Source organism: Mesorhizobium sangaii (genome assembly GCF_014207355.1).
Taxonomy (GTDB): domain Bacteria; phylum Pseudomonadota; class Alphaproteobacteria; order Rhizobiales; family Rhizobiaceae; genus Mesorhizobium; species Mesorhizobium sangaii.
In genome coordinates this window covers 285,106-342,413 of record NZ_JACHEF010000006.1, presented here as the reverse complement: position 1 = coordinate 342,413, position 57,308 = coordinate 285,106, and the positions used below count along the sequence as shown (strand labels likewise).

Below are 57,308 nucleotides of genomic sequence, written 5' to 3'. Positions count from 1 at the left end.
CTCCAAATTATCGACCACGCCTATGATCACCCGCGACGATGCCGGTGTCGCTCCATGGTAAGTCCAAATCTGCCCAGGTTTGAATGGTTCGTTCTGGGCCATGGCTGCCTGACAGATACCAAAACTCAGGATTGAAAAACTCCACAGGAACGTCCGGCGGGCTGTTCCCATAAGGTGGTTTCACCCCAGCACCACATTGGCGGCGCTTTCCGGCAAATCCTCGCCAAAGGCGCGCTGGTAAAATTCGGCAACCACCGAACGCTCCAGCTCGTCGCACTTGTTGAGGAAGGTCAGCCGGAACGCCATGCCGATATTGCCGAAGATCTCGGCGTTCTCGGCCCAGGTGATCACCGTACGCGGGCTCATCACGGTCGACAGATCGCCATTGATGAAGGCCGAGCGCGTCATGTCGGCGACGCGCACCATCTTGTTGACGATGTCCTTGCCCTTGCCGTCGCGATAGTGCTTGGCCTTGGCCAGCACGATGTTCACTTCATTGTCGTGCGGCAGATAGTTCAGCGTGGTGACGATCGACCAGCGGTCCATCTGCGCCTGGTTGATCTGCTGGGTGCCGTGATAGAGGCCGGTGGTGTCGCCGAGGCCCACCGTGTTGGCGGTCGAGAACAGCCGGAAGGCCGGATGCGGACGAATGACCCGGCTCTGGTCGAGCAGCGTCAGCCGGCCCGACGATTCCAGCACGCGCTGGATGACGAACATCACGTCCGGACGGCCGGCGTCATACTCGTCGAAGCAGAGCGCGACATTGTGCTGGTAGGCCCAGGGCAGGATGCCGTCGCGGAATTCGGTGATCTGGAGCCCGTCCTTGACGACGATCGCGTCCTTGCCGACGAGATCGATACGGCTGACATGGCTGTCGAGGTTGACGCGAACGCATGGCCAGTTGAGGCGGGCGGCGACCTGTTCGATATGGGTCGACTTGCCGGTGCCGTGATAGCCCGACACCATGACGCGGCGGTTGTAGGCAAAGCCTGCAAGGATCGCCATCGTCGTGTTCTTGTCGAACAGATAGTCCGGATCGATGTCGGGTACATGCTCGCTGGTCACCGAATAGGCCGGCACCACCATCTTGGACTCGAACCCGAATTTCTCCTTCACCGACACCGTCGTGTCGGGCAGGTTGGCGATGTCGCGATCGACCTTGTTCATATCTCTCAACGTCTCCACGGGCGAAAAGCCTGATTTCGCCGGCAATCGATTTTGTCCGGGGGCGGTCTTAGAGCCTTTTCCAACCTTATGAAAGTTGGAAAACGACACGAACCGTATGGTCGCTCAGCACAGGCCCGCCTGTTTGAGCACGCGATAAGCCTGCAGCACATCGCGGAACCGGTCTTCCGAACCTCGGTCGCCACCATTCGCATCCGGATGATGACGCTTCACCAGTTCCTTATAGCGCGCCTTGATCTCCTTGCCAGTCGCCTTTGTATCAAGGCCAAGCGTTTCCAGCGCCTTGGCCTCAAGCGGCTTGGCCTTGCGCTCGCGCGCCTCGCGCGGATCCTTTGGCCCCTTGAACAGGTCGAATGGGTCGCGCATGCGATTATAGTAGCCGGCGCGGCCCGAGCGCATCTGGGCTACATCCGGCGACGAACGCGTCGAGGCGCCGTTGACGCCCATCTTCCAGGTCGGCCGGTGCCCAGTCATGGCTTCCTTCTGGAAGCGCGCGACCTCGGTGTCCGGCACGCCGGAAAAGTAGTTGAAGCCCTTGTTGTACTCGCGCACATGGTCGAAGCAGAAGCGGAAATACTCGCCCTCCTTCATGCGCCCGACCGGCGCACGATGGGTGCCCGCTTCCTTGCAGCCGTCCCACTGGCAGATCGGCGAATGCGACTTCAGCTCCGCATCCTTCTCCGGGCGGATGCGAATCTTCTCGAAATATTTGGGATACGGCTTCATCTCACCCATTTATGGGGCGTTCGCAAATGCGAAACAAGAATTGACATTTTCGCGATGATCGCCCTAACCGCTGAATCGCGGCATAAAGCAGGCGAATGGCGGATTTTGTTGCACGGCAGCGGCTTTTGCGAGACCGATTTTGGTTTTGCCGGCTGCTGCGCCAGCCATATGTGGTGAAGGGAGACGGCGATGTCCATACAGGCAACCATGGAAGACAAGCTCAACAAGGCGTTTTCGCCGGACCGGCTGGTCATCATCAACGAAAGCCATCTCCATGCCGGCCATCACCATCATGGCTCCGACCATCACGGCGCCTATGACGGCACCGGCGAGACGCATTTTCGCGTCCGCGTCGTCTCTTCGGCCTTTGCCGGCATGAGCCGCATCGACCGCCACCGCGCCGTCAACGAATTGCTTGCCGACGAACTGAAGGCCGGCGTGCATGCGCTGGCGATCGAACCGGCGGCTCCCGGCGAAAAGACCCGCTGGTAGGTTTGTTCCGCCTTCGCCGTGCTCAAAGCACCGCTTCGATGAGGAACGGACCGCGTCGCGACAAGGCGCTCTCCAGCAGGGCGTCGAACCGCTCGCAGGTATCGGCGCGGGCTGCCTCCACGCCCATGCCCTTGGCCAGGCAGACCCAGTCCAGCGACGGCTGGTCGAGATCAAGCATCCGCCTGGCGTTCTCGCCGATCGCGCCGACGCCGACATTGCGCATCTCGCCATGCAGGATCGCATAGGTCCGGTTGGAAAAGACGATCGTCACCACGTCTAGATTCTCCCTGGCCTGCGTCCACAGCCCCTGCACCGTGTACATGCCGCTGCCGTCGGCCTCCAGATTGATCACCTTGCGGCCCGGACAGGCGATCGCCGCCCCCGTTGCCAGCGGAATGCCCCCACCGATCGATCCGCCGGTGGTCATCATGTAATCGTGCGGCGCGGCAAAGGCCGACAGGGCGAAGAAACGCCGTGCCGAGGTGACCGCCTCGTCGCAGACGATCGCATCGGCCGGCAGCTTGTGCGCCACAGACAGCGCGATCGCATCCTCCGTGAGCTGGCCGCTCGGCGTCGCCGCGTCGGGAAAGGCGGTTGCAAACGCCGTCGGCTGCGACGGCTTGATACCGAGTTCGTCGCGGAGCGCTTCCAGAGCCGCACTGAGATCCTCGCCATGCGCGGCCAGCGTCAGCACCTGGCAGCCTTCCCGAACAAGCCGCCCCGGCTTTCCCGGATAGGCGAAGAAGGCAACCGGCTCGCGCGCGCCGACCAGCACCAGAACGTCGATATCCCTAAGCAGTGCGGTCGCCGCATCGATCGGATAGGGGATGCGCGTCGGCGCCACGCGACCGCGCCCGCGTTGCATCCGGGCGATCAGCACTTCGCTGAACAGACGGACATCGCTGCCCGTCGAAATCTGCCCGGCGACGGCAAGCGCATCGGCTCGCGCGACCTGTCCGCGAACGATGATGCCCGCCCGACCCGGAGCGGCACGGATGGCTGCCGCGACCGTGCGCACGGCGTCCATGTCGACGGCCGGCGGCGGCGCCAGTTTCACCTTGCCGATTGAGGCGGCGCCGACTTCGCCCCAGGCGGCATCCGCCGGCAGGATCAGGGTGGTCACGCCGGGAGGCGTCAGCGAGGCGCGGAAGGCCGCCTCGGTCGCCGGCGCAACATCGTCAGGGCCAGCGATGCGGCGCACCCAGTTCGACATCGGCTTGGCAAGGCTCTCGATATCGCTGGTCAGCGGGGCATCTAGCGGCAAATGATAGGCTGCATGGTCGCCGACAATGTTGATCATCGGGCTCAAGGCGCGCCGGGCATTGTGCATGTTGGCCAGGCCGTTGGCCAAACCGGGGCCGGTATGCAGCAGCGTCGCGGCCGGCCGATCGGTCATCCGCGCATAGCCGTCGGCGGCACCGGTCACGACGCCCTCGAACAGGCCGAGCACGCAACGCATCTGCGGTTTCCGGTCAAGCGCTGCGACGAAATGCATTTCGGATGTGCCGGGATTGGCGAAGCAGACCGTCACGTCATTGGCCAGAAGCACGTCACACAGGACATCGGCGCCGTTCATGGAATTCTCTCCCGCTTGACGATCGAAGAGAGCAGTTGCACCGGCAAACGCCCACGCGGCAATATCCCGCCGGCGCTTTTGATCTGATCCAGTCCCTCAGATGCCTGTGCCGCGTCGGGGTCAGCTGACGGACGATTTCAGGAACGCCAGCGCCGCTGCCGTCAGCGCGTCGCCGTCCTCGCCGAAATCTCGATTGATCGACATATGCGTATAGGCGCTGCCGTCGAACACAGTGACCTTGGTGCCGGTGGCACGCAGGCGCCCGGCAAAGGCCTTCGAGGCCTCGCCACGGTCCGCGGCGCGCGAATAGGCGATGAAGGTCGGCGGATGCTTGCGGCCGTCGACATAGCTGGCGGGCGACAGCGCGGCCCATTGCGAGGGGTCGGAAAAGACGCGGGCATAGGCCCGGACCATGCCGCCATTGCTGGAAAGCGCGGCAAGATCATAGGCCCTGGTATCGTCGAGGATGAGTGCCGCGACGCCAGGCAGGCCACCGCGCATGCCCGTCAAGGCGATCAGATGGCAGCCGGCCGAGTGGCCCATGCCGACAATGCGCTCGGGATCGCCGCCATGCTGCGCGATGTTGGCGCGCACATAGGCATAGGCCTTTTCGACGTCGCCGGCCTGGCTGGCGACGTCGGCCTCGGGCAACATGCGATAGTCGATGGAGACGAAGCAGAACCCATTGGCGAGCAGGAAGGCCGGCTTGGCGTTGACCTGGCTGCGTTTGCCGAACTGCCAGGTGCCGCCGTGGACGAAAAAGACGACCGGCAGGCCGCTCGCACCGTCAGGCGCATAGATGTCGAGCTTGGCCGGCCCGTAATCGAAGGTTCTTGGCGCGGGTTGTCGCGCGGCCGATGCTCCCAATGGCAGCATCGCCGCCACGGAGGCCAGAATGAGGCTTCGTCGATCGATCATCATGGTCTCCCGACCGTGTAGGCCAACAGTGCCTGCAGGTGCAATGAGCGTCCAGTTAAGGATTGGTAATACCGGAGGCCTGGCTCGGTGATCGATCATCGATCCGAATCTTCAATGGCACTCGAGCTTTAGGGGCTCATCCGCTGTCGAGGGGGCCGGATCAACCGGCTTCGCGGACCTCGCGTCGGGCCGCAGTTGTCGCAGCATCAGGCCGTATCACATGCACTGTCTTGCAGTTAAGTTCATGAAATCAATATCTGCCCCTTGACGGTCTCATCTGACCATCACCACCTAAGTATTTGGGCAAGGATTTTAGCCACATGGGTGGTGCCCGGGTTTCGATGCCAGATGCACGCGCTCTCCTTCATGTGAAGGGAACCACAATGCATCCCGGCAGTTGAATATATGATGAGCCGGCAGGGAACCAAAAACGGCTCTGAGGGCAGAGTATCATGCGCGAGAATCAGTCCGACGTCTTCGATCTGTTTTCGGAGATTTATGCGAACGCGGCTCAGGAAGAAATCAGCCTCCAGCAATATCTCCTTGCCTGCCGAGAGGACAGATCGATGTATGCCTCGGCGCCCGAACGGATGGTCGAGGCTATCGGTGAGCCGAACCTGGTTGACACCAGCAAGGACGAACGGCTCGGTCGCATTTTCTCGAACCGCACCGTTAAGATCTATCCCTCCTTCTCCGACTTCTACGGAATGGAGGACACGATCGAACGCATCGCCGGCTATTTTCGCTACGCTTCCCAGGGGCTCGAGGAGCGCAAGCAGATCCTTTATCTCCTGGGCCCGGTTGGCGGCGGCAAATCCTCCCTTGCCGAACGGCTGAAGAAATTGATGGAGCAGCGCCCGATCTACACGCTGAAGGTCGGCAACCAGGTCAGCCCGGTTTTCGAATCGCCGCTTGGCCTCTTCCATCCCGATCGCATGGGCGACCTGCTGCAGGATAAATACGGCATAGCCCGACGCCGGTTGAACGGGCTCATCTCGCCATGGGCGGCCAAACGCCTCGACGAACTGTCCGGCGACATTTCCAAGTTCAGCGTGGTCAAGCTGATGCCTTCGCGGTTGCGTCAGATCGGCATCGCCAAGACCGAGCCTGGCGATGAGAACAATCAGGACGTCTCGGCCCTGGTCGGCAAGGTCGACATCCGGCTATTGGAAAATTTCAGCCAGTCCGATCCGGACGCCTATTCCTATAGCGGCGGACTGAACCGGACCACCCAGGGCCTGCTTGAATTCGTGGAAATGTTCAAAGCGCCCATCAAGGTCCTGCATCCGCTGCTGACCGCCACGCAGGAGGGCAGCTACAACGGCACCGAAAATTTCGGCGCCTTTCCCTACCAGGGGATCATCGTGGCCCATTCCAACGAGTCGGAATGGCAACAGTTCAAGAACAACAAGAACAATGAGGCCTTTCTCGACCGAATCCTCGTGGTCAAGGTGCCCTATTGCCTGCGGATCACCGAAGAGAGGCAGATCTACGAAAAGCTGCTGCGGGAGAGCGAATTGGCTGCCAGCCCCTGCGCGCCCGAGGTGCTGGACATTCTCAGCCGGTTCACCGTCTCGACCCGCCTGGCCGAGCATGACAATTCGCCCCTCTACACCAAGATGCGCGCCTATGACGGCGAGAACCTGAAGGACGTCGACCCCAAGGCGAAGTCGGTTCAGGAATATCGCGATGCCGCCGGGGTTGATGAGGGCATGAGGGGCGTCAGCACGCGCTTCGCCTTCAAGATCCTGTCACAGACCTTCAACTACGATACCAAGGAAGTGGCTGCCGATCCTGTGCACCTGATGTATATTCTGGAGGAGGCGATCAAGCGCGAGCAGTTTCCCAAGGAATCGGAAGCAGCCTATCTCGATTTCATCAAGTCGGAGATCGCCACGCGGTATGCCGAGTTCATCGGGCACGAGATCCAGAAAGCCTATCTCGAATCCTATAGCGAATATGGCCAGAACCTTTTCGACCGTTACATCGCTTATGCCGATGCCTGGATCGAGGATCAGGACTACAAGGACCCCGACACCGGCCAGATCTTGAAACGCGAGGTTTTGGAAAACGAATTGTCGCAGGTCGAAAAGCCGGCCGGCATCGCCAATCCCAAGGACTTCCGCAACGAGGTTGTGAAGTTCACGTTGCGCGCGCGCGCAAGGAACCACGACCGCAACCCGTCATGGACGAGTTATGAAAAGCTCCGCGAGGTCATCGAGAAGCGGATGTTCGGTCAGGTCGAGGACCTGTTGCCGGTCATCAGCTTCGGCTCCAAGCAGGACGGCGTTACGGAAAAACGGCACAACGAATTCGTCCAGCGCATGGTCGAGCGCGGCTACACCCAGCGGCAGGTGCGCCGCCTGGTGGACTGGTACATGCGGGTGAACAAGGCGGGCTGAGAGAGCCCGATGGGTCCATGCCGATCTTCATCGACCGCCGCCTGAATCCAAAGGACAAAAGCCTCGGCAATCGCCAGCGCTTCCTCAAGCGTGCCCGCGAGGAACTGAAGCGGAGCATACGCGAGCAGATCCGCTCTGGTAGGATCGCCGACGCGGATGCCGAGCACGCCGTGCCGATGCCCGAAAGAGGCACAGGCGAGCCGAGTTTCAACAACGCCCGCAACAGCGGCAGGCGCCAGCACATCCTGCCGGGCAACAGGCATTTCTCCCCTGGAGACCTGATCCCCAAGCCCGGCCAGGGTGGCGGCGCGGGAGCGTCGTCCCCGGGAAACACGGCGTCTGAAGACGACTTTCGTTTCGTGCTGTCACGCGAAGAGGTGCTCGATCTTTTTTTCGAGGATCTCGAACTTCCGGACATGGTCAAGCTCAACCTCAAGGAAATCCTTGCCTTCAAACCGCGCCGGGCTGGTTTCGCCGCTACCGGTTCACCGACCAACATCAATGTTGGGCGCACGATGCGCAACAGCCATGGCCGCCGCATTGCGCTGAGGCGTCCCAAGCAGGCGGAGTTGGACGCGATCCTCCAGGAAATCGCTACGCTTGAGTTGGTGCCATCCAGCGCAGCGGCACGCCAGCGCATTGCGGCATTGCGCGAGGAACTCGACCGGCTGGAACGCCGCCGCCGGCGAATTGCCTATGTCGATCCGGTCGACATCCGCTTCAACCGCTTCGACCCCCAACCTGTGCCGAACGCCAACGCCGTCATGTTCTGCCTGATGGATGTGTCCGGCTCGATGGGCGAGCGCGAAAAGGATCTGGCCAAGCGCTTCTTCGTGCTGCTGCACCTGTTCTTGAAACGGCGCTACGACCGCATCGAGATCGTCTTCATCCGCCACACGCACCTGGCCCAGGAGGTCGATGAGGAAACATTCTTCTACAACACGCAAAGCGGCGGCACTGTCGTTTCCACCGCGCTGGAGGAAATGCATCGCATTATTGAAGAACGTTACCCGGCCCGCGAATGGAACATCTATGCCGCCCAGGCCTCGGACGGCGACAATTTCGCCGGCGATTCCGAGCGATGCAAAGCCTTGCTCAACGGCAAGCTGATGCGGCTGTGCCAGTATTTTGCCTATGTGGAGATCATCGACGAGCGTGAGGCCCATATCTTCCGTACAACCGAAAACGGGACATCGCTATGGCGTGCCTACAGCGAAATCGACCTGAGATGGCCGAACTTCCAGATGAGCCGCATCGCCACGCCCGCCGATATCTACCCGGTCTTTCGCCACCTCTTCGGCAGACAGCCGGCTCCCCTTAAGAGAGCGTGAGGGGTACGATGGCCAGACCAGCCAGTAAATCCAGCCTGCTTTTTTCAGGATCCGACTGGGATTTCAAGACATTGTCGCGGGCCTATGACGCGATCGAGGCAATCGCGGTCGAAGAGCTTCATCTCGATACCTACCCCGTGCAGATGGAGATCATTTCCTCCCAACAGATGCTCGACGCCTATTCGTCGGTCGGCATGCCGCTGATGTACCGTCACTGGTCTTTCGGCAAACATTTCCTCTACCAGGATCTGCTCTATCGCAAAGGCGGGCGAGGGCTTGCCTATGAACTGGTCATCAATTCCAATCCCTGCATCGTCTATCTGATGGAGGAAAACACCATGGCCCTGCAGGCCTTGGTGACGGCCCATGCTGCGCTCGGGCACAACCATTTCTTCAAGAACAATCAGTTGTTCAAGCAGTGGACGGACGCGGGCGCGATCCTCGGCTACCTGGACTTCGCCAAAGGCTACATTGCCCGTTGCGAGGAGCGGCACGGCCTCACCGCCGTCGAGGCTGTTCTCGATTCCGCCCACGCGCTGATGGCGCAGGGCGTTTTCCGCTATCACCGGCCGCCGAAGCTGTCGTCAGAGCGGCAGCGCGAAGGGCTTCGCGAGCGCCTCGAATACGAGGAGCGCTCCTACAACGATTTGTGGCGCACGCTGCCGCCTTCTCAGCAAAGGGTCAGCGACAAGGAGCAAGAACCGGAGCGGAAGAAATCGCTCAACCTGCCCGAGGAAAACCTGCTTTATTTCCTGGAAAAGAACAGCCTGGTCCTGGAGCCTTGGCAGCGGGAGATCATCAGGATCGTTCGCGTCATAGCACAGTATTTTTATCCGCAGGGGCAGACCCAGGTGATGAACGAGGGCTGCGCCACTTTCGTGCACTATACGCTGATGAACATGCTGTTTGATCGCGGCCTGATCAGCGAAGGCGCCATGCTCGAAATCCTGCGCAATCATTCCAACGTTGTCTTCCAGCCGGCGTTCGACGATCCGCGCTTTTCCGGCATCAACCCCTACGCTCTCGGCCTCGACATGATGCAGGACATCCAGCGCATGTCGACAGAGCCGACGGCCGAGGACCGGGACTGGTTTCCCGATATCGCCGGCCACGGCAACTGGCGCGAGATCCTGCTCGACGCCTGGGCGGATCACCGCGACGAATCCTTTATCCGCCAGTACCTCAGTCCGACTTTGATCCGAAAATGGCGGTTCTTTGTACTCGGCGACGTTGCCGACCAACCGCATTGCCAGGTCGCCTCGATTCACAACGAGCGCGGCTATGACAAGATACGCGCCGCGCTCGCTCACAGCTACGACGTCGGTGCGAACCGACCGGACATCCAGGTGATGGATGTCGATCTGCTCGGCGACCGGCATTTGCGACTGCAGCACAAGGTCAATGACGGCATCCTTCTCGAGGATGCCAGCCGCGACGCCACGCTTCGTCACATCCGCAGGCTTTGGGGTTATGAGGTAAGCTTGGCCGCCGTCGACGCCGAAACGGGCGCAACGATCCACGAACGCTCGACGAGCCAGATCACAGAATGAAGCTGCGTAGTTGCGCTGGTTCACATGGCGTCCAAAAGTGCGCGCCGGCTTTGGGCGACATGCATCAAAACAGGGGTTTGAAGCACGTCCCCTGAATTCGTTCAACGCGACACGCCCTAGAGCAATTCCAGGAAAAGTGTGAAACGGTTTTCCGTCCGGGAATTGCGTCGAAACAAAGAGTTAGAGCCGTTCGCCGTTTCCGTGAAACGGTGAACTACTCTAAGCGTCGCCGGCTGGCCGTATTCTCAGCCTTGCGATCCGGTTCTTGTCGCGCTTCATCACGACGAACCGTTTGCCATGGAATGTAAACGCCTGTTTTTCCTCGGGGATAGACTGCGTCTCGTGGATGACCAGACCGGCAATGGTGGTGGCCTCCTCATCCGGCAGGTTCCAGTCGAGCGCCCGGTTCAGGTCGCGGATCGGCACTGTGCCGTCGACGACGACGGAACCGTCTGCCTCCTGCTTGACACCCTGAATGTCGACATCGTGCTCGTCCGCGATCTCGCCAACGATCTCCTCGATGATGTCCTCCAGCGTCACCAGCCCTTCGACCTCGCCATATTCGTCGACGACGACGGCAAAATGCGCCTTGCGGCGCAGGAAGGCGTTGAGTTGTTCCTGCAAGGTCGTGGTGTCGGGCACGAACCACGGTTTCGAGGCGATCTTCATCACGTCGATCTTGGAGAAGTCGTTGCCGACGTCGTTCAAAGCGCGCAGCAGGTCCTTGGCGTGCAGCACGCCGACGATGTTGTCGAGCGAGCCCTTCCACAGCGGCATCCGGGTGTGCGGGCTCTGCAGGATCTCGCGCACCACCGCTTCCGGCGCATTGTCGGCATTGACCGAGCGCATGTTGGTGCGGTGGACCATGATGTCGGACACTTCGAGTTCGGCAAGATCGAACAGGCCGCCGACGCGATCGCGATCCTCGCGCACCACCTGGCCGTCGCGGCGGAAATCGTCGACCGCGCCGCGCAACTCGGCCTCACTCGAGCGCAGCGGCTCCATGCGCGACAGTTCATAGCCGAAAGCGGCAAGCAGGCGCGTACGCAAGGCAACGGCCAGCAGGATGAGGACGGCAAGGACAGCGACGACGATCCAGCCGGTCTCGTTGGTCATCTCAGCGGCATCTTCTGCTGGCCCGGTCGCATCTTCTGCTGGCTCGGCCAGCTCTGCTGCTGGCCCGGATGCATCTCCTTCAGGAACGACAGCACTTCCGAAGCCGGCACATCCTTGGCGATGAAGGCCTGGCCGATGCCACGCGTCAGGATGAAGGTCAGCGCACCGCGCGACACCTTCTTGTCCTGGGCGATGAAGGAGAGCAGCGCCTCGGCATCGGGCAAATCACCCGGAATGTCGGCCATCCGCCACGGCAGCCCGACGGCGCGCAGATGCGCCTCGACGCGTGCCGCATCGTCGGGGCTGGCGAGGTTGAGCCGCGATGAGAACCGGTGCGCCAGCGCCATGCCGATGGCGACACCCTCGCCATGGACGAGCCGGGTTCCGTCATACTGGGTGGCGGCTTCCAGCGCGTGGCCGAACGTGTGGCCGAGATTGAGCAGCGCGCGGTCGCCGGTCTCGAACTCGTCGCGGGCAACCACATCGGCCTTGGCGCGGCAGGCTTCGGCAATGGCCTGCGCCCTCTCCGGCCCGCCGGCGAACACCTGGGTCCAGTTCTCTTCCAGCCAGGCGAAAAACGCCGGCCGGTCGATGAGGCCGTATTTGGCAAGTTCGGCATAGCCGGCGCGGAATTCGCGGATCGGCAGCGTGTCGAGCACTTCGGTATCGGCCAGCACCAGCTTCGGCTGATGGAAAACGCCGACCAGGTTCTTGCCGCGCGCACTGTTGATGCCGGTCTTGCCACCGACCGACGAATCGACCTGCGCCAGCAGCGAGGTCGGGATCTGCACAAAATTCATGCCGCGGCGCACGATGCCGGCGGCAAAGCCGGCAAGGTCGCCGATGACGCCGCCGCCAAAGGCGATGACGATATCGCCGCGTTCCAGCCTGGCGGCCAGGACGCCGTCGACCACCTCTTCGAGATGGGCGAAGCTCTTTGTCTTCTCGCCGGGCGGCAGCGTGATGACAGCGGGCTGGATGTCGTTCTTTTCCAGACCGTCCTTAAGCGCCTCGAGATGCGCTGCCGCGACATTGGCATCGGTGATGACCGCAGCGCGTGTACCTGGTAGGCGGCGCGAAATCTCGGCACCGGCGCGCGATAGCAGACCGGGGCCGATCAGGATGTCGTAGGCCCGGTCGCCAAGGCCGACTTCGACCGTGACCGGCTCATTTGCGCTCACGATCGCACCTCGTCTGTAGGGACAGTCTCATCAATGCCGAAATGCCGGCAAAGCGCATCCACCACCTCGGCCGCGATGACCTCCTTGCGGTCGTCGCGGGTCGGCACGGTGATGTCCGATGTCGCGTAGACAGGATAGCGCTCGTCCATCAGCCGCTCCAGCACGGCGCGGGGGTCGGCGCTTTTCAGGAGGGGCCGGTTCTGCTTCTTGGAGACGCGCTCCATCAAAAGATCGAGCTCGGCCTTCAGCCACACCGACACGCCATGGCCAGCGATGGCCTCGCGCGTGTGGGCGTTCATGAAGGCGCCGCCGCCGGTCGACAGCACCTGCGGGCCGTTCTCCAGCACGCGCAGGATGACGCGTTGCTCCAGGGCCCTGAACTCGGTCTCGCCATAGCGCTCGAACAGCTCCGGAACGGTCATGCGCGAGACGCTTTCGATCTCCTGGTCGCTGTCGATGAAGGGCAGCGCCAGCATCGCCGCCACCTTGCGGCCGATCGCCGTCTTGCCTGCACCCATCAACCCGACAAAGACGACGGAACGGCTGCCCAGCCGCCCAAGCAGCGCGGCGTGGTTCTCGTCTGCAGGATTTGATGGCAGCGCGTTCATCTGATGCTTCGAGTGCCCCCTTTGCCGGCGTATCGACATGAAAAGCCCGTTTTCGTCAAGCGTGGCGAGCAGCCCTGAGCCTGATATGGGCTGGCCGTGCATCATCAGAAGTCGCTAACAAACCTCAGCTTCTTCCTTGAATTGGGCGGATTGGCGTCCCATAAGGGCACAGGGTTTGGAAACGCAGAACAAGAAGACGGGCGAAAATTGATGCCGACACTGTTTCGCTTTGTCGTGATCCTCGCGATTCTGGCCGGCATTGCCTATGGTACGATGTTCGCACTGGTGATGTTCGTCGAGCCGAGGAAGGCGGAAATGACCGTGCGCATCCCTCCCGAAAAGCTCAATCCCAAGAAAAGCTGATCGCTGCCAAGAAAAAGCCCGCCCAAGAAAACCCGAATGAACAGCGCCGCCCGCATCGAAGCCTTCCTGGAAATGATGAGCGCCGAGCGCGGTGCCGCCGAAAACACGCTGTCCTCTTACCGCCGTGACCTCGAAGACGCTTCGGACGCGATCGATGGCGGCCTTGCCGGTGCCGCCGCCGCCGGTATCCGCGCCTATCTCGACGATATCGCCGCGCGCGGCTTTGCGCCAACGTCGCAGGCGCGCAAACTGTCGGCGATCCGGCAGTTCTTCAAGTTCCTTTACGCCGAGGGTCTGCGCGCGGATGACCCGACCGGCACGCTGGACAGCCCGAAAAAGGGCCGCCCGCTGCCGAAGACGATGAGCGAGGCCGACACCGGCCGGCTGATCGACCGCGCAGCACTTGAGGCCGGCGATCCCGCCCTCGGCAACGATGCCGGGCCTGGCGACAGCGAGTGGCTGGCGGCACTGCGCCTGCATGCGCTGGTCGAGGTGCTTTATGCCACCGGCCTGCGCGTTTCCGAACTGGTCGGCCTGCCGGTGACGGTGGCGCTGCGCGACGACCGTTTCTTCATGGTGCGCGGCAAGGGCGACAAGGAGCGCATGGTGCCGCTATCGGCCAAGGCGCGCACGGCGATGCGGAGCTGGCTTGCCGCCCGCGCCAAGGTGCCTGCCTTCGCCGACAGTCCGTTTCTGTTTCCGGCCGCCTCGGACAGCGGCTATCTCTCGCGCCAGGTCTTTGCGCGCGAGCTGAAAGGGCTGGCGGCAAGGGCCGGCATCGCGTCTGCGAAGATCTCGCCGCATGTGCTGCGCCATGCTTTCGCCAGCCATCTCCTGCAGAACGGCGCCGATCTCAGGGCCGTGCAGCAGTTGCTCGGCCATGCCGACATATCGACGACACAGATTTACACCCATGTGCTGGAAGAGCGGCTGGTGCGGCTAGTCAACGATCATCATCCGCTTGCCGACTAGGCCTCATATCGCTATGTGAGGACGACATTCCACCGCCCGGAGCCTTGGATTTCAGGGTTCTGCCAGTCCTCGCCTTCCGACGTATCGGTCCGCTCAAGCATGTACAATTACCTCGATTTCGAAAAGCCGGTGCAGGACCTCGAGGGCAAGATCCTCGAGCTGAAGAAACTTGCCGAGAGTGGCGAGGCGGTCGATGTCGGCGACGAGATCAGCCGTCTCGAGAAGCGCTCCCGCGACGCGCTGCGCGACGCCTACAAGGCGCTGACGCCGTGGCAGAAAGTGCAGGTGGCGCGCCATCCCGACCGGCCGCACTGCGTCGACTACATCAAGGGCCTGTTCAACGATTTCACGCCGCTGGCCGGTGACCGCAATTTCGGCGAGGACCAAGCGATCGTCGGCGGTTTCGCCCGCTTCCGCGGCGAGCCGGTGGCCATCATCGGCCAGGAAAAGGGCTCCGACACGACCAGCCGGCTGAAGCACAATTTCGGCTCGGTGCGGCCGGAAGGCTACCGCAAGGCGGTACGGCTGATGGAACTCGCCGACCGTTTCAATATCCCGCTGCTGACGCTGGTCGACACCGCCGGCGCCTATCCCGGCGTCGGGGCGGAGGAGCGCGGCCAGGCGGAAGCGATTGCCCGCTCGACCTCGGCCTGCCTTGGCCTGAAAGTGCCGTCGATCTCGGTGGTCATCGGCGAAGGCGGCTCGGGTGGCGCCATCGCAATCGCCACCGCCAACCGCGTCTACATGCTCGAACACGCCATCTATTCGGTGATCTCGCCGGAAGGCGCCGCCTCGATCCTGTGGCGCGACACGACGCGATCGAAGGACGCGGCGACCAACATGAAGATCACCGCGCAGGATCTTCTGGAGCTCAAGATCATCGACGCCATCATCCCCGAGCCGCTCGGCGGCGCGCATCGTGGCGCCGAAACCGTGATTGCCGCGACGGGCGACCTCATCGCCAAGACGATGAAGGAATTTTCCGGCGCCAACACCGACTTCCGCGAGCAGCGCCGCGAGAAATACCTGGCAATGGGCCGTAGTCTCTAAACCAAGCCCTGCCCCGCCCGCCGCAATGTGGCGGCGCGGAGCATTTCTGCCACAAAAATGCCGCTGCATTCGGCTCAATGGGACTGCCGCAGGGGGACGCATCAACACTTGCGGTAAGGAATTTTCAAGGTTAACGGGCTTAGTGTCCGGACACGTTCAGTGCAGTAGCCTTGGCACGAATCGCCCTGGCGCCAGAGAAAAGACGATATCCGCAGCCATGTTCGCCAAGCTTGCCCGCACTGGAATCCTGATCGCTGCCCTCGGCGTGGCCGGCTGCAACGATTCGTCGATGAAGGATTTTGCCCCGGAGGCCAACAAGCCGCTGCCCGACAAGATCCTCGCCGACATGAGGGCCAAGGGCATGGTCCGCACCTCCTCGGTGATGGCCCGCATCTTCAAGGAAGAGGGCAAGCTCGAAATCTGGAAGGCCAAGACCAACGGCCGCTACGACATGGTGGCGAGCTACGACATCTGCAAATGGTCGGGCAAGCTCGGGCCGAAATACACCGAAGGCGACCGCCAGGCGCCGGAAGGCTTCTACACGGTGCGCCCGTCGCAGATGAACCCGCGCTCGAACTACCATCTGTCCTTCAACATCGGCTTTCCCAATGCCTATGACCGGGCCAATGGCCGCACCGGCGCCAATCTGATGGTGCACGGCGCCTGCTCGTCGTCGGGCTGCTATTCGATGACCGATGCGCAGATCGAGCAGATCTATGCCTTTGGCCGCGATGCCTTCCAGGGCGGCCAGACCGAATTCCAGATCCAGGCTTTTCCGTTCCGCATGACCGCCGCCAACATGGCGCGCTACCGCAACGACCCGAATTACGAGTTCTGGAAGATGCTGAAGGTCGGTTACGACAATTTCGAGGTCACCAAGGTGCCGCCGAAGGTCGACGTCTGCGAGAAGCGCTATGTCTTCAACCAGGTTGCCGCCGACGGCCAGACATTCGACCCCACCGGCCCCTGCCCGGCGACCACGCAACCGGATTCCTTGAAGAGCGCCTACAACGCCTATCAGAGCACCTATGACGCGGCGTTCAACGGCGCGCTCAAGGCCAGCGCGCCGCCGCCGAAGCCGACCATCGCCGGCATCAAGGAAGCCAGCATCGTTTCCGACTGGTCCAAGCGCCGGGCGCGCGGCGAGCGTGTGCCGATCGACCCGCCGTCGCTCAACACCGATGGCTCGGTGACCGAGACGGCGCGCATGGGCCGCATCGATTCGCCGGCCGGCCGCAAGATGGCGGCACTCGACGCCGAAAAGGCCGCCAAGCAGAAGGCCGAGGAGCAGAGGCTTGCCGCCATAGAGGCAGCCAGGCAGGCCAAGGAAGCCGCCAAGGCGCAGGCCCTGGCCGAGAAGGAAGCGGCCAAGGCCCAAAAAGAGGCGGCCAAGGCCGCCAAGGAAGCGCCTGTCGCCACCGCCACCATCGCAGCCCCCATGGAGACCGCGCCTGAAGCCGAAACGCAGGCGGCGAGCGCCGACGAGAGCAGGGTCACCCGGCTGAAGAACAAGCTGCTCGGCATGTTCGGCGGCTGAGGCTTTTCGTCGATGCATGTCACCCAAAGGTGCCCAGCGGTTGTGGGACAACGACATGCTTGAAAACAAGCTTCCCAAGCCTGCGAGCGTCTATGATCTCAAGGGGCTGAACTGCCCTTTGCCTGTGCTGAAGGCAAAGAAACGGTTGGCCGGAATGCGGCCAGGCACCCGGCTCTGGCTCGAAACCACCGATCCACTGGCCGTCATCGACATCCCGGCATTCTGTTCCGACAGCGGCCATCGCCTCGTCGAAACGGCGGCGGTGTCGGGCGGGCATCGTTTTCTGGTCGAGCGCGGCCAGCAGCGATCGTAGAGTTTACCGCCCGGCGATTGCAAGCGGATTGTTTTCCAGCGCCGCGCGGTCGGGAGTATCGATCGACGGCCGGTTGGTGAAGGCGGCGAACAGCCGGCGCACATAGTCTTCCGGCATATCGAGCGTTATCAGCACCAGCCGCGTGCCGCGCTGGCCATCCGGCCAGGACGGCAATTGCACCGGCGGATGCAGGATTTTCTGCACGCCATGGATCACCAATGGCCGCGACGGGTCTTCGCTGAGCTCGATGACGCCCTTCATCCGCAGCAGATGCTCGCCATGTGCCGAGCGCAACAGGTGGAGAAACATCTCGATGGCTGAAAACGGCACCGGGCCGTCGTGGACCAGCGAATAGGAACGCACGCGTTGATCGTGGCCGTGGTCATGCTCGTGATCATGCCCGTCATGATGATCATGATCATGCGCCTCGCCCAGCCAGCGCCGCACATCGGCGGATTTGGTCGCCGGATTGTAGAGACCGCAATCAAACAGCGCCGCCACGCCTGTCTTCGTGTCGGCAACGTCAAGCAAATCGGCGCCCGGATTGATCTGCCGCAGGCGGGACCGCAGCGTTTCCAGTTCACTGGCGTCGGTGACCAGATCGGCCTTGCTGAGCACGATGCGGTCGGCAACCGCCACCTGCTTGACCGCTTCGACATGCGCGTCGAGCGTGGCTTTGCCGTTCGCCGCATCGACCAGCGTGATGACGCCGTCGAGCCGGAAGGCCTGGACCAGCGCCGGGTGCGCCATGATCGACTGCAGCACCGGAGCTGGATCGGCGAGCCCTGTGGTCTCGATGACGACGCGGGCCAGACGGGCGATGCGGCCGGTCTGCAGCCGATCGACCAGGTCGGCCAGCGTGTCGACCAGTTCGCCGCGCACTGTGCAGCACAGGCAGCCGTCCGACAGCTGGATGATGCCGTCGGACGCCTGCTCGACCAGCAGATGGTCGATCGCCACTTCGCCAAACTCGTTGATGATGACCGCCGTGTCGGCCAGCGCCGGATCCTTCAACAGCCGATTGAGCAGTGTCGTCTTCCCGGCGCCGAGAAAACCGGTCAGCACCGAGACAGGGATCGGGAAGCCGCTCATCCGGCTAGTTCGCGACCTTGACCGGCTGGTCGCCTTGCGCGGCGGGACCGGCAACGACCGGGCCTGTGCCGGCCGGCGCCGGCTGGTCGGGACGCCAGCTAGGGATCGGCACGTCGGCATATTCCTGGCCGCCCTGGTCGAGCATGGCCTTCGGCGCCGGACCGGTGGCGCCGCCCAGGCCTACGGCAACCAGCGTCGGCACATGGTCGAGCTTTCCCTGGTAGGGCGATTTCGGCACATCTTTCTTGGCAGCGGCGTCGGGCGGCGCTTCGGACTGCTCCGCCCGCGCCTTCTTCTTGCAGATCTCGTCCTGCATGTCGTTGGGCGAGACGGTGTCGCCGTAGGGCGCCAGCGTGGCGATGGTGGCCGAGCCCGCGGCCGGCGTGTCAAAACCCTGGTCGAGCAGTCTCGCTGCGGCCTCGGCGCGGGTGATTGCCGACTTCTCGCCAAGCACGACCGCCACCAGCGTGCGCCCATTGCGGGTCGCCGAGCCGATCATGTTGAAGCCGGAGGGGCAGACGAACCCAGTCTTCATGCCGTCGGCGCCGGGATACCGGCCGATCAGCAGATTGTAGTTCGGAATCGCCTTCTTGCCGACCGCAAGCCCCTCGATCGAGAACCACGGCGCATATTGCGGAAATTCACGCCGGATGGCCATCACCAGCACGGCGAGGTCGCGCGCCGTCGTGTATTGGTCCGGCGAATAGAGCCCATTCGGATTGACGAAATGCGTGCCGTTCATCCCGAGCCTGGTCGCCTCGGCGTTCATCCGTTCGGCGAAGGCTGCCTGTGAGCCGCCGACATTCTCGCCAACGGCCATGGCGATGTCATTCGCCGACTTGACCAGCATCATCTTCAGCGCGTTATCGAGCCGCATCACCGAGCCCGGCTTGAAGCCCATCTTGCTTGGCGGCTCGGAGGCCGAGTGTTTCGTCACCTTGATCGGCGAATCGAGCTGGACCTCGCCGGCCGCGATCGCCCGGAAGGTCACATAAGCGGTCATCAGCTTGCTCAGCGACGCCGGATACCAGCGCTTGAACGCATCCTGATGCTGCAGGATCTGGCCGTTGTTGAGGTCGAAAACGACGACCGGATTGGCCAGCGCCGACCCGGCCAGGACCGACAGCACGATTGCGCCAGCCGAGAATAGTTTGAGGAAATGCCTGTGCCGCATGATCAAATCCGAAATCGCCTCTTGCCGTAGTCGCCCCTGGCTCCGTAAGATTTCGTTACGCGATCGCCAGCACCCTGCAGTCCGACCCTCAAAAACCGGACTGCATCGTTGCGGTGCTATTTACTCTATGTGACGCCAACATGGCAAAGCGCCTGACGATCACAATTGCAAGGCAGCGGAAAACACCCGCCTGTCCCAACAGCGAGATGGAACCATCATGCCAATCCTGAACCGTGCCGCCGAAATGCAGGACGAAGTTGCCGGCTGGCGCCAGCATCTGCACCAGACGCCGGAACTGAACTTCGATGTCTTCAAGACCGCCGCCTTCGTCACCGAGAAGCTGAAGGCCTTCGGTTGCGACGACGTGGTGACCGGCCTCGGCAAGACCGGCGTGGTTGGCATTATCCGTGGCCGCCAGGGCGAAGGCCCCACCATTGGCCTGCGCGCCGACATGGATGCGCTGCCGCTCAACGAGATCTCCGGCAAGCCCTATGCTTCGACCATTCCCGGCAAGATGCATGCCTGCGGCCATGACGGCCATACCGCGATGCTTTTGGGTGCCGCGAAATACCTCGCCGAGACGCGCAACTTCACCGGCTCGGTGGCGGTGATCTTCCAGCCGGCCGAGGAAGGCGGCGGCGGCGGCAACGAGATGGTCAAGGATGGCATGATGGATCGTTTCAACATCTCCAAGGTGTTCGGCATGCACAACATGCCCGGCCTGCCTGTCGGGCAGTTCGCCATCCGCCCGGGCCCGATCATGGCGGCGACGGCCGAGTTCACCATCACCGTGCGCGGCAAGGGCGGCCATGCGGCAATGCCGCACGGCACCATCGACCCGATCGTCATCACCAGCCAGTTGGTCGGCGCCTTGCAGACGATCGCCTCGCGCAGCACCGATCCGGTCGAGGCCGTGGTGGTGTCGGTGACCAAGTTCCACGCCGGCGATGCCTACAACATCATCCCCGAGACGGCCGAAATCGCCGGCACCGTGCGCACCTTGCGCAAGGAAATCGCCAAAAAATCCGAAGAGCGCATTCGCGCCATCTGCGACGGGCTGGCGACCGCGTTTGGCGCCAGGATCGAGGTCGACTATCAGGCGAATTACCCCGTGACCTTCAATCACGCGGAAGAAACGGCGTTTGCCAGCGATGTCGCGGCCGGTGTCGCCGGCGACGCCCATGTGCACCGCGGCATCCAGCCGGTGATGGGCGGCGAGGATTTCTCCTACATGCTGGAAGCCCGCCCCGGCGCATTCATCTTCATCGGCAATGGCGACACCGCCGGTCTTCACCACCCGGCCTACGACTTCAACGACGAGGTCATCCCGCACGGCATGAGCTATTGGGTGAAACTGGCGGAGACGGCACTCGCCGCCTGATGCCTGTCGCGCAAGGGGCTGGCCGAATTGCGTTCGGCCGGCCTCTTGGCGAAACGATCCGAAGCGGCTATGTGTCTGCCCGCGTGGTCCCGTAGCTCAGTAGGATAGAGCGGCAGATTCCTAATCTGTAGGTCACAGGTTCGATTCCTGTCGGGATCACCACTCAGTCACAGCTAATATCGCGCTGTCGTTAGGCGATCGGTTTCAGCAGATCCTTGTAGCGCGGATGGCTGCGGATGGGATCGAAACCCGAACGTTCTTGAACCATGATTTCATGTGGTCCCCTACCAGCCGCAAATAGGGCTCCAGCAGGTCGATGGCACGGTCGGCCGCGCCACTGCGTTCACCACGCTCGGGAACTCGACCAGCATGCCGTCGCCCGTGAGCTTGACGATGCGGCCCTGGTGTTCGGCGATCTTGCCGTCGGCCATCTCGAGCCGATGCGTCTTGAGCGCCGACAGCGTACCGGCTTCGTCAGTTCCATCAGCCTGGAATAGCCGACCACGTCGGCGGCCAATATTGCGGTCAGGCGTCGTTCCATTGCTAACTCGCAAGCTCCAGCACCGTCTGCCAGCGCGGAAGGCTGTGCAGCGGATCAAAATCCGAGTCTTGCAGAACCCACGCTTTCATCTCGTGGTTGGCGCGCGGCATCACCCTTTCGAGCATGTCGAACGCCCGGTCGAAATCACCGAGGAAGCAGTGGAAGCAGGCAAGGTTGTATTGGGTCAGGACATCGTCGGGGTCGATCGCGAAAGCGCGCGCGGCCCACTCCTTCGCCCGATCGAACTCGCCAAGTCCGGCGAGCGCGTTGGCGCCGAGGTAGGCAGGCCGGGGATTTTCCGGATTCCTTGCAAACTCGCGCTCGGCTCGTTCAACACCCCTGCGAGCCGTCTCCCTTTGTTCCTCATGCCGCCCCAACGTGCGATAGATCTGAATCAGCAGAAGCAGGGATTGGTAGTCGTTGGGGTCTATCTCGGCGGCGCGCTCCCAGTGGACGGCGGCCTTTTCGAGCTTTCCCCGCGCATAACAGCTGCGGGCGTAGAAATAGTGGGTTTCGAACAGGTTGGGATTGCCCGCGATCGCCTGCTCGAATTCTCGATCCGCTTCGTCGTACCGCTGGCCGATCGAGAGGGCCAGTCCGCGCGAGGCATGCGCTTCGGCCAGTCCGCTTTCGATCTCGAGCGCCTTGGCGGCGTTGGCCAGTATGCCGTCGAGCGACACCTCCTCGCTGTAGTCGAGGAACAGGAAGGAGTCGCAATCGGCGCTGCCGGCATAGGCGCGCGCATAGAGCGGGTCGAGCTCGATCGCCATCGTGAACATCCGTCTGGCGAGCCGGTAGTTCAGCTTTGTGCCGCGGTGGAAAAACTCACGGCCTCTCAGATAGTAGGTGTAAGCCTCGACATTCTCGGTCGGCGACGCCTCGATCGCCTTCTTTTCTTCCGGCAGCAGCCTGACCTTGAGCTGGTCGACGATCGTTTTTGTGATCTCGTCCTGAATCGCGAAGATGTCCGTCAGGTCGCGGTCGTAACGATCGGCCCACAGATGCGTGCTGTCCTTGCCGTCGATCAGCTGCGCGGTGATGCGCACGCGCTGGCCGGCCTTGCGGACGCTGCCTTCAAGCACCGTTGCGACATTGAAGCGCCGGCTGACCTCCTGCACGTCGACGGACTTGCCCTTGTAGGTGAACACCGAATTGCGGGCGATCACCGACAGGCCGGAGATCTTCGACAGGTCGGTGATGATGTCCTCGGTGATGCCGTCGGAGAAATATTCCTGCTCCGGGTCGCCGCTCATGTTGTTGAACGGCAGCACTGCAATCGATGGTTTTTCCTTCGCCGGCGCTGGCTTGGGCGACGCCGCGCCATTCGTCACGAGCGGCGGCGGAGCGCCGGCGAAGAGGTCGACATTGTAGACTCGAACCGGCCGGTCGATGTTCTTCAGCGTCTGCTCGCCTGTGTCCTCGAAGGAGAGATCGAGCCGGTTGCCGACATTGTCACGGACCGAGCCGGACACCGCGACGCCGGCGGGCTTGGCGATGCTTTCGATGCGCGCCGCGATGTTGACGCCGTCGCCATAGATGTCGTTGTCCTCGAAGATGATGTCACCGAGATGGACGCCGATGCGGAATTCGATGCGGCGCTCCTCCGGCACGTCGACATTGCGCTCGTGCATCCGACGCTGGATGTCGGCGGCGCACGCCACTGCGTTCACCACGCTCGGGAACTCGACCAGCATGCCGTCGCCCGTGAGCTTGACGATGCGGCCCTGGTGTTCGGCGATCTTGCCGTCGGCCATCTCGCGCCGATGCGTCTTGAGCGCCGACAGTGTGCCGGCTTCGTCAAGCCCCATCAGCCTGGAATAGCCGACCACGTCGGCGGCCAATATTGCGGTCAGGCGTCGTTCCATACTCGATTGCCCCGCTTCCATCGGAAGCATACCTTAGCAGTTTCCCCACGTCGCAAGCAGCTTTTCGTCGACCAGAGGAAGAATACCGGCGTTCGCACAAGGGCAACTGGCAAACCACTGCTCGAATGTCCGTTCATGCCGCGATCCGCGCCTATCGCGATCAATGCCTTCGAAGCAAAGCCTTGTTGCGAGCGAATTCGCTGCTTTCCTGTTTTCAGGGAATTCAGCCGGAGACCGGTTAGCGCGAGACTGCCGCCTTCACCACTCAGTCACGGCAAAACTGGACTATGCTAGGTAGCTCGAAATTGGTTGACATATCGGTAGGATAGGCTGGGGCGTCTCTGACCAGTCCGGCTGGTCGCCCAGCCGGTCTCTGTTTCTCCCGAGTGATCGCGACCCGTCTCTGTGACCCGTTTTCCGTGACCTATTGTTTTCAATAGCGATGCAGTGACGACTGACTTGGACTATCGACTATGAGTATTTCTCGCCGGACCTTCGCGGAACCTATTGCAATTGTCCGGATCGGGTCATTCTCGTCGGTTGTGGCCTGTCTGTTCACGTCCGGTCACGAAGCAATCCCGGACATCTGGGTTCACCGCTGGTGACCCACATCGCAACGCCAGCAAGCACCTTTGCGCTTGCCTTGAAGGCATTCTATTCTGGAGGGAGAAGCGGCTCGTGGGCATAGAATGTCGGTACTGCCTTTCTTAAGAATATACGCGCCGCTCAACGCGGTTCTGGCTGCGCCTGGGCTTTTGGCGGTGGCTGCGCTCACGATACCGGTCATGTCCGGACGAAGCAGACTGGCTCTGGCTGTCGTGCTCACAGTCATTTGGGGCGCCTATCTCCTGCAACTGGCCGCGACGCTGCTCAAGCGCCGGGCGGGAGACGTTCGGGACAGGACGCCGGCAATCGCCATTGATGTGCTCGCGGTTTTGGTTCCACTCGCCGCATTTCTGCTTGTCGGCACGCCCGACCGGAGCCTCTACTGTGCTGTCTGGCTGCTGAAACCGCTGCGCGACTCGACTTTCTTCCCGGTGCTGGGCAGGGTCCTGGCCAACGAAGCGCGCAACCTGATCGGCGTCACCACCCTCTTCGGCGTCGTTCTGTTCGCTGTCGCGCTCGCCGCCTATGTCATCGAGCGCGACATCCAACCGGAAAAGTTCGGCAGCATCCCCCAGGCAATGTGGTGGGCGGTGGTCACCCTGTCCACTACCGGCTATGGCGACGAAATTCCGCAGAGCTTCGCCGGCCGCGTCCTTGCCGGAATGGTCATGATGAGTGGCATCGGCATCTTCGGGCTCTGGGCCGGCATTCTTGCCACCGGCTTCTATCAAGAAGTCCGTCGCGGGGATTTCCTCCGTAATTGGCAATTGGTCGCCACCGTGCCGTTGTTTCAGAAGCTCGGCCCGGCGGTGCTGGTCGAGATCGTGCGCGCGTTGAGACCTCGCATGGTGCCGGCGGGCGCCGTGATCTGCCGCATTGGCGAGCCCGGTGATCGGATGTTCTTTGTCGTTGAGGGGCGCGTCAGCGTCGCGACGCCGAACCCGGTAGAGCTTGGCCCTGGTGCCTTCTTCGGCGAGATGGCGCTGATCACTGGCGAACCGCGTTCGGCTACCGTGAGCGCTGCAACGGTGGTCTCGCTCCTTTCGCTGCACGCGGTGGATTTCCAGATGCTGTGCAGCAGCAGCCCGGAGATCGCGGAAATCATCCGCAAGACCGCGCTCGAGCGGCGCGGCGCGGCACCCATGGCTTGACCGTACCAGGTGTGCAGTCCCGGACTGTAAGGGTGTGTCGTCGATCTGTGCAGATAGCACCGACAGCGGCCACGGTTTCGTTGGTGGCGAGGGCGACCGCAGCAACATTCGGTAGTCGCCGCTGCCTCGGTGGCCTTGGTCTTAAGATAATATCTGGGAACTGTGCTACGATGGCCGCCGCGCGGCGCGACTTGTCATGCTTCAAAGCGGTCAGGAACGATTGTCATGCTCAATCCAATCTCCATCATGGCCGACCGGCTCGGCGACTATTTGTCAGAACTCTATCTCCAGTATTTCTCGCATCGCAATCCGGAATATGCGAGCTACATAGGCGGAGCGGCCCGCCTTGTCCTGGAGCGCATCGGCAATTCGAACGCCCTCTACCACAACATTGAGCACACGCTGATGGTTACGCTCGCTGGCCAGCAGATCATCCGCGGCCGGCTGCTTTCGGAATCCCTGACCCCCGATGACTGGCTGCATTATACCTGCGCGTTGCTTGTCCACGACATCGGCATGGTCCACGGCGTGTGCCAGGGCGACACCGAGGACAGCTTCGTCATTAACGAGGCCGGCGACTTCTTTACGCCACCGCGCGGCGCATCCGACGCGGTGCTTGCGCCCTATCATATCGAGCGCGCCAAAATCTATGCGCGCCAACGTTTTGCTTCCTCGAAGTTCGTCAATGAGGAGCGCATTGTCGCGGCGATCGAGATGACGCGCTTTCCGGTGCCGAACGATCCGGCCTACCAGGTCACCAACACCGAGCCGGCGCTGGTCAGGGCCGCAGACCTGATCGGCCAGCTCGCTGACCCCTTCTACCACCGCAAGCTGCCGGCGCTGTTTGCCGAGTTCTCTGAGATCGGGATGGTGGAAAAGCTCGGCTGCAAGACCGCCGCCGATCTCGGCGCGATCTTCACCGATTTCTTCACGCTGCAGGTCGAGCCCTATATTGGCGACGCGATCCGCTATCTGGAGCTGACGACGGAAGGCAAGCAGTGGATCGCCAACCTCCACAGCAACCTCTTCCAGTCCGGGCATCGCCCGGCCAGGATCGGCCCGTTCCCCGGCGTGTTGCAGCCGACCTCGGCGAGCCTTTCGGTGGTAACTTAAGAGCCCGATTGTTTCCTCTTTTGCGCCGGTGCCAAGCCGGCAGAGGTTGCAATCGCAAGGCATGCAGCGAACCAGCGATGGGTCGACGGGGAGTGGGTGTCGCCGTCTCCTGACCGCAACTCGACAATCGCCTCCCTCGCTTTGCACACGCTGGCAGATCGCCGGCAAAGTCTGTGCATTCAGAGCTGGAGCTGGCACCTCGTCGGATGACCGTAGCGCATCCCTGACAGTCGATCGTTCGAGCTGTGGAAGCTTCTCGCCCTGAAGTTCCGGCCGCACCCTCCAGCCCGGATCGACACCATCCATATTCGGCAACTCATGCGCGATGCCCTCATGAAGGGCAGTGAGCTGTTGCCGCCCCCCAAAGAGAGACGTAGGGCTCAACCACGGGATTCTCAGCTAATTTCTTCGCGCGCCCGTTCGGATAAGGTGTGCAGCAACTCGACCATCGTCCTCATCATGACTGCGAAAATCCCGATGGGGGATCAGAAAATATGGCGCGGCCTGAAGACGTCGCTCGTCCGCCAGAATCGGCATTGTGGGGTTCTATGGTGGAGCTCTCTAAATTCCTGGATGCGTAGCCATGCCGGCGGTCGCAAGCATGGTCATAGAGTTCGTCTGCGGCGCTGCGAGCGGAATTGCGCTCGGCCGCTGGGTGCCTAGTTTCAGCCTCGGCAGGACGGCCGACGGCATAATCGGCGGCATTGGCGGTCTGCTTTTTGTATGGCCCTCCGCCCGTATTGCAGGTGTCGGGCCTCTCGTCGGCCACCACGCCGATGGCCTGACGCCGACTATGGTGATCGGAGCCGGAATAGCAGGGCTGCTCGGAGGTCTTGTCCTGATTATGCTGGCCGGGTTCGTTGGGGCACTCATGAAAGGCTGACAGCTGCGAATGAAGAAGATGGCCCTAACGCACTACGCTTTCCGCCTCACCCGGGTGCGCCACCGCTGAAGATTGCCAGGTAGCTACGAGGAGACCACTATGAGGAAATTGGCTCTTGCGCTTGCAGTCGCCTCAGGTTTGGCAGGCTGCACCAACGCGGAAAAAGGCGCCGTTATCGGAGGGGTTGGCGGCGCCGCGCTCGGAACAGCAGCTGGCGGTAACGACGTACGAAATGCGGTCGTTGGCGGTGCAATCGGGGCCGTCGCGGGTACCTTGATCGGAGCGGCGGCCGACCGCCGCGGATATTGTCGATACCGGGATCGGCACGGGCGAATCTTCGAGGCGCCATGCAGGTGATCGCGTTTCGTATCTTGCTCCGCCGTAACGCTCGCGGGGCGCGAACGACGCATGACCCGTTTGGCCCAGGAGAACAGGTCAGGAAACCCACTTCCAATGCCGCTTCATGCAGACCTCTGGATACGGCTGCGTACCATTGAGATGAAGTAACTGCCTGCGGTGATCCGGCGCAAGTCGAAGCCGTTCCGTCGTCTTGGGCTGCAATCAAAAAGGGACGGACCGCAAAGGCCTGGGATTCCCGGCTAATTTCTTCGCTGTGGTAGAGACCTAAAATGGCATCCCGCAATCTCGTGAGCGCATCTCGATCCCATCGAAATTCGCAGTGGAGGCCCCATGTCCGACCTGGTCGTCATAGTCTACCCCTCCGAAGCCAAGGCTGAAGAGGTGCGCCAGCGCCTGTTTGCATTGCAGAAGGAATACCTCATCAACATCGGTGATGCCGTGATTGCAACCAGGACTGAAGCCGGCAATGTAAAGCTCAGCCAGATCATGAACACCACCGTCACCGGTGCTGTGTCCGGTAGCTTCTGGGGGTTGCTCATCGGTGTCATTTTCCTCAATCCCGTCGTCGGTGTGGCGATTGGCGCCGCTTCCGGCGCGCTTGGCGGCGCACTGACCGACGTCGGAATAAACGATGCTTTCATGAAAGATCTGTCGGCCACCTTGCAGCCGGGAAATGCTGCATTGTTCGTGCTGGTTCACGGAATGACCGCCGATAAGGTGCTGAGCGCAATCAAGGGATTTGGTGGCGTCGTGCTCAAGACATCGCTGGACGAGACGAAGGAGCAGATCCTTCGTGAGGCGCTTAGTCAGGCGTCCGAAGCCGCATAAATCAGGTTCAACGCCGCCCAGGAATCGCGTGAGCCGATCGCCTAGCAACGTGGACAGAACGATGGGTGCATTCGAGACTGCTGTCGTACTCGCTATAGAGGTCATCTGTGGTGCAGCGGCCGGCCTCGGCCTGGGGCGATGGACGGGTCTTGGTCTGGGCGCAAAAGCCGATGCCTTGACTGGTGCGGTCGGCGGACTGGCTCTGACCTGGCTGGCCGGACAACTGCCAGGCGTTGCACGTGTTGTCGGAAAGGTGGAAGGCGCGGTCGACGCCACGGCTCAAGGCGTTGGCGTCCTTACCCCGGCAATCCTTGTCGGGGTTGGCATTGCAGGATTGCTAGGCGGCCTCGTCCTTACCGCGTGCATTGCCTTTGCAGTAGGCGGAGCCAGGCGTCGAGGGCGATCCGAAGGAGAAGTGAGGTGAAGCAGGTGCAATGCCTGTTTGCCCGCCCGAGCACGTGCTTGCTTGTCGCCGCATTGTTGCCGGCATGCACTGTCGCCGTCGATCATCCTCGTCCTGTTCCCCCACGACCCCAGGCCTGCACCTTCCAGCATGCACCCGTTTGCGGTCGACGCGGCGAAAGGCTGCAGACATTTGGCAACGCGTGCATGGCTCGCGCCCAAGGATTCCAGGTGGTGAGCAATGGCCAGTGTCGCATATCGCGGCCGACCCAGCCGATCGCCTGTACTCGACAGTTTGCTCCGGTTTGTGCGAGCAGGAGTGGGCGCCTGCGCACCTTCTCCAACGCTTGCCTGGCCCGTGCGGATGGTTTTCGGCCAGTCCATGCCGGCCGCTGCCGTTGAGGCTTCCGGCAGGAATTTGAGCTTGCCTTCTTTCTCGACCGTGAACGCTTCCGTTCCGGAGATTGCGACCGTTGCGCTCGATCGACGACAAGGCAGAAATGAAAGACACGACCGGTTGCGGGGCGATCCATCCTGTTGCAACCGGCATTCTCGTCCTCGCATTGTTGTATTTCGCCAAGTCAATCTTTATGCCAGTTGCATTCTCATTGTTCGTTCTCGCGCTGGTCTTGCCCGTTCAAATGGCTTTGCAAAGTCGGATTGCGAAGCTGGCGGCGATGCTGATCACACTGTTGCTCACGGTTGCAGTGATCATAATCGTAGGATCCGCCGTCGTCTGGGGACTGGGCGAACTGTCGCAATGGCTGTTCTATAATACTGGCCGGCTTCAGGCGACATACACGCACTGGGCGGTCTGGCTGGAGAGCCATGGCATCGCAATCGTTGGTCCGCTTGAAGAGCATTTCAATCTGACCTGGCTGATCAGCTTGACACAAGGCTTTCTCAATCGGCTGAACAGCATGGCCGGCTTTGCCATATTGACCTTCATCTTTGTCATGCTTGGCCTGCTCGAAGCCGACGATTTCCAGCGTCGTCTTCGCCTGAGTTCGGCTCAACCTCAAGGCGAGATGCTCTTGCAAATCGGCCGCGAAATTGGCGCCAAGGTCCGCCGTTTCATGGTGGTGCGCAGCATCGCGTGCGTGCTGACGGGCTTGGTCGTGTGGGGGTTTGCCTTGGCTGCCGGGCTCGAACTCGCAAGCGCTTGGGCGGCGATCGCTTTTGCGCTGAACTATATTCCGTTCGTCGGACCGCTGGTGGCTACAATCTTTCCGACCTTGTTCGCCGTCGCGCAGTCCGGGTCGTGGCAACTGGCCCTGATTGTGTTCCTCGGCCTGAACATCATTCAGTTCGTTATCGGCAGCTATCTGGAGCCATTCCTGACCGGCGCATCGCTGGCCATCTCGCCTTTTGCCGTGATGTTTGCCATCTTCTTCTGGAGCTTTCTATGGGGTCTGCCCGGGGCTTTCATCGGCGTCCCAATTCTGATTGTTGTAGTCACATATTGCATGCACCAACACTCGACACACTGGATTGCTGCGCTGCTGTCCGGAGGTCCTGTCGAAAGATTTGGTGCTTCTTAGCTGTATTAACTATGCTTCATGGCCAAGCGGGGGCGTCGAAATCCAACGACCTTGTAAAACGGGAAAAATCGGTTTAAATTGGCATTGTGCGGGCAGATATTCTTGTCATTGAAAGATATCTCTGATGGGAGTGCTCTTGCTAACAGTCGCCGGCTGCGCGAAGACGAGTGTACATAACGCATCTCTAATGCATCTTTGCTTTCGGCGTGCCGACGTTGTGGACTGGTTGTTGAAGACCCTGAGCGGGAAATCTAGCCCCGTCAGGGCTTGCGCCCGTTAGGAGTCCGATTGTGACCGCTAACGCAGCGAGGGCCCTTCCTGTCCACTTCGCCGAACCGTCGCCTCAAGCAACAGCGGTCGCCCCCAAGAATGATCTGCGTCCGGTTGTCCCGGAACCCGTTCCGGTTCCCTGCTTTGAATTCTCGACTCGGGAGTTGCCTCCGAGGGACCAGTTTGCGGCATGGCGCCAGAACTTCGCGACTATGCTCGACTTTGTCGAGCCGAGCGATACTGCGGCGGGTTTCGCCGGCACGCAGCTTCTCTGGGATCTAGGCGATCTTGCCTTGGCTCAGATCAGCACCAATGGCTTGGATTTTTCCAGCCTGGCGGGTCACATTCGCCGAGACCCCATCGATCATTGGTTGGTGACCCTTATCCGGGACGGCAAATCGCAAACGACCACTCCATCCAGGTCTTTCGACGCGGAGGCCGGATCGGTGCAAGTGCATTCGCTTGGCCGGGTCTTCGAGGGCAGCGTTACAGACAGCGAAATGCTGTTGCTCTTCGTACCCCGCGACTTCTGCCGCGACATGGGGTGGGGTCTCGACATGGCCGAGTTCACCGTGCTCGGTGGAGGCATGGGGACGCTGCTTGCCGACTATCTGGCCAGCCTCGCCCAGAGGCTTCCTACGATTAATGTTGGCGATCTTCCTGGCTTGCTCGGTGCGACCAGAGCGATGCTACAGGGTTGCATCGCGCCATGCTCTGACCATCTCGCCGAAGCCCATGATCCGATTTCCGCCACCTTGCTCGAGCGCGCCCGTCGATTCGTGCAACTTCATCTGTTTGAACCGGATCTCGGCGCCGAGCGTCTGACACGCGGACTCGGGATATCGCGTTCACGTCTCTACCGACTTTTCGAGGCTTCCGGAGGGATCGTGCACTACATCCAGCATCGGCGGCTCCTGGCGGCCCATGCAGCGCTCGCTGATCCGAATGACCGCCGTCGAATTCTCGACATTGCTGACGAACACGGCTTCTGTGATGGCGCTGAATTCAGCCGGGCTTTTAGACGCGAGTTCGGATACTGCCCAAGCGAAGTGAGAGCTGGTGTCAAGAACGGACCATCGAACTGGCATATACACGAGGTGCAGACCGCTGCCCCGTCCGAGCGTCTGAGCCAGTTGCTTCTTCGGCTCCAGGCGCAATGACCGGCATGGGTCGATATCGCTGATATCGGGCAACCCCGATCCAATCCCATCAAGCAGTGCGAACACCATCTGTATTGACGGACCGATCCGCGGCTCCGCAACGCAGCACAGCGCAGCGATCAAACAAATCGGCGAGCCCGGCCGCCGTGAGAATTCACGCTGTCTTGGCCGCAGCTACCCAGCCGTTTGTCAGCCAGGCAATGCCATGCGAAATGAGGTCGATACCCAGCAAGAATCCAAGCACCCAAAGGCCGGTCGTGGGCCATCCAGTCAGGATAACAAGTCCGGCCAGAAATCCGAATGTTCCGGACAGAACCATCGCCCAGCCGACGTCGCTCCAGTGCCTGACGCCGACAAAGAGGCGCATGATACCCGAGGCCACAAGCAGCAGTCCGAGGACGTAGGTCAGGACAAGGGCGCCTGACACAGGCTGCCTCACCACCATGGCACCAAAAACAATATACAGGATGCCGAGGAGGAATTGCCATATGAAGCCGCCCCATCCCTTGATCCAGAAGGCGTGCATCATCTCGAACGCACCCACGACGATGGCCGTAACACCAATGACAATGGCGCTGATCACGGTAGCCAGCGCCGCGTCACCCAAGACGAATATGCCCCCGACAATCAGCACGAGGCCAAGGAGAAGACGTACCGATGTGGGTGGCAAAGTCGACGCGGTTCCATTCTCATAAGCAGTCATGGCTTCCTCCTCGATTGCTGGACTCCCTCATTGGTGTCGATCCCTGCCTTCGTCCGGACAGGGGCCCATTCCGCAATATGCTGGATCGCCGCGAATAGGGCCGGGATGATGAAAAGGCCGATCGTCGTTGCGGCAAGCATGCCGCCAAAGATTGTGACGCCCACCGCCTGGCGCGCGCCGGCTCCGGCGCCGGTGGACACCGCCAGTGGAATAATGCCCAGAATGAAAGAGAGAGCAGTCATCATCACGGCACGGAAGCGCTGCTCGGCGCCAAGTTTTGCCGCTTCGGCGATCGGTTGCCCCTCCTCGCGGCGTTCCTTGGCGAATTCGACGATCAGGATGGCGTTCTTCGATGCCAGCCCGATGAGCAGCACGATGGCGATCTGCACATAAAGACTGTTTTGCAGTCCGAAAAGCATGAGCGCCCCAGTGGCGCCGAACAAGGCGGCTCCAAGGGACAGAATTACGGCGATTGGAAGCATCCAGCTTTCGTACTGCGCTACCAAGAACAGATAGGCGAACAGGAAGGCCAGTCCGAAGATCATGGTCTCCTGTCCGGCGCTGCGCCGTTCCTGGAACGACAGGCCGGACCACTCGTAGCCATAGCCGGCCGGCAGCGCCTCGGCCGCGACGCGTTCGATGGCATCCATCGCCGCTCCGGAACTGCCGCCTGGCGCGACTTGGCCGTTGATCTGTGCCGCTACCGAGAGGTTGTAGCGGGAGATGACGAAGGGCGCGAGCACCGTGCTGGTCGATACCACCGCCCTGAGCGGCACCATCGCGCCCGTCCGGCTGCGAACATGGAGATTGAGGATATCCTCGGCGTCCCCGCGATGCTCGGCGTCAGCCTGCAGGTTGACCTGGAAGACTCGCCCCTGCAGCGTGAAATCGTTCACGTAACGCGACCCGAAGCTGGCGCCGATCGTCGAATAGATGTCGGACACGCTCACTCCAAGCGCTTCGGCGCGGGTCCGGTCGACATCGACATAAATCTGCGGCACGTCGGCGCTGAAGGTAGTCGCCACACCGCCGATTTCCGGCGCCTGGTTGATCGCCGTAACGAATGCACGTACCACCGCCGCGATCTCTTCTGGCGGCTGGCCCTGCAAAGCCTGGAGGCGCAGATCGAGGCCACCGACCGCCCCGATGCCGGAAATGGCCGGTGGCGAAAAGACTGCAACATTGGCGCCCGGAATGGTCGAGAATTGTGCGCGCAATCTTGCGAGGATGGCGTCCAGCCGCAGATCCGGCGTGTTGCGCTGATCCCAAGGGTCCAGCGCCGCAACCACCATCGCTCCGTTGGGAGATTGTGTCCCCTGCACGATGCTGAAGCCTGCGACCGAAATGACGTTTTCGACGCCTTTCGTTGCCGACAGAGTCCGTTGAACCTCGCCGACAATCGCCCGCGTGCGATCGAGCGAGGCGGCGTTGGGAAGCTGGATATCGACAAACAGGGCACCCTGGTCCTCGTCCGGGAGGAAGGTGGAGGGGAGACCGCTGAACAGCAGGTACGCGCCCAGGAAGCAGGCGGCGAGTGCGGCGAGAGGTATGATCCACAGGCGCACCAGGAAACCGACCAGCCGACCATAGCCGACACGCGTCGCGTTCATGAAGCGGGCGAACCAGCCAAGCGGACCGCGCCGGTATCCGATCTGGCCGCGCCTCAGCAGGATCGCGCTGAGTGCTGGGCTGAGCGTGAGGCCGACTACGGACGAGATAACCAGCGCCGCCGACAAGGTGACCGCGAACTGACGATAGAGCTGACCGCTTATGCCGGATAGGAAAGCTGTCGGGATCACCACGGCGAGGAGGACGAGCGTGGTGGAAATGATCGGACCCGTGATCTGTCCCATCGCCTTGCGGGCGGCCGCCGCCGTTTCGACCGCGGGGTCTTCCTCCATGACATGCTTGACGTTCTCGACGACAAGGATGGCGTCGTCGGCGACCAGTCCGATCGCCAGCACCAGGGCTAGCAGCGAGATCGAGTTTATCGAATATCCGAACGCCAGCAGGATGGCGATGGCGCCCAGCATTGCGACGGGCATGGCCAGCGCCGAGACCAGGGTGGCGCGCCAGTCCTGCAAGAACAGGTAGGTGACGACGAGAACGATCAGGAAAGCCTCGCCGAGGATCCGCACGATGAGCGAGAGGCTCGTACGGACGAACCGTGTCGCGTCGTAGACGACCTGGTATTGGAGGCCGGGCGGAAACGTGGGCGCAAGACGCTGTAGCTCGGCGAGCACGGCGTTGGCGGTCTGGATCGCGTTGGCTCCCGGCGCCTGGTTTATCTGAAGCATCGCCGTGTCGTGCCCGGCGAAGCTCGCGCTCGATGAATAATTGCGCGCGCCGAGTTCGATGCGGGCGATGTCGTGCAACCGCACGATCGCTCCGGCCCCGCCGGTGCGCACGACGATGGCCCCGAATTCATCCGTGCTCATGAGGCGGCCGCGGGCCACGAGCGTATATTGCAGCTCGGTGCCTTCCCGCGCCGGTGGAGCCCCGGCCTGGCCAAGCGAGGCCTGGATGTTCTGCCGCTGAATGGCGGTGGCCACATCATCGGCAGTTATGCCGAGCGCATCCATGCGTGCCGGATCCATCCATATGCGCATCGAGTATTCGGACGCGCCGACGACGGAAGCCTCACCGACACCGGTGACACGCGAGAGCGCATCGGCGATCGTTGTCGAGGTGAAATTGGTGATCTGCAGCACGTCGAGCTTGTTGTCCGGAGAATAGAAGGCGATGCCGAGCACGAAATCGGGCGATCTCGACCGCACGGACACGCCTTGCTGGGTGACCGCGGCCGGCAATTGAGAAATCGCCAGTTGCGCCCTGTTCTGCACATTGACCTGCGCAATGTCTGGATCTGTGCCGACTTCAAACGTCACGGACAGCGAATATTGCCCGGCGTTCGAACTTGTCGACGACATGTACATCATGTTGGGGACGCCATTGATGGCCGTCTCCAGAGGCCCGCCGACGACATCGGCTATTACTTCCGCGCTCGCGCCGGGATAGATGGCCGAGACGCTGACGGTGGGCGGCGTGATCTCTGGATATTGCTGCACCGGCAGCGAAAAAATGGCGATCGCGCCTGCAATCGAAATGACGATTGACAAGACGATCGCCAGCCTGGTCCGGGTGATGAAGAGATCGGAGATCATTGGCCATCGCCAACGGGCTGGCCTTGGCTCGGCTGAACCGTCATGCCTTCGACAAGACGCTGGATTCCCTGGACGACGACCTGCTCGCCGCCGCTGAGGCCAATGGTGACCGCCCAGCCATTGTCGACGCGTGCGCCCGTGTCGATGCGCCGTTGCGAGACGGTGTTGCTCTTGCCGAGCAGATAGACGAAGCGCCCCTCGCGATCCTGCAGCACCGCTGTCTGAGGTACTACCGGCAAGCGGGGCGCGTCCTTCTCCCGCACGTACAGGGTGACGAACTGTCCCGGCAGAAGGATATGGCGAGGATTGGGGAAAACTGCGCGGGCCGCGACCGTGCCAGTCTGCGGGTCGATCTCGTTCTCGATAAATTCGATTCGACCAGGCGTGTCGTAGTCCGTCCCGTTGGCAAGACGCAGCGAAAGTTTCAACATGCTCGGATCGACGTTGCTGCCGCTCGCCTCCTGCTGCCGGATCGTCACAAGCAAGCCTTCGGTCACGGCGAAAGCCACGCGGACCGTGTCCAGGCCGACTATGCGTGCCAGCGCACCGGAATCCGAACCGACCAGATTGCCGGTCGTGAAGGTCGCGCGGCCGATGTTGCCGGAGATCGGGGCCGTGATACGAGCATAGGACAGGTTGAGTTCGGCGGTAGTCAGGGACGCCTGAGCAACCTGCACGTCCGCGGCAGCGACATCGAATGCCGCCTGGACCTCGTCTAGCGCGGCCTGTGAGATCGTTCTTCGGGCGAACAGATCCCGGTTGCGCGCCAGGCTCCGTTCGGCCGATATTCGTGTTGCCTCGGCACGCGCCACCTGCGCCCGTGCCGACGCGACCAGGGCATTGAGTTGATCCGGCTCGATCTCGAACAGTGTTTCCCCAGCCTTTACCGCTTGTCCACCGTTGAAATCGACGGAGTGCAGAAAGCCTGTGACACGCGCCCGGATGTCGACTGCCTCTATCGCTTCCACGCGACCGGTAAACTGCACGGGAGTGCTGACCTGCTGAACCTCGATCTTCTCGACGACGACAGCGGGCGGCGGCGCCTGCCTTCCGCCAGGCTGCTGGGCGAATGAAATCGAACTGATGAAAGGTGGTTCGGCGCCGCCCAAGCAAGCAGCCATCAAGCATGCCCAGGAAGCGCGGCTGATCCACCGCCGCCTCGCGACCGGACGATGTCGCTCCGATGCCTCGCACGGCGCCTTCATGACCTGGCTCTACGCATCGTCAGGGCAATGGCAATGTAGGCGCCGCCAGCGACAAGGAGGGAAATGCCAGCGATCGTACCTGGTGTGTAAATGCTGGTATAGGGCAACTTCAACGCGAGCGTAGCACTAGCGGCAAGGGCGACCAGGCCCGATACTCCGAACCACTGCCAACCATCTTGATCGCGCACCCGGAACGCGAGGGCGACTTGCAGGATGCCCTGAACCAGAAATACCAAGGCGATCAGAAGAGTGATCGCGAGCGCGCCCTTGAAGGGATTGAAGTATATTAGAATGCCGCCGACCAACTCGACCGCGCCGGTGAGCTCTTGCCAGATGAATCCGCTCCACTCCTTGACTCGCAGGGATTGAACCATCTTCACGATGCCCGCCAGCGAAAGGACGATTCCAAGGACAACGCTTGCCGCGAATCTGGAAACCACGGGCAGCGCGACGGCCAGCACTCCAGCCGACGCCAGGCCGATGCCCAACGCCAAAAACCAACCCCATTTGGAACGCAGGGAGGCCGCTTGATGCTGGTGATCGGTTCCGCTCGTGGATGCGCCGCTCATCGTCGATTGCCTAACCAGAATTGCTGCATGAGCGGCACCCATCTCTGATCTCCGGGAACGCTCTCTTGTCAGTAATCCACCCGATCACGGATTATCGGACAGGTCATGCAGTGGCCGCCGCCACGACCGCGGCCTAGTTCCGCGCCGATGATGGTAATGACCTCTATGCCCTCCTTTCGCAGCAGCGTGTTTGTGTAGGTGTTGCGGTCATAGGCGTACACGACGCCCGGCGATGCACAGACCAGATTTGCGCCACTATCCCATTGGGTGCGCTCGCGGACGTAGGCGTTGCCGCCGGTCTCGACAACACGCATCTTTTTGAGGCCGAGCGAGTCGCGCACCGTCTCGACGAAGGTGCCGTTGTCCTTGTGCAGTTCGACGCCGCCCTTGCCGTCCGGCCGGTAGGAGAACGCCTCGATGCCATTGACGATATCGGGGTAGAGGAGCACGCAGTCGCGGTCGGCGAAGGTGAACACCGTGTCGAGATGCATCGCCGCGCGCAGCTTCGGCATCGCCGCGACGATGACGCGCTCCGCCGCGCCCTTCTCGAACAGCGTCGCCGCGAGCTGGCTGATGGCCTGACGCGAGGTGCGCTCGCTCATCCCGATCAGAACATTCCCCTTACCGATCGGCATGACGTCGCCGCCCTCGAGCGTGGCGAGGCCCCAATCCTTGGTTGGGTCGCCCCACCACACGTTCACCTTGCCGGCGAAGTCGGGATGGAACTTGTAGATCGAGGTGGTGAGGATGGTCTCCTCATGCCGCGCCGGCCAGTAGAGCGGGTTCTGCGTGACGCCGCCATAGATCCAGCAGGTGGTGTCGCGGGTGTAGAGCGTGTTCGGCAGCGGCGGCAGTAGATACTCGTTCACCCCGGCCGCGTCACGGATCAGCTCGAGCTGTTCGCCGCCGATGGATTCGGGGAATTCATGGGTCGAGAGGCCGCCGATCAGCGTCTCAGCCAGATCACGGTTGGAGAGCCCCTCCAGATAGGAGCGCACCTCGTCGACGAGGCCGAGGCCGATCTGGTTCGGCACCACCTGGTTGTCGAGGATCCATTTCTTCGCTTCGGGGACGGCGACGGTTTCGGCGAGGAGGTTATGCATCTCCACCACCTCGATGCCGCGGTCGCGCATTTTGGTCATGAAGTCGAAATGGTCGCGCTTGGCATTGTCGACCCACAGCACGTCATCGAACAGCAGTTCGTCGCAGTTGGTGGGCGTCAGCCGCTGATGGGCGCGGCCGGGCGCGCAGACCATGACCTTGCGAAGCTGCCCGACTTCGGAATGCACGCCGAATTTCGTTTCCATCGCCATGGCTTGTGCCTTTCTCGTCAAGGTGTAATGGCGCCGGTCAACAGGCCGACGAAACCGGCGAGTCCAGCGACCAGTGTGACGGCGAAGATGATGAGTTCGACCGATGTGAAGAACCGCGCGTTCTGTTCGCGCCGCGCCCAGAGGTAGAGGACGGTTCCCGGCACGAAGAGCACCGCCACCAGCAGTACGTATTTCAAGCCGGCGGCCACAAACATGATGAGCGTGTAGACGACGGCGATCCAGGCGAATAACTGGTCGCGCCCGCGCTCGCCCGGCGAGGTCTCGTACCCCTCGCCGCGGCGTGCGATCAGCATGCCATAGCCCGCGACCAGCAGGTAGGGCAGCAGCGCCGTCACGCTTGTCATGTCGAGCATGACGTTGAAGGCGTCACGCGACCAGAAGGTTGAGATGATGAATAGCGAGACGACGATATTGGTCAGCCAAAGCGCGTTGGCGGGAACCCGGTTGCCGTTCTGCGCCGCGAAAAGCTTCGGCATGTCCTGCGACTTCGCCGCGGCGAACAGCACCTCGGCGCAGATCAGCGACCAGGCGAGATAGGCGCCGAGCACTGACACCAGCACGCCGATGGAAATGAACACCGCGCCCCAATGTCCCACGACCAGTTCGAGCGCGCCGGCGAGCGAGGGCTGCTGGACTCCGGCGATGGCCGAACGGGGGGCCGTGGCGTACGGCAGAAGGGTGATGGCCACCATCAGGCCGGTGACGCCGACAAAACCCAGAATGGTCGCGGTGCCGACATCCGAACGCTTCTGGGCGAAGCGCGAATACACGCTCGCCCCCTCGATGCCGAGGAAGACGAAAACGGTGATCAGCATGGTGTCGCGCACCTGCGCCACCAGGGTCTTTTCCGGCATGCCCACGCCGCCGAGGAAGTTCTCGGAGAATTGCGTGTAGTTGAACGCGAACGCCATGGCGAGGATCGCCACGATGATCGGTACGATCTTGGCGACCGTCACGACGCTATTGATGAAGGTGGCCTGCTCGACGCCGCGCAGGATCATGAAATGGAAGGCCCAGATGCCAACCAGCGAGACGATGATCGCGGTCGCGGTGCTGCCATCCCCAAAAATCTCCGGGAAGAAGCGCCCGAGCGTCGATCCGATCAGCACCCAGTAGAAGACGTTTCCGAGGCAGCTTCCGAGCCAATAACCGAATGCCGAGAGGAAGCCCATATAGTCGCCGAAGCCGGCCTTGGCATAGGCGAAGATGCCGGAATCGATATCGGGTTTCTTCTCGGCCAGCGCCTGGAACACCCGGGCCAGCATGTACATGCCGGTTCCGGCTATCATCCAGGCGATGATGGCGCCGAACGGGCCTGTCGCGGTGGCAAACCTGCCGGGCAGATTGAAGATGCCGGCCCCGATCATCGATCCGACAACCATTGCGATCAAGGCGAACAAGGACAGCTTCTGCTCGGACTTACTTGCCACGTGCCTCTCCCGAGTGATCGGAAATCATCTGTCCGTGAGCCAACAAGCGGGCCGGAATTTCTGTACAAACCAAACCCTATGCTTTTGGCGTGGTCGTGAAATTAGCTGAGAGTCTCATTCCTGTGCATCGCGTCTCTATTTCGGAGCCTCGACGCAATACACCGCCGCAGTGGAGTTACATCTGCTGGACTTGTGACTTTCTCCGATGCAGCATCGCGTGAGCGACCGGTGCAGCGACCTGGACCGGCTTAGCAATTCGGACGGATTTCGCTTGTGCAATTGACGACCGGCTCGAGACGCGGCCATGGCATCCCAGACCTCGCAGAAGCTTTCGCTCGCGGCGCTAACGGCGATGGTGGTCGGATCAATGATCGGCGCCGGCATATTTTCGCTGCCTCGCACCTTCGGCAACGCCACTGGACCGGTCGGCGCAATCATCGCCTGGTGTATCGCCGGGACCGGGATGTATACGTTGGCCCGCGTCTTTCAGGCGCTCGCGGAGCGCAAGCCCGAACTCGATGCCGGCATCTTTACCTACGCAAAAGCCGGCTTCGGTGACTACGCTGGTTTCCTTTCCGCGTTTGGCTATTGGTTGGTTGCCTGCATTGCCGACGTCTCATATTGGGTTCTGATCAAGTCGACGCTCGGCGCGTTCTTCCCAGTTTTTGGCAATGGTGACACGGTCCCGGCAGTGGTGGTCTCGTCGATCGCACTCTGGCTGTTCCACTTCACGATCCTGCGCGGGATCAAGGAAGCTGCCGTCATCAACACCGTCGTTACGGTCGCAAAAGTTATTCCCATTCTTACCTTCATTTTCATTCTGGCCGGAACGTTCAAGGCGAACATCTTCGTCGGCAACCTATGGGGTGGCGAGCTGGCATCGCGAAGCGGTCTCTTTGAGCAAATCCGAGCGACCATGCTGGTCACAATCTTTGTGTTCATTGGGATTGAGGGAGCAAGCGTCTATTCTCGCTACGCAAAGGAACGCTCCGATGTCGGCAGGGCGACGATCGTCGGCTTCGTCGCCGTTTTGTTCCTGCTGGTGCTGGTGACGCTTCTGCCGTATGCCGTACTTACACAGGCGGAAATCGCTGGAATGAGGCAGCCATCCATGGCTTCCATTCTCGAGGCCGTCGTCGGTACTTGGGGCGCGGTTTTCGTCAGCGTAGGGCTGATTGTTTCTGTGCTAGGCGCTTATCTCGCCTGGTCGTTGATCTGTGTCGAGGTGCTGTTCGCGGCCGCAAAGTGCGGCGACATGCCAAGGATCTTTGCGCGTGAAAATGGCAACAAAGTCCCAGCCGCCGCGCTGTGGCTGACCAATATCGTCATTCAAGCCTTCGTCATAAGCACGCTTTTCTCACAAGATGCGTTCGCGCTCATGGTGAAGCTGAGCAGTGCCATGGTGTTAATTCCTTACCTGCTCGTGGCTGGATACGGCTTCCTTCTCGCTTTACGCAGAGAGACTTACGGAACCCAACCGGCACAGCGATCCCGCGACTTGATCGTGGCTGGCATTGCCACATTGTATGTTGCGTTCATGATCTACGCAGGCGGTCTGAAGTTTCTCTTGCTGTCATCTATTCTCTACGCACCCGGTACGCTGCTCTATGTTCAGGTCAGACGGGAACAGAACAAGCAAGTGTTGGTCGGCGCGGAATGGATAGCGTTGGCAGCTGCGGCAATTGGTTGCCTCGTTGGCATCTACGGAATTGCCGGGGGCGACATCGTTATCTAGCTGAGCGAGCGCTTCAGTTCCTTGGCCGACAAGACATACCAAGGAATGTCTGGCCCAAATCAAGGGCGTAATCCGGTTACCCTCCGTAGAATGTCGCCGCGAAGTGCCGTCGGCTATTCATCCCTGAAGTGACAATCAGCCTGCCAACCTGTCCTGGTTGGCAACGCATGGGAGACGTCATGGGTATCGCAGCGCGCTTTCTGGCCACGATGGCAGTTTCGATCCCTTCAGCCAAACCGCCGTTGCCGCGCCTTGCGGTTCTGAAATGCGGAACCAACCTGCTCGGCCCAGAAGGATCGCGATCATGAACGACAGCCTCTCGCCGCCCGAAATCGTGCGGGCAATGGTGGATCTCGGCGCCGCTAAAGCCGCTCACAGCGTTCCTGATCTTTTGATCCGCGGCATGCTTTCCGGGGCGCTCCTCGCCTTCGCGACAAGTATGGCCCTGGAGGGTGCGCTTCAGACAAATGTGGCGCTCGTCGGCGCACTCATCTTCCCGGTGGGATTTGCCATCATCATCATCCTTGGCCTCGAGCTCCTGACCGGGAATTTTGGCCTGGTACCCCTGGCCGTCCTGGCTCACCGCACGACGGTCGGCAAGATGTTGGCCAATTGGTTCTGGGTTTTCGTCGGCAACATGGTCGGTTCGCTCGTCTTTGCCGGACTGTTCTATGTCGTCCTGACCGATGTCGGCAATGTTGGGGCGAGTGCGCTCGGAGATCATCTGCGTGCGCTCGCCGAAGCGAAGACGATCGCCTATGAGCCGTATGGATACGACGGACTGGTGACCGTCTTCGTCAAGGCCATGCTCTGCAACTGGATGGTCTGCCTCGGCGTCGTCATGGGGATGAGTTCGAAGTCCACCCTCGGCAGGATCGTGGGATGCTGGTTGCCCATATTCGCCTTCTTCGCGCTCGGATTCGAGCACTGCGTCGTCAACATGTTCGTCATTCCCATGGGGATGATGCTCGGGGCCAAGATCAGCTTCGCAGACTGGTGGTACTGGAACCAGATACCCGTGACCTTGGGCAACATTGCCGGCGGATTCCTCTTCACCGGACTTCCTCTCTATTGGACCTACGTAAAGGGCGGTGCAGACGTGCCTGCCCCTGCGGCGAGGATGTCACTCGGCCCGGCCGAGTGATGGGCCAACATTCCGGCGAACACATCTTCTTCCTCAGCATTGGGCCGCTCACATTGCTTCGCGAAAGAATGTAGTCGTTTCGAAAAGAAGGACTCAGTCGGGTCCGCCATGGTGGCGCCGACGGCACCCCAGCCGAACAGCTTCGAGTGGACACGGCTAGAGCCAGGAAAGGCATCGGCACATGCCTGAGAGACCAGATATGCAGTCCCGAACCAGGGGATGGCTGTGGCTGTCTGGTTCGTGGCCGACCGAGTTAAGTCCGGATCACAAGTTGCCGCCATTGCGCATCGCCTGATGACCACGAACATGACACAACTCGAACTTCCACCCGATGTTTCGCCGCAGCCGAGTTTTCGCTCGGCTGACACTTCGTCTTTGGCAAGCGGCGCGGCGGCCGAGATCACTGACGAACGCAGGCGAGCGATCGTCGCGGAGATTCCACGGCTTCGTGGTTATGCGCGCGCGCTGTTGCGGGACCGCGATGCTGCCGACGACCTTGTGCAGGACAGCCTCGAACGGGCGCTGTCGAGGATGGCGAACTGGACGGACGGCGATACGCCACGCCGCTGGCTGCTCACGATCATGCACAATCTGTTCGTCGACCAGTTGCGGCGCGCCAAACGCCATGCCCAGGCGGTGACCACGATCTCAGAGACGATCGATGCGATCGCGAAGTCGCCACAGACCGACAGGCTCGTATTCGTGGACATATTCTCGGCACTTCAGCAGATCAATCCCGAACGACGCGCAGCACTCGTGCTTGTCGCGGTCGAAGGCCTCTCCTATGCCGATGCCAGGATGACGCTGGGCATTCCCGTGGGGACGCTGACGTCGAGGATCGCCAGGGGCAGAGAGGAGCTGCGATCGATCCTCGAAGGTGTCTCGCGGCCAGGGCAACCGGGGTGAGCAAAGAATGAACCGTCGCCGTTTTCAACGATGAACGAAGGCACCCGCCGTCCACACCGGCGCGGCGTCACGGGGTCATATCCGGCGAACAGCGGAGGGTCGAGAACTGCTGGAGCGAGCCGGGCGGGATCGATAGATCTTCGCGCAATACCGGATGACGACTTTGCCATCGCTATTGATTTGCGCTGCGAAGGCCCAACCGTTCTGCAATCCGTACCAGGTCGGGCAAGGTTCGCACCGCCATCTTCCGCATGAGATGCCCGCGATGGATCTTGACCGTAATTTCGCTAAGGCCCATCTCGCCCGCGATCTGCTTGTTCATCAGGCCCTTGGTCACAAAGAACATGACTTCCTTCTCACGAGAGGTCAATGTTTGGTACAGGGCTGATATCGTCGCCGCTTCCTGGTCGGATTCCCACCTTATGCGGTCGTTCTCGAGCGCGCCGAAGACCGCATCAAGCATGTCCTGGTCCCGGAACGGTTTGGTCAGAAAATCGATCGCTCCGGCTTTCATCGCGCGCACCGACATCGGGACATCCCCGTGTCCGGTCATGAAGACGACCGGCATTTGAATGTTCGACTTTGCAAGATGAGCCTGGAAATCGAGGCCGCTTACGCCGGGCAGCCGGATATCGAGCACGAGGCAGCTTGGCGTTTCCGGCAGTTTGCGCTGGAGGAATTGACTGGCTGAGGCGAACAGTTCGACATGCAGCCCCACGGATCTGAACAGGCCACTCAGGGCATCCCGCACAGCGCTATCATCGTCGATGACATAGACTGTCGGCGTAAAAGCGGTCGATGCGGTTTGGCCTGGATTGGAACCTGCTGTCACGATAGCGATCCGCCTCTCACGATTCCTGCTCCGCACGGCCCAGGAATGGCACAGCGCCATACTAGCATATTAATTTGGCAACGAGCCCCGCCACTAGGCGAGACGTGGTCGCGGCTGTCGGCAATGCCGAGGGGGCTGGGATGGGTTCCGCACGCTCAAATACACCATCAAGTTCACCCGATCCACCTATCGGCGCAGCTCATGTGCGTTGATGTCTCTGCAGTCGCGCCCTCTGTGCAGCGGTGCCAGGCAGGCGATCACCGAAACGTGCCTGGAATTCAACCGCACAGGTTGGCGGCAATCTTCCCGGAACGAACGCAAAATGCGGATTTGGAACGCAGGCGACTTCGCTCCGAAAGCATGCGGTGGCAGGCTCGGCTCACCACGAAGAGGTCAGTCCGACTTGTTTTCGCGTGGCCAGTTCAGCGCATCGTCGATGCACCGGATCATGGCGGCAGCGTCAAAAGGCTTGTAGAAGAAGCCTGCCGCCCCCGCAGCGAGGGCATTTTGCCGGGTCCGCTCGTCAGGATAGGCCGTGATAAGAATCACCGGAACGGTGTGGCCACGTGCCAGGAGCAACGCCTGCAGTTCCAAACCGTTCATTTCCGGCATCTGCACATCGGTAATGACACAGCAGGCGTCGGCGAGCCGTGGCGAACGCAAGAGTTCCTCGCCAGAAGCAAACAGGTTCGCGGCAAAGCCGCAGGACCGTATCAGATTCGCGGTGGACGTGCGGATCGCCTCGTCATCGTCAACTATGGCAACCATCGGAATTTTCGGCACATCGGTGTCCCCCGGAGACTGTATCGCCCGGCGTCGTCCGGCGCGATGTCATCCCGGCGCCAGCATACAAACGTAGAGCCAAGACCGAAATCATACAGAGGTTTGACTGGGCTGAGCTTCGCAGCAGCGATGACGCGACCTGTCGATCGGTCGGAGAACCGTACGGCTATACAGCGGCGTCAAGGTTCAACTGCACGGTGGGATCATTGTCGCACGGCACTGGCGGCCTCCCTTGCACAAGGTTGTCGTCATCGCCAGACGCGCCCAAGGCGCCGCCAATAGTAGATACCATCGTATACGCAGCATAGCTGATGATATGATTCCTTCAGACGGCCATTCAATGGAGCAGATTTCCCACCCGTGTACCTTGGCCCAGCAAGCAGAAGAAAATTCTGAGGGTAGAGGAGCACAGGCCCAATGCAGTTCGACTCATTGTCAGTATCCGAATATTACGATCGGCAACCGGGAGAGGATCGGCCCGTCCTTCCCCAGCGCGACGGCCCGGCCCGACCGATGCACGCCGCCGGTCCGCCTCGAACGCCTGAAGTCGGCTCGTCATTGTTCGACCCATTCGACGCAGGCAACGACGCCTACCCGGTGGCGCCAGATTGCTCCATGATTTCGATCCCCCTCACTCATATGAACGTCGTTCTCTCGGTGTCCACTGCAGCGATGCTGCAACCCCGTCGCGGCGGTCTAACGATGCATGCAAATGCGTCGACAGACGCTGATCCTACGGCCGCGCCCAGTAAAGCCATGGCGCAATTTGCCCAGGCGGGCCGAAGCGCGATCAACGGTCTGAATGTTTTCCACCCGCCTCGGGACCTAGGCCTTGCCGAACTGGTCCCGGAACGGCACTCCTCTGATCCGATCGTCCAGCGTCTTTCCAGAGCGCTCGAGGCGGCCGAAGACAGCCACGATGGATTTGGCAACCTCTATGCCGATGCAGTTCGCCTTGCCATTGTGACCCGCTTGCTCACGCTGCGCTCAGATCCGCGGCCAGACCCGGATGAGCCGACGGCACGCGCTACGGCTGCCCTGTCCAAATGGCGATGGAAGCGTGTCGTCGAATACGTCGATTCACATCTCGATGAGACGATTACGCTCGCCGACATGGCAGCAGTGGCGGGGCTCAGCCGAATGTATTTCGCCGCACAGTTCCGGGCGGCCACCGGTATTCGCCCGCATGAATTCCTGCTGCGGCGACGGATTGACCGTGCGAAGCAGATGCTCATCGAGACCGAGATGACCCTCGTCGATGTGGCGCTGAGCGTGGGCTTTCAGAACCAGGCCCATTTCACCACGGTCTTCGGACGTTTCGTTGGCGAGACACCCTATCGCTGGCGTTGCGGCAATCGCACGGATGTCGCAGATCGCCCCTTCGACAGCGATCCGGTCGGTTGGCGCTATTCGCCTCGTGGGTCGGATACGCGGCCCATTCAGCTGGCAGCTCCGGGACAGTTGCCGCCCCGCAGCGCCGCCGGTGCAACATAGTCGACGGCGCTGGCAGCAGCACTGCGATGGAAAGATGTTGCTTGCCGGAAGGCTTCTTGCCCACAGCGGATTCTTCAGCTCTTCGTAGAGGCGTCTCCAATGGCCAATGACATCCGTCCTTACAATGCCCCGGCCGGCGGATGGGGAGCGCTCAAGGCGCTGGGCGAACATCTTGTCGAGCAGGGAATCCCCATCAAGGGGGCGGCCACTCTGGGGCGCATGAACCAGCCGGAGGGATTTGATTGCCCCGGCTGCGCCTGGCCAGACCCCAAGCACACTTCATCCTTCGAGTTTTGCGAGAACGGGGGCAAGGCGGTTGCCTGGGAAGCCACGGCGAAACGCTGCACGCCGGAGTTTTTCGCCGCCCATACCGTTGCCGAGCTTTCAAGCTGGAGCGATTTCGATCTCGAGATGGTCGGACGCCTGACCCATCCGATGGCCTACGACGCCGCATCCGACCATTATGTGCGGGTCGGTTGGGACGAGGCCTTTGCAACCATTGCCCGCCACCTCAACGGATTGCCGGATCCCAACATGGCCGAGTTCTACACATCCGGCCGCACCTCGAACGAGGCGGCGTTCCTCTACCAGCTCTTCGTGCGAGAGTTCGGCACCAACAATTTCCCCGATTGCTCGAACATGTGTCACGAGGCTACAAGCGTTGGCCTGCCGCACTCGCTCGGCGTCGGCAAGGGTACCTGCCTACTTTCCGATTTTGACAAGACGGACTGCATCTTCATCTTCGGACAAAATCCGGGCACGAACAGCCCTCGCATGATGACGAGCCTGCGCAACGCCTCGCGGCGCGGCGCAACCATCATGTCCTTCAATCCGTTCCGCGAGCGCGCCCTGGAGCGCTTCCAGTCGCCCCAGAGCCCGGTCGAAATGGCAACGCTTACGTCGACACCGATCAGCGCCAAGCTTTATCAGGTGCGTGTCGGCGGCGACGTCGCGGTCGTCAAGGGGCTCATGAAAGTTCTCATGGAAGCAGACCACGCGGCGCGCGCGGACGAACTGCCGGCGATCCTCGACTGGGATTTCATCAAGGGCCATACGATGGGTATCGAGGCTCTCGCCGCCGACCTGCGGGCGACGCGATGGGACGACATCGTCTCTCAGTCAGGGCTCACTCGCGAGGACATCGAATACGCCGCTCGCGCCTATATGCAGGCCGAACGAGCGATCGTTGTCTATGGCATGGGCATCACGCAGCACCGGCGTGGAGCACAAAGCGTGCAGCAGCTGGCCAATCTCGCGCTGCTGCGCGGTCATATCGGCCGCGAGGGCGCCGGACTTTGCCCGGTACGCGGCCATTCCAACGTCCAGGGCGATCGCACGGTCGGCATCACCGAAACGCCGACAAAGGAATTTCTCGATCGGCTTGAGCACCGCTTCGGCTTCAAGCCGCCGTCCGAACATGGCCACAACGTCGTGACCGCGCTGGAGGCCATTAAAGACGGCAAGGTGAAAGTGTTCTTCGCCATCGGCGGCAACTTCGTGTCAGCCATCCCCGACTGGGAGGTGACACGCGCTGCCTTGCGCAAGCTCGATCTGACAGTCCAAGTGTCAACCAAGCTCAATCGCAGCCACCTGGTACACGGGCGCGACGCGCTGATCCTGCCTTGCCTCGGGCGCACCGAAATCGACGTCCAGGCAACGGGGCCGCAGTCGATCACGGTCGAGGATTCGATGTCGATGGTGCACGCGTCGGCGGGCCGAAATGTTCCGGCGTCGGAGCACCTGAGGAGCGAACCTGCAATCGTCGCCGGCATTGCGCGGGCGACGCTGGGTGCAGGTTCCGTCGTCGACTGGGAAAGCTTCACGGCCGACTACGACCTTATCCGCGATGCGATCGAAGACGTATTCCCGATCTTCCAGGGCTACAATGCCCGCATTCGCATCCCGGGCGGCTTCCATCTGACATCGAACGCGCGCGAGCGCATCTGGGCGACCGTGTCCGGCAAGGCGAATTTCCTCGTCTTCGACGGCCTCGGCGAGGATCCGCCCCAGGACAGTCTCGACGCTCTATGGCTGACGACGGTGCGCAGCCATGACCAGTACAACACCACGATATACTCGATGTCCGACCGCTATCGCGGGGTCTTCGGTCAGCGCGACGTGATCTTCCTCAACGAACAGGAGATGGAAAGGCGTGGCCTCCAGGCCGACGACCGCGTCGACTTGATCACTCTGTCCACCGACGGCGTTGAACGCCGCCTGTCCAATTTTCGGATCGTCCCGTATGCCTTCCCGAATGGGTGCTGTGCTGCCTATTATCCCGAGGCAAACCCCCTCGTGCCGCTCTATTCGCACGATCCGATGAGTTTCACGCCCTCCTTCAAGGCAATTCCGATTCGCATCTCGCGCTCGCATATCGAGGCGGTTTGATCATGGGTGAGGTCGAACTCGCGCGCTTTCATGACCAATGCCGATCCTATCCCTTGCGGCTAGACCGCGGCGATCTTCGAGCCGCGTCGCACTGGGTCGCAGCCAAGTGGTTGGACGGATTCAGTTACGGCGCGGAAGGCGCGAGCGGCAGTGTCGACCTGGCCCAGTTTGGAGTTCTGGAACCCTACTTGGCCGAAGCAATCGTGCTTGAGCGGGGAGCAGACTTCATGTTTGCGAGATGGGGCGCGGCGCTGGACGCGCTTTGTGGCGGGGACCGTGGTGGTCACAGGCTGTCTGCACTCCCCCAACCCAGCCGCGGGCAGCTGCGCCGGCTGTGTGTGCGGGCCGCTGCGGAGCAGTTGCCGCAGGCAAGACAAGCGATCTGGGCGCTCGATGGACGGATCTGGCAGTGTGCGATGCTGGCGCTGCCGACGGCCGGCGACGAGCTTTCTGCCGCGCGACTTCTCGTGGCCCTGTTCTTTGCCCCTCACTCATTGTTTGCCGCCCAGCTTCTTCCACGCGGCGAAGCGTTGCGTTGGAGGCGAAGCTCCCACGCACTCCGCGCACGCGCCATTCCGCCGAACTCCTGAGGCGCCCGTCCACTCCTCCCGCGGGCGCCTGAACTGGCGGTGGGTCGCATCAGCGATCCGCCGCCCTTTTTGGTGACCTTCGGTCGTTGCGGACGGCTGGCGCGCCCGTCACGTCGCCACCGGACCTGCCCGTTCGTGCAGGACGAGAAAGGCAGGGGCATTTCAGAAAGACGCCGATCCGCGAAATCGGGATTGTCGCAACGAGCTGCCTCCGCAAACGCCTCGGCCACGGAGCCGGCCCGCAGGATTTGCTATCGCATCGCTGGCCCTCATCTCGGTCATCGGCGCATTCGATTGTTTGAAAAAAGGGAAGGAAGAGACCCGTGCGCGAGATCGTCAATGCCATCGCAATTGCCCTCACTCTTGGCCTGTCGGGAGTCGCCGTGGCGGCCGACAATCCCACGCCCAAGCCCGCGCATACCGTGGCGCGCAACGTCGTGCTTGTGCACGGAGCGTGGGCGGACGGATCGAGCTGGGCCGAGGTGATCCCGCTCCTTCAGGCAGCCGGCCTCAGAGTAACCGCGGTGCAGAATCCGCTGACGTCGCTGGCAGACTCGGTCGCGGAGACGCGCCGGGCGCTGGCGCTGCAGGATGGGCCAACCGTGCTCGTAGCGCATTCCTGGGCCGGCACCGTCATCAGCGAAGCCGGGACTGATCCCAAGGTCACGTCGCTGGTCTATGTGGCTGCACGAGCGCCGGATGCCGGTGAGGACTTCGTCGGTCTTTCCGCAAAGTTTCCCGCAGGACCCGTTCGAGCCGGCATCCAGGTGAATGATGGCTTCTCCAGATTGTCCGAAGACTCATTCCTGAAATACTTCGCGAACGGTGTCGCGCCCCGGCAAGCCAAGATCCTGTATGCCGTTCAGGAGCCCACTGCTGCGACCATCTTCGGCGGGCGAACCACCGAGGCTGCATGGCATTCCAAGCCATCGTTCTATGCGGTGTCGAAGCAGGACAAGACGATCAACCCTGATCTCGAACGGTTCCTTGCCAAACGCATGCATGCGACGACGGTGGAGATCGATGCGGGCCACCTGTCGCTGGTTTCCCATCCCAAGGAGGTCGCCGACCTCATTCTGGCTGCCGCGGGCCGATGACATTGGATTTGTCCCGGCGAAGCGATGCGGACGGGCCTGACGGCCTGGGCGGGCCGTCCCGGCGACGGCCCGCCCGCCGCGCGCAGCATCCACATGCTGGCAGGATTGGTCTCGCCCGCTGCACTGATGTGCCCAAACCAGTTCGTGCCAAGCAAAGCTGGCGATGACTTACCGGTCGCGCGCGCCATGGGGCGGATTGCGCCCGGCCATGAGCCTGGCGGCGTCGCAGGGCAACGCTCGGCGCCGGCGCCTTTTGGGCGCAAGCACCGGACATTCAAAGCAATGGGCGCAAAGTCATTTCGGAGACACTCAAAGAAAATCCGGCAATACGGCAACGTTCATCGCTCGAGCCGTTCCGACTAACGTTGCCAGGAAGGTCATCGGCTGAGACATGGGTATCGTTCGGTTCGCGTTGCGATTTCCGCACACGTTCTATGTGCTGGCTGCCTTGATTCTCTTTCTCGGCGGCGTCGCAAGTCGCGAGATGCGGTTGGACGTCTTTCCGGAAATCAACATTCCGGTGGTGACTGTAATCTGGAGCTATGGCGGCCTCAGCACGCCAGAGATGGAACAGCGTGTCACCACGTACAGCCAGTATGCGATCAGCTCCAACGTCAATGGCATCAAGAACATCGAGGCACAGACCTTAGGGGGGCTGTCGGTCCAGAAGATCTATTTTCAGCAGGATGTGAATCTCGATCTCGCGATCGCGCAGATCGTTTCAGCGACAAACGCCATTCGCGCCCTCCTGCCACCGGGAATCCAGGCACCGCTCGTGGTGCAGTTCAACGCCTCCAGCGTGCCGGTCCTGCAGATCAGCCTGAGCTCCGACACCCTCAACGAACAGCAGCTCTACGACTACGGCATCTATCGGATCCGCCAACAATTGGCCCCAATCCCGGGTGTCACCCTGCCAACACCCGCGGGCGGAAAATATCGCCAGATCATGGTCGACCTCGACCCGTCGAAGCTCCTGGCCAAGGGCCTGACGCCGCTCGACGTCGTCAGCGCGGTCAACGCCCAGAACCTAACCTTGCCGTCGGGTACGGCCAAGATCGGCAACACACAGTATGTCGTGCGCACCAACGCCACGCCGGCAACCATCGACGAGCTCAACGATATCCCGATCAAGGTCGTGAATGGCGCCACGGTGTTCGTCAAAGATGTCGGCCAAGTCCATGACGGATGGCTCGTTCAGCAGAACATCGTTCGCGAGAACGGCCGGCATTCGGTTCTGCTCAGTATCATCAAGAACGGCAATGCCTCGACGCTGGAGGTGGTCAATGCCGTTCGGGATGCCTTGAAAACGGCGCGCGCCGCGGCGCCTCCCGGCATGGAAATCAAAGAGCTCTTCGACCAGTCGGTGTTCGTCAAGCAATCGATCGCCGGCGTGCTGCGGGAGGGCGTGATCGCGGCCGCGCTTACCGCTCTGATGATCCTGCTGTTTCTGGGATCGTGGCGATCGACGCTGGTCGTCATGATCTCGATCCCGCTTGCGATCCTGTCGTCAGTCGTGGCGCTGTATTTCCTGGGCGAAACGCTCAATACGATGACGCTGGGGGGCCTGGCGCTAGCGGTTGGCATCCTCGTCGACGATTCGACGGTGACGCTCGAGAACACCCATCGCCTGCTCACCGAGGAAAGACAGACGCTGCCGCAGGCGACGCTGCATGGAGCCGCCGGTATCGCCGTGCCGACCCTGGTGTCGACGCTGGCCATAAGCTGCGTGTTCACATCGGTGGTCTTTCTGGAAGGTCCGGCAAAATATCTGTTCACGCCGCTCGGTCTTGCCGTGGTGTTTGCGATGCTCGCATCCTATGGACTTTCGAGGACGCTCACTCCGATCACCATCGGATTGCTGCTCAAAAGCGAACGCCACGGCGCCTCGACGGGCTGGTTCGGCAGGTTTCACGCCAGGTTCGAACGTGGTTTCGAGGCCTTGCGCCTGCACTATGCCGAGTTGCTGGCCGTACTCCTCAGGCGCCGGTTCATCGTTCCCGTCATTGCAGCCCTGGTGCTCGCATTGGGCGCTGTGCTGACGATGCTCGTCGGTCGCGATTTCTTTCCCGCGATCGACGGCGGCCAGATCCAACTCCATGTGCGGGCCCCCGCGGGAACCCGGATCGAGGAGACGGAGAAGATCTTCCAGGCTGTCGAGGACAAGATCCGCGAGATCGTTCCCGATCGCGACCTCCAGCTTGTCGTCGACAACATCGGCCTGCCGGCGCGTTCCTACAATTTGGCGTTCACGGATGGATCGACCATCGGCGTGAATGACGGTGTGATCCAGGTCGCATTGAAAGACGGCCACGCGCCGACTGCCGACTATGTGCGCAAGCTACGCACGGCGCTGCCCAGCGCGTTTCCGGACGTTCTGTTCTACTTCCAGTCGGCCGACATCGTCACGCAGATCCTCAATTTCGGACTGCCGGCGCAGATCGATGTCCGTACGGTCGGCTATGACCGCGTTACCAATCTGCGGGTTGCATCGGAGTTGCGGCGCCGCATCGCCGCCATTCCCGGCGTGGTCGACGCACATCTGCAGCAGGAAGTCGACGCGCCGGCGTTCTATGCCGATATCGATCGCACGCGGGCGGCGCAGCTCGGCCTCAATGCCAGCACGATCGCCAACAACATCAATGTGAGCCTGAGTTCCTCCGAGCAGGTGTCGCCGAACTTCTGGACCGACCCGACCACGGGCATTCCCTACTACCTCGCCGTTCAGACACCGGAAAACAAGATCGCGTCATTGAACGATCTCGGCAACACGCCAGTGTCCTCAACCATCAACACCGCCGGCGCACAGGTTCCCGGGCAACTCAGCAACGTCGCGACATTCAAGCGCGACAGCCTCCCGACCAACGCCAACCAGGCGAACGTCCAGCCAGTCTACGAAGTCTATGCAAGCGTCCAGGGTCGTGATCTGGGAAGTGTCTCCAGCCAGATCAGCACGATTGTCGCCGACCTGCAGAAGCAGCTTTCGCCCGGAAACACCATCCAGGTCATAGGGCAGATCCAGAGCATGAACGATGCCTTCTGGGATCTCGGCATCGGCATCCTGTTCGCCGCCGTGTTCGTCTATTTGCTGATGGTGGTGAACTATCAGAACTTCGGCGACCCCTTCGTCGTCATCCTTGCCTTGCCGGCGACCTTTTGCGGCATCGTGACGATGTTGTTCATCACGGGCACGACGCTCAACGTGCCCTCACTGATGGGTGCGATCATGGCGGTCGGGGTCGCTTCGGCCAATTCGATCCTGCTCGTGACCTTCGCCCGGGACCAGCAGTTGGCAGGCAAGTCCGCGTTCGACGCGGCGATCGACGCCGGTCATACCCGGATCAGACCTGTGCTTATGACCGCGGCCGCGATGATCGTCGGCATGGTTCCCATGGCGATCGGCGGAGCTGGCGAAGAGCAGAATGCCGCACTGGCGCGCGCCGTCATCGGGGGACTTTTGTTTGCAACGCCCACGACGCTCCTCGTCGTGCCGTATCTGTTCGCGATGCTGCGTAGCGGACAGGACGGCAAGACGGCTCACGGCGTCTTCGAAGAGGAAATCGCATGAAACCGAGGCACCGTTTGGATCAGGACGACGACACGGTGATGGATGGTGCAATGGAGCGGCCGCCGCGCCGAGGCGGAGGCCGGCTGCTTGCAGTGGGCGCGCTCGCTCTGCTGATGACGGGACTGGCCTATGGCGCCCAGGGATATTATTCGCGCAACCGCGAACTCGCGGCTGCGGCCAAACAGGCGCGTGACTTCATTCCGCAGGTGCGTGTTGCGGCGGTAAGGCCGAGCGACGACATCGTAAAAGTCAGCCTGCCCGCCACCACAACCGCCTTCGACGTCGCTGACATCTTCGCACGAGCCAGCGGCTATATCGAGACGCGCGAGGCCGATATCGGGGACAAGGTCAAGAAGGGACAGTTGCTAGCCAAGATTGCCGTGCCGGAACTCGATGACCAGATTTTGCAGGCCCAGGCAACCTTGGGACAGTTCAAGGCGGCGCTGCAACAAGCACAAGCCAATCTCGATCTCGCCAAGGTGACGTGGCAACGAGACAAACCCCTGGTGGACCAGGGCTGGATCACCAAGGAACAGGGTACGATCGACGTCCAAAGCCTCAAGGCACAGGAGGCGGCTGTCGGCGTTGCGCAGGCCAACGTGAATGCGCAGCAGGACCAGTTGCGCGTTCTCGACCAGCAACAGGCCTACCAGCAGGTGGTCGCCCCGTTCGACGGCGTCATCACTCAACGCAACGTCGATATCGGCAGCCTGGTGCAGGCCGACACGACCAACAGCACTTTCCTGTTCGCCATCATGCAGGGGGATGTGATCCGTGCCCAGGTCTTCGTCCCCCAGGACCAGGCCTTTGGACTAACCCCGGGGGTCAAGGCCGTGCTCCAGGTCCCCGAAATCCCCGGCCGTACCTTCCCCGGCACGGTGACGCGGATTGCCGATGCGCTGGCACCGGGCACACGGACCTTGCTGACCGAAATCGACATTCCGAACCCTGACGGTGTTCTCACGCCCGGCACTTATTGTACTGTCGAGCTCCAGATCCCGCGCAAGACACCCAGCTTTTCCGTGTCGGCAGATGCGATCATCTTCAACGCGGATGGTTTGCAGGTTGCCGTGGTCGAGAACGGCATTGCGCATATTCGGAAAATATCGGTGGCGCGCGATCTCGGAACGGAGGTCGAGGTCCGTGACGGCGTCAAACAGGGTGACCTGGTGATCCTGAATCCGCCGGTCGAACTTGCCGAGGGCAGCAAGGTGCAGATCAGTCCAGCAGCCGTCGGAACACCCTAAAGCGCGTCGCATCGAAACGGATCCATGCGACGCGATTTAGGTCTTTGTTTCCATCCATGTCGTTGCCTCAAAACCGGGGCCACTTTTGAGCGACGCGCACTAGTTCCGTTCACGTTCACCCTGGTTCAGTTCAAGGGCGCTCGGCGTGAAAATCGAGACCATCGTCCTTGGAGCCATACACGGGCCGAACACCGACACTCCATACTACCTTATACATGCATGATACCTTAATATACTACGTATTACTTCCGAAAGTTGCTAAATAAGTGATGCAGGCAGAGAACAGAAGAGGCGAGACGACCATCATAACTCGAAAGTTCCCGAGTGCCTGTGGCTCGGAATGCGCGGTGAACAAATAGCCGCCATCCTCATCGAAAAGGATATCTAATCATGCGTTCTATCCCTCTGAAGGCGGCGCTTGCCGCGATGATCGTCGCCATCCCACTCACCGGGGCCTTTGCCGCCTCGTCGCACGGCGGCCGCGACGGCGATCACGGCCGTAACGCTGAGCATGGCAGCAGCGATTACGGCGACTTCTCCCAGAATGGATGGTTTGACGGCATCAGCTCGTCCAGGACCCATTCGACTGCGGGCAGGAACCTCCTCCAGCAGTTCATGGGTGACTGAGAAGGCCCTACCGTCTCACAGCAACCCCGCCGTCTCTCAGGAACGGCGGGGTCTGCAGCATGAAGTCTACGTGCATGCCACAGGCGCCGAGACCAGCCGCCCGCAGGAAAGCCTGGCTACCTGGAATATTCCTCAAACCAGGCATGTTCGACTTCTCATGCCGCCGAACGAGATCATGAGCATGCAGCGCCGCTAACCAACGTTTCGACTTGGTGGTTCGTTCGCATCGTCTGCTTGCATCGACTTGGCGCAACTGTTTTTGACCCAATAGTGCTTGGCCCAACCGGGCCTGGGACGACGAACCGGAAAATGCTTCCGTGCGGAAGATTGGGCGTGGCCCACAGCCGGCCGCCGTGGGCCGTGACGATAGAGCGGCATATCCACAGTCCCAAACCCATGCCCTCGCACTTGGTCGTGAACAGGGGATCGAAGATGCGGTCGACAAGCGCTGGATCGAGCCCCGTGCCCGTGTCCGCGACAGCAACCAGCACATCGCCATTCTTGTCGAGTTGGGTGATGATGCGCAGCTTTCGTTGCCGGTCCTGCACCATGCTCATCACCTCGATGCCGTTCGCGACCAGGTTGGCGACGACCCGCTCCAGCTGACCCCGATCGCCCCTGATCGGCTCCAGGTTCTCAGCGAGTTCCACCTCGACCGCGATGCGATGATGGCGCAGATCGAGGCTCACGAGATTGAGGAGACCTCTGATCAAGTCGTTGATGTCGAGGTTGTTGGGTACGGGCGGGGATTTTCGAGCAAGGTCCCGAACGCCTCTGACGACGTCGGCGGCGCGAAGGCTGTTGCCGA

47 protein-coding genes, 1 tRNA gene and 1 pseudogene (2 of these 49 only partly in view) are annotated in these 57,308 nt (G+C 61.5%); 28 read left to right on the top strand and 21 right to left on the bottom strand.

Annotated elements, in window-relative coordinates; all coding sequences use genetic code 11:
- The 3 genes from HNQ71_RS27105 to HNQ71_RS27095 all read right to left on the bottom strand — a co-directional run.
- Nucleotides 1-171 carry the 5' end (the start) of a hypothetical protein gene (locus tag HNQ71_RS27105; RefSeq protein ID WP_184876145.1) on the bottom strand. Its footprint begins 285 nt before the window's first position, so 171 of the gene's 456 nt are visible here — the first part of the coding sequence; it begins with the start codon at nucleotides 169-171; its stop codon lies off the left edge, out of view.
- 9 nt (nucleotides 172-180) lie between these two features.
- On the bottom strand, nucleotides 181-1,167 hold the full coding sequence (gene cobS / locus HNQ71_RS27100) for a cobaltochelatase subunit CobS (RefSeq protein WP_095084912.1): 987 nt from the start codon (nucleotides 1,165-1,167) through the stop codon (nucleotides 181-183).
- Nucleotides 1,168-1,290: 123 nt separating this feature from the next.
- The gene (locus tag HNQ71_RS27095; protein WP_184876143.1) at nucleotides 1,291-1,920 is read right to left on the bottom strand and encodes a J domain-containing protein; all 630 of its coding nucleotides are present in this window, start codon (nucleotides 1,918-1,920) and stop codon (nucleotides 1,291-1,293) included.
- 180 nt (nucleotides 1,921-2,100) lie between these two features.
- Here HNQ71_RS27095 and HNQ71_RS27090 point away from each other — a divergent pair, with 180 nt between their 5' ends.
- Nucleotides 2,101-2,403 carry a BolA family protein gene (locus HNQ71_RS27090; RefSeq protein WP_095084914.1) on the top strand — a complete coding sequence of 101 codons (303 nt, stop codon included), beginning with the start codon at nucleotides 2,101-2,103 and terminating at the stop codon, nucleotides 2,401-2,403.
- Nucleotides 2,404-2,425: 22 nt separating this feature from the next.
- Here the strand turns inward: HNQ71_RS27090 and HNQ71_RS27085 are convergent, their stop codons facing one another.
- The gene (locus tag HNQ71_RS27085; RefSeq protein WP_184876141.1) at nucleotides 2,426-3,979 is read right to left on the bottom strand and encodes an acetolactate synthase large subunit; all 1,554 of its coding nucleotides are present in this window, start codon (nucleotides 3,977-3,979) and stop codon (nucleotides 2,426-2,428) included.
- A gap of 120 nt (nucleotides 3,980-4,099) precedes the next feature.
- Nucleotides 4,100-4,897 carry an alpha/beta hydrolase gene (locus HNQ71_RS27080; protein ID WP_184876139.1) on the bottom strand — a complete coding sequence of 266 codons (798 nt, stop codon included), beginning with the start codon at nucleotides 4,895-4,897 and terminating at the stop codon, nucleotides 4,100-4,102.
- 452 nt (nucleotides 4,898-5,349) lie between these two features.
- Between HNQ71_RS27080 and HNQ71_RS27075 the strand changes: the two genes are divergently transcribed.
- From HNQ71_RS27075 to HNQ71_RS27065, 3 genes are read left to right on the top strand one after another with little or no spacing between them, the layout of a single operon-like run.
- A complete protein-coding gene (locus HNQ71_RS27075) occupies nucleotides 5,350-7,299 on the top strand; it encodes a PrkA family serine protein kinase (protein ID WP_184876137.1) in 1,950 nt (649 codons plus the stop codon).
- A 17-nt stretch (nucleotides 7,300-7,316) separates the two neighbouring features.
- Entirely contained in the window at nucleotides 7,317-8,630 is a 1,314-nt protein-coding gene (locus tag HNQ71_RS27070) for a YeaH/YhbH family protein (RefSeq protein ID WP_184876135.1), read from the top strand.
- Between the two features lie 8 nt (nucleotides 8,631-8,638).
- A complete protein-coding gene (locus HNQ71_RS27065; RefSeq protein ID WP_184876133.1) occupies nucleotides 8,639-10,180 on the top strand; it encodes a SpoVR family protein in 1,542 nt (513 codons plus the stop codon).
- A gap of 219 nt (nucleotides 10,181-10,399) precedes the next feature.
- On the opposite strand, the gene HNQ71_RS27060 is transcribed toward HNQ71_RS27065, so the two are convergent.
- Genes HNQ71_RS27060 through HNQ71_RS27050 form a run of 3 tightly spaced genes read right to left on the bottom strand, consistent with a single transcriptional unit; the run spans nucleotide 10,400 to nucleotide 13,085 of the window.
- A complete protein-coding gene (locus tag HNQ71_RS27060) occupies nucleotides 10,400-11,296 on the bottom strand; it encodes an HlyC/CorC family transporter (protein ID WP_184876131.1) in 897 nt (298 codons plus the stop codon).
- On the bottom strand, nucleotides 11,293-12,477 hold the full coding sequence (gene aroB / locus HNQ71_RS27055) for a 3-dehydroquinate synthase (protein WP_184876129.1): 1,185 nt from the start codon (nucleotides 12,475-12,477) through the stop codon (nucleotides 11,293-11,295). The genes HNQ71_RS27060 and aroB overlap by 4 nt, the downstream gene beginning before the upstream one ends.
- A complete protein-coding gene (locus HNQ71_RS27050; protein ID WP_184876127.1) occupies nucleotides 12,474-13,085 on the bottom strand; it encodes a shikimate kinase in 612 nt (203 codons plus the stop codon). Before HNQ71_RS27050 ends, aroB begins: the two co-directional genes overlap by 4 nt.
- A 210-nt stretch (nucleotides 13,086-13,295) precedes the next feature.
- On the opposite strand from HNQ71_RS27050, the gene HNQ71_RS27045 reads away from it, so the two are divergent.
- The 5 genes from HNQ71_RS27045 (at nucleotide 13,296) to HNQ71_RS27025 (ending at nucleotide 17,320) form a co-directional block, all read left to right on the top strand.
- Nucleotides 13,296-13,448 (top strand): histidine kinase, encoded by a 153-nt coding sequence (locus HNQ71_RS27045; RefSeq protein WP_184876125.1) that lies wholly within the window; start codon nucleotides 13,296-13,298, stop codon nucleotides 13,446-13,448.
- Between the two features lie 36 nt (nucleotides 13,449-13,484).
- Entirely contained in the window at nucleotides 13,485-14,420 is a 936-nt protein-coding gene (locus tag HNQ71_RS27040; protein ID WP_184876123.1) for a site-specific tyrosine recombinase XerD, read from the top strand.
- 99 nt (nucleotides 14,421-14,519) lie between these two features.
- Entirely contained in the window at nucleotides 14,520-15,470 is a 951-nt protein-coding gene (locus tag HNQ71_RS27035; RefSeq protein WP_184876121.1) for an acetyl-CoA carboxylase carboxyltransferase subunit alpha, read from the top strand.
- Nucleotides 15,471-15,687: 217 nt separating this feature from the next.
- Nucleotides 15,688-17,007, top strand: a complete 1,320-nt coding sequence (locus HNQ71_RS27030; RefSeq protein ID WP_184876119.1) for a L,D-transpeptidase family protein — start codon at nucleotides 15,688-15,690, stop codon at nucleotides 17,005-17,007.
- A gap of 55 nt (nucleotides 17,008-17,062) precedes the next feature.
- Nucleotides 17,063-17,320 (top strand): sulfurtransferase TusA family protein, encoded by a 258-nt coding sequence (locus HNQ71_RS27025; protein ID WP_184876117.1) that lies wholly within the window; start codon nucleotides 17,063-17,065, stop codon nucleotides 17,318-17,320.
- A gap of 3 nt (nucleotides 17,321-17,323) precedes the next feature.
- On the opposite strand, the gene HNQ71_RS27020 is transcribed toward HNQ71_RS27025, so the two are convergent.
- Together HNQ71_RS27020 and HNQ71_RS27015 are read right to left on the bottom strand one after the other, a co-directional pair.
- Nucleotides 17,324-18,412, bottom strand: coding sequence for a CobW family GTP-binding protein (locus HNQ71_RS27020; protein ID WP_184876115.1), 1,089 nt, complete (start codon nucleotides 18,410-18,412; stop codon nucleotides 17,324-17,326).
- A gap of 4 nt (nucleotides 18,413-18,416) precedes the next feature.
- Nucleotides 18,417-19,586 (bottom strand): D-alanyl-D-alanine carboxypeptidase family protein, encoded by a 1,170-nt coding sequence (locus tag HNQ71_RS27015; protein ID WP_184876113.1) that lies wholly within the window; start codon nucleotides 19,584-19,586, stop codon nucleotides 18,417-18,419.
- Nucleotides 19,587-19,803: 217 nt separating this feature from the next.
- Here HNQ71_RS27015 and HNQ71_RS27010 point away from each other — a divergent pair, with 217 nt between their 5' ends.
- Both HNQ71_RS27010 and HNQ71_RS27005 read left to right on the top strand, forming a co-directional pair.
- Nucleotides 19,804-20,967 (top strand): M20 aminoacylase family protein, encoded by a 1,164-nt coding sequence (locus HNQ71_RS27010; protein ID WP_184876111.1) that lies wholly within the window; start codon nucleotides 19,804-19,806, stop codon nucleotides 20,965-20,967.
- A gap of 85 nt (nucleotides 20,968-21,052) precedes the next feature.
- Nucleotides 21,053-21,129, top strand: a tRNA-Arg gene (locus HNQ71_RS27005).
- A 170-nt stretch (nucleotides 21,130-21,299) separates the two neighbouring features.
- On the opposite strand, the pseudogene HNQ71_RS27000 reads toward HNQ71_RS27005, so the two are convergent.
- Together HNQ71_RS27000 and HNQ71_RS26995 are read right to left on the bottom strand one after the other, a co-directional pair.
- Nucleotides 21,300-21,508 (bottom strand): annotated as a pseudogene (locus HNQ71_RS27000) (adenylate/guanylate cyclase domain-containing protein); the annotation flags it as partial.
- A gap of 2 nt (nucleotides 21,509-21,510) precedes the next feature.
- Complete coding sequence (locus tag HNQ71_RS26995; protein WP_246462158.1) at nucleotides 21,511-23,373, bottom strand: adenylate/guanylate cyclase domain-containing protein; 1,863 nt, start codon at nucleotides 23,371-23,373, stop codon at nucleotides 21,511-21,513.
- Nucleotides 23,374-24,062: 689 nt separating this feature from the next.
- Here HNQ71_RS26995 and HNQ71_RS26990 point away from each other — a divergent pair.
- The 7 genes from HNQ71_RS26990 (at nucleotide 24,063) to HNQ71_RS26960 (ending at nucleotide 31,687) form a co-directional block, all read left to right on the top strand.
- Nucleotides 24,063-25,130, top strand: a complete 1,068-nt coding sequence (locus HNQ71_RS26990) for a cyclic nucleotide-gated potassium channel (protein WP_184876107.1) — start codon at nucleotides 24,063-24,065, stop codon at nucleotides 25,128-25,130.
- Nucleotides 25,131-25,355: 225 nt separating this feature from the next.
- The gene (locus HNQ71_RS26985) at nucleotides 25,356-26,243 is read left to right on the top strand and encodes a metal-dependent phosphohydrolase (protein WP_184876105.1); all 888 of its coding nucleotides are present in this window, start codon (nucleotides 25,356-25,358) and stop codon (nucleotides 26,241-26,243) included.
- Nucleotides 26,244-26,826: 583 nt separating this feature from the next.
- On the top strand, nucleotides 26,827-27,126 hold the full coding sequence (locus tag HNQ71_RS26980; RefSeq protein WP_184876103.1) for a hypothetical protein: 300 nt from the start codon (nucleotides 26,827-26,829) through the stop codon (nucleotides 27,124-27,126).
- A 99-nt stretch (nucleotides 27,127-27,225) separates the two neighbouring features.
- Nucleotides 27,226-27,483, top strand: coding sequence for a YMGG-like glycine zipper-containing protein (locus tag HNQ71_RS26975; protein WP_184876101.1), 258 nt, complete (start codon nucleotides 27,226-27,228; stop codon nucleotides 27,481-27,483).
- Nucleotides 27,484-27,816: 333 nt separating this feature from the next.
- Complete coding sequence (locus HNQ71_RS26970; RefSeq protein WP_184876099.1) at nucleotides 27,817-28,314, top strand: DUF1269 domain-containing protein; 498 nt, start codon at nucleotides 27,817-27,819, stop codon at nucleotides 28,312-28,314.
- Nucleotides 28,315-29,216: 902 nt separating this feature from the next.
- A complete protein-coding gene (locus HNQ71_RS26965; RefSeq protein ID WP_184876389.1) occupies nucleotides 29,217-30,257 on the top strand; it encodes an AI-2E family transporter in 1,041 nt (346 codons plus the stop codon).
- Nucleotides 30,258-30,739: 482 nt separating this feature from the next.
- Nucleotides 30,740-31,687, top strand: a complete 948-nt coding sequence (locus tag HNQ71_RS26960; protein ID WP_246462157.1) for a helix-turn-helix domain-containing protein — start codon at nucleotides 30,740-30,742, stop codon at nucleotides 31,685-31,687.
- Between the two features lie 154 nt (nucleotides 31,688-31,841).
- Here the strand turns inward: HNQ71_RS26960 and HNQ71_RS26955 are convergent, their stop codons facing one another.
- From HNQ71_RS26955 to HNQ71_RS26930, 6 genes are all read right to left on the bottom strand, one after another.
- Entirely contained in the window at nucleotides 31,842-32,390 is a 549-nt protein-coding gene (locus HNQ71_RS26955; protein WP_184876097.1) for an HdeD family acid-resistance protein, read from the bottom strand.
- A complete protein-coding gene (locus HNQ71_RS26950; protein WP_184876095.1) occupies nucleotides 32,387-35,554 on the bottom strand; it encodes an efflux RND transporter permease subunit in 3,168 nt (1,055 codons plus the stop codon). The genes HNQ71_RS26955 and HNQ71_RS26950 overlap by 4 nt, the downstream gene beginning before the upstream one ends.
- Nucleotides 35,551-36,663: an efflux RND transporter periplasmic adaptor subunit gene (locus HNQ71_RS26945; RefSeq protein ID WP_246462156.1), complete on the bottom strand. Its 1,113-nt coding sequence runs from the start codon at nucleotides 36,661-36,663 to the stop codon at nucleotides 35,551-35,553. Before HNQ71_RS26945 ends, HNQ71_RS26950 begins: the two co-directional genes overlap by 4 nt.
- 92 nt (nucleotides 36,664-36,755) lie before the next feature.
- Complete coding sequence (locus HNQ71_RS26940; RefSeq protein WP_184876091.1) at nucleotides 36,756-37,370, bottom strand: HdeD family acid-resistance protein; 615 nt, start codon at nucleotides 37,368-37,370, stop codon at nucleotides 36,756-36,758.
- Between the two features lie 26 nt (nucleotides 37,371-37,396).
- Complete coding sequence (locus HNQ71_RS26935) at nucleotides 37,397-38,635, bottom strand: arginine deiminase (protein WP_184876385.1); 1,239 nt, start codon at nucleotides 38,633-38,635, stop codon at nucleotides 37,397-37,399.
- Between the two features lie 23 nt (nucleotides 38,636-38,658).
- Nucleotides 38,659-40,092 (bottom strand): basic amino acid/polyamine antiporter, encoded by a 1,434-nt coding sequence (locus HNQ71_RS26930; RefSeq protein ID WP_184876089.1) that lies wholly within the window; start codon nucleotides 40,090-40,092, stop codon nucleotides 38,659-38,661.
- Between the two features lie 304 nt (nucleotides 40,093-40,396).
- On the opposite strand from HNQ71_RS26930, the gene HNQ71_RS26925 reads away from it, so the two are divergent.
- From HNQ71_RS26925 to HNQ71_RS26915, 3 genes are all read left to right on the top strand, one after another.
- Entirely contained in the window at nucleotides 40,397-41,827 is a 1,431-nt protein-coding gene (locus tag HNQ71_RS26925; RefSeq protein ID WP_184876087.1) for a basic amino acid/polyamine antiporter, read from the top strand.
- A gap of 304 nt (nucleotides 41,828-42,131) precedes the next feature.
- Nucleotides 42,132-42,971 (top strand): formate/nitrite transporter family protein, encoded by an 840-nt coding sequence (locus HNQ71_RS26920; protein ID WP_184876085.1) that lies wholly within the window; start codon nucleotides 42,132-42,134, stop codon nucleotides 42,969-42,971.
- Nucleotides 42,972-43,265: 294 nt separating this feature from the next.
- Nucleotides 43,266-43,877 (top strand): sigma-70 family RNA polymerase sigma factor, encoded by a 612-nt coding sequence (locus HNQ71_RS26915; RefSeq protein ID WP_343068260.1) that lies wholly within the window; start codon nucleotides 43,266-43,268, stop codon nucleotides 43,875-43,877.
- A 172-nt stretch (nucleotides 43,878-44,049) separates the two neighbouring features.
- Here the strand turns inward: HNQ71_RS26915 and HNQ71_RS26910 are convergent, their stop codons facing one another.
- Together HNQ71_RS26910 and HNQ71_RS26905 are read right to left on the bottom strand one after the other, a co-directional pair.
- Nucleotides 44,050-44,709 carry a response regulator transcription factor gene (locus HNQ71_RS26910; RefSeq protein WP_343068258.1) on the bottom strand — a complete coding sequence of 220 codons (660 nt, stop codon included), beginning with the start codon at nucleotides 44,707-44,709 and terminating at the stop codon, nucleotides 44,050-44,052.
- 393 nt (nucleotides 44,710-45,102) lie between these two features.
- A complete protein-coding gene (locus HNQ71_RS26905; RefSeq protein ID WP_343068257.1) occupies nucleotides 45,103-45,492 on the bottom strand; it encodes a response regulator transcription factor in 390 nt (129 codons plus the stop codon).
- Nucleotides 45,493-45,909: 417 nt separating this feature from the next.
- On the opposite strand from HNQ71_RS26905, the gene HNQ71_RS26900 reads away from it, so the two are divergent.
- From HNQ71_RS26900 to HNQ71_RS26870, 7 genes are all read left to right on the top strand, one after another.
- On the top strand, nucleotides 45,910-46,986 hold the full coding sequence (locus tag HNQ71_RS26900) for a helix-turn-helix transcriptional regulator (protein ID WP_246462155.1): 1,077 nt from the start codon (nucleotides 45,910-45,912) through the stop codon (nucleotides 46,984-46,986).
- Nucleotides 46,987-47,085: 99 nt separating this feature from the next.
- Nucleotides 47,086-49,374, top strand: a complete 2,289-nt coding sequence (locus HNQ71_RS26895; protein ID WP_184876081.1) for an FdhF/YdeP family oxidoreductase — start codon at nucleotides 47,086-47,088, stop codon at nucleotides 49,372-49,374.
- 2 nt (nucleotides 49,375-49,376) lie between these two features.
- Entirely contained in the window at nucleotides 49,377-49,964 is a 588-nt protein-coding gene (locus HNQ71_RS26890) for a hypothetical protein (RefSeq protein WP_184876079.1), read from the top strand.
- 368 nt (nucleotides 49,965-50,332) lie between these two features.
- Entirely contained in the window at nucleotides 50,333-51,061 is a 729-nt protein-coding gene (locus HNQ71_RS26885; RefSeq protein WP_210334063.1) for an alpha/beta fold hydrolase, read from the top strand.
- Between the two features lie 391 nt (nucleotides 51,062-51,452).
- Nucleotides 51,453-54,626: an efflux RND transporter permease subunit gene (locus HNQ71_RS26880; RefSeq protein ID WP_184876077.1), complete on the top strand. Its 3,174-nt coding sequence runs from the start codon at nucleotides 51,453-51,455 to the stop codon at nucleotides 54,624-54,626.
- Complete coding sequence (locus tag HNQ71_RS26875) at nucleotides 54,623-55,873, top strand: efflux RND transporter periplasmic adaptor subunit (protein ID WP_184876075.1); 1,251 nt, start codon at nucleotides 54,623-54,625, stop codon at nucleotides 55,871-55,873. The genes HNQ71_RS26880 and HNQ71_RS26875 overlap by 4 nt, the downstream gene beginning before the upstream one ends.
- A 390-nt stretch (nucleotides 55,874-56,263) precedes the next feature.
- On the top strand, nucleotides 56,264-56,500 hold the full coding sequence (locus HNQ71_RS26870) for a hypothetical protein (RefSeq protein WP_184876073.1): 237 nt from the start codon (nucleotides 56,264-56,266) through the stop codon (nucleotides 56,498-56,500).
- 173 nt (nucleotides 56,501-56,673) lie between these two features.
- Here HNQ71_RS26870 and HNQ71_RS26865 read toward each other — a convergent pair whose 3' ends face one another.
- Nucleotides 56,674-57,308, bottom strand: the 3' portion of a protein-coding gene (locus tag HNQ71_RS26865; RefSeq protein ID WP_184876071.1) for a sensor histidine kinase. Its footprint extends 166 nt past the window's final position; 635 of the gene's 801 nt are visible here — the last part of the coding sequence; the start codon falls outside the window, past its right edge — the gene reads right to left on this strand; the stop codon is at nucleotides 56,674-56,676.

What these genes read in the sequence shown, in the direction of transcription:
- cobS (WP_095084912.1), bottom strand. Translation starts at nt 1,167, where the DNA reads ATGAACAAGGTCGATCGCGACATCGCCAACCTGCCCGACACGACGGTG.
- HNQ71_RS27095 (WP_184876143.1), bottom strand. Translation starts at nt 1,920, where the DNA reads ATGGGTGAGATGAAGCCGTATCCCAAATATTTCGAGAAGATTCGCATC.
- HNQ71_RS27090 (WP_095084914.1), top strand. Translation starts at nt 2,101, where the DNA reads ATGTCCATACAGGCAACCATGGAAGACAAGCTCAACAAGGCGTTTTCG.
- HNQ71_RS27085 (WP_184876141.1), bottom strand. Translation starts at nt 3,979, where the DNA reads ATGAACGGCGCCGATGTCCTGTGTGACGTGCTTCTGGCCAATGACGTG.
- HNQ71_RS27080 (WP_184876139.1), bottom strand. Translation starts at nt 4,897, where the DNA reads ATGATCGATCGACGAAGCCTCATTCTGGCCTCCGTGGCGGCGATGCTG.
- HNQ71_RS27075 (WP_184876137.1), top strand. Translation starts at nt 5,350, where the DNA reads ATGCGCGAGAATCAGTCCGACGTCTTCGATCTGTTTTCGGAGATTTAT.
- HNQ71_RS27070 (WP_184876135.1), top strand. Translation starts at nt 7,317, where the DNA reads ATGCCGATCTTCATCGACCGCCGCCTGAATCCAAAGGACAAAAGCCTC.
- HNQ71_RS27065 (WP_184876133.1), top strand. Translation starts at nt 8,639, where the DNA reads ATGGCCAGACCAGCCAGTAAATCCAGCCTGCTTTTTTCAGGATCCGAC.
- HNQ71_RS27060 (WP_184876131.1), bottom strand. Translation starts at nt 11,296, where the DNA reads ATGACCAACGAGACCGGCTGGATCGTCGTCGCTGTCCTTGCCGTCCTC.
- HNQ71_RS27050 (WP_184876127.1), bottom strand. Translation starts at nt 13,085, where the DNA reads ATGAACGCGCTGCCATCAAATCCTGCAGACGAGAACCACGCCGCGCTG.
- HNQ71_RS27045 (WP_184876125.1), top strand. Translation starts at nt 13,296, where the DNA reads ATGCCGACACTGTTTCGCTTTGTCGTGATCCTCGCGATTCTGGCCGGC.
- HNQ71_RS27040 (WP_184876123.1), top strand. Translation starts at nt 13,485, where the DNA reads ATGAACAGCGCCGCCCGCATCGAAGCCTTCCTGGAAATGATGAGCGCC.
- HNQ71_RS27035 (WP_184876121.1), top strand. Translation starts at nt 14,520, where the DNA reads ATGTACAATTACCTCGATTTCGAAAAGCCGGTGCAGGACCTCGAGGGC.
- HNQ71_RS27030 (WP_184876119.1), top strand. Translation starts at nt 15,688, where the DNA reads ATGTTCGCCAAGCTTGCCCGCACTGGAATCCTGATCGCTGCCCTCGGC.
- HNQ71_RS27025 (WP_184876117.1), top strand. Translation starts at nt 17,063, where the DNA reads ATGCTTGAAAACAAGCTTCCCAAGCCTGCGAGCGTCTATGATCTCAAG.
- HNQ71_RS27020 (WP_184876115.1), bottom strand. Translation starts at nt 18,412, where the DNA reads ATGAGCGGCTTCCCGATCCCTGTCTCGGTGCTGACCGGTTTTCTCGGC.
- HNQ71_RS27015 (WP_184876113.1), bottom strand. Translation starts at nt 19,586, where the DNA reads ATGCGGCACAGGCATTTCCTCAAACTATTCTCGGCTGGCGCAATCGTG.
- HNQ71_RS27010 (WP_184876111.1), top strand. Translation starts at nt 19,804, where the DNA reads ATGCCAATCCTGAACCGTGCCGCCGAAATGCAGGACGAAGTTGCCGGC.
- HNQ71_RS26995 (WP_246462158.1), bottom strand. Translation starts at nt 23,373, where the DNA reads ATGGAACGACGCCTGACCGCAATATTGGCCGCCGACGTGGTCGGCTAT.
- HNQ71_RS26990 (WP_184876107.1), top strand. Translation starts at nt 24,063, where the DNA reads ATGTCGGTACTGCCTTTCTTAAGAATATACGCGCCGCTCAACGCGGTT.
- HNQ71_RS26985 (WP_184876105.1), top strand. Translation starts at nt 25,356, where the DNA reads ATGCTCAATCCAATCTCCATCATGGCCGACCGGCTCGGCGACTATTTG.
- HNQ71_RS26980 (WP_184876103.1), top strand. Translation starts at nt 26,827, where the DNA reads ATGCCGGCGGTCGCAAGCATGGTCATAGAGTTCGTCTGCGGCGCTGCG.
- HNQ71_RS26975 (WP_184876101.1), top strand. Translation starts at nt 27,226, where the DNA reads ATGAGGAAATTGGCTCTTGCGCTTGCAGTCGCCTCAGGTTTGGCAGGC.
- HNQ71_RS26970 (WP_184876099.1), top strand. Translation starts at nt 27,817, where the DNA reads ATGTCCGACCTGGTCGTCATAGTCTACCCCTCCGAAGCCAAGGCTGAA.
- HNQ71_RS26965 (WP_184876389.1), top strand. Translation starts at nt 29,217, where the DNA reads ATGAAAGACACGACCGGTTGCGGGGCGATCCATCCTGTTGCAACCGGC.
- HNQ71_RS26960 (WP_246462157.1), top strand. Translation starts at nt 30,740, where the DNA reads ATGCTCGACTTTGTCGAGCCGAGCGATACTGCGGCGGGTTTCGCCGGC.
- HNQ71_RS26955 (WP_184876097.1), bottom strand. Translation starts at nt 32,390, where the DNA reads ATGACTGCTTATGAGAATGGAACCGCGTCGACTTTGCCACCCACATCG.
- HNQ71_RS26950 (WP_184876095.1), bottom strand. Translation starts at nt 35,554, where the DNA reads ATGATCTCCGATCTCTTCATCACCCGGACCAGGCTGGCGATCGTCTTG.
- HNQ71_RS26940 (WP_184876091.1), bottom strand. Translation starts at nt 37,370, where the DNA reads ATGGGTGCCGCTCATGCAGCAATTCTGGTTAGGCAATCGACGATGAGC.
- HNQ71_RS26935 (WP_184876385.1), bottom strand. Translation starts at nt 38,635, where the DNA reads ATGGAAACGAAATTCGGCGTGCATTCCGAAGTCGGGCAGCTTCGCAAG.
- HNQ71_RS26925 (WP_184876087.1), top strand. Translation starts at nt 40,397, where the DNA reads ATGGCATCCCAGACCTCGCAGAAGCTTTCGCTCGCGGCGCTAACGGCG.
- HNQ71_RS26920 (WP_184876085.1), top strand. Translation starts at nt 42,132, where the DNA reads ATGAACGACAGCCTCTCGCCGCCCGAAATCGTGCGGGCAATGGTGGAT.
- HNQ71_RS26915 (WP_343068260.1), top strand. Translation starts at nt 43,266, where the DNA reads ATGACCACGAACATGACACAACTCGAACTTCCACCCGATGTTTCGCCG.
- HNQ71_RS26900 (WP_246462155.1), top strand. Translation starts at nt 45,910, where the DNA reads ATGCAGTTCGACTCATTGTCAGTATCCGAATATTACGATCGGCAACCG.
- HNQ71_RS26895 (WP_184876081.1), top strand. Translation starts at nt 47,086, where the DNA reads ATGGCCAATGACATCCGTCCTTACAATGCCCCGGCCGGCGGATGGGGA.
- HNQ71_RS26890 (WP_184876079.1), top strand. Translation starts at nt 49,377, where the DNA reads ATGGGTGAGGTCGAACTCGCGCGCTTTCATGACCAATGCCGATCCTAT.
- HNQ71_RS26880 (WP_184876077.1), top strand. Translation starts at nt 51,453, where the DNA reads ATGGGTATCGTTCGGTTCGCGTTGCGATTTCCGCACACGTTCTATGTG.
- HNQ71_RS26875 (WP_184876075.1), top strand. Translation starts at nt 54,623, where the DNA reads ATGAAACCGAGGCACCGTTTGGATCAGGACGACGACACGGTGATGGAT.
- HNQ71_RS26870 (WP_184876073.1), top strand. Translation starts at nt 56,264, where the DNA reads ATGCGTTCTATCCCTCTGAAGGCGGCGCTTGCCGCGATGATCGTCGCC.